This is a genomic window from Paraburkholderia sp. MM5482-R2 (genome assembly GCF_050436125.1).
Lineage (GTDB): Bacteria > Pseudomonadota > Gammaproteobacteria > Burkholderiales > Burkholderiaceae > Paraburkholderia > Paraburkholderia tuberum.
The window spans coordinates 1954050-2011720 of sequence record NZ_JBNDLP010000002.1 but is presented as its reverse complement, the minus strand read 5'-3'; the positions used below and the strand labels follow the sequence as shown (position 1 = coordinate 2011720).

The 57671-nt window shown below is 57.4% G+C and carries 52 protein-coding genes, 1 tRNA gene and 5 pseudogenes (1 of these 58 only partly in view); 27 read left to right on the top strand and 31 right to left on the bottom strand.

The window, feature by feature from the left end; translation table 11 throughout:
• Positions 1-74: 74 nt before the first annotated feature.
• The 5 genes from OKW37_RS12110 (at position 75) to OKW37_RS12090 (ending at position 6291) form a co-directional block, all read left to right on the top strand.
• Positions 75-1208, top strand: coding sequence for a porin (locus OKW37_RS12110; RefSeq protein ID WP_429509828.1), 1134 nt, complete (start codon positions 75-77; stop codon positions 1206-1208).
• Between the two features lie 68 nt (positions 1209-1276).
• Positions 1277-2641 carry an MmgE/PrpD family protein gene (locus tag OKW37_RS12105; RefSeq protein ID WP_429406286.1) on the top strand — a complete coding sequence of 455 codons (1365 nt, stop codon included), beginning with the start codon at positions 1277-1279 and terminating at the stop codon, positions 2639-2641.
• Between the two features lie 7 nt (positions 2642-2648).
• Complete coding sequence (locus tag OKW37_RS12100) at positions 2649-3743, top strand: enolase C-terminal domain-like protein (RefSeq protein WP_429406288.1); 1095 nt, start codon at positions 2649-2651, stop codon at positions 3741-3743.
• A 41-nt stretch (positions 3744-3784) separates the two neighbouring features.
• A complete protein-coding gene (locus OKW37_RS12095; protein WP_184062800.1) occupies positions 3785-5182 on the top strand; it encodes an MFS transporter in 1398 nt (465 codons plus the stop codon).
• A gap of 62 nt (positions 5183-5244) precedes the next feature.
• On the top strand, positions 5245-6291 hold the full coding sequence (locus tag OKW37_RS12090) for a TauD/TfdA family dioxygenase (protein ID WP_429406290.1): 1047 nt from the start codon (positions 5245-5247) through the stop codon (positions 6289-6291).
• Between the two features lie 504 nt (positions 6292-6795).
• Here the strand turns inward: OKW37_RS12090 and OKW37_RS12085 are convergent.
• From OKW37_RS12085 to OKW37_RS12020, 14 genes are all read right to left on the bottom strand, one after another.
• On the bottom strand, positions 6796-6984 hold the full coding sequence (locus tag OKW37_RS12085; RefSeq protein ID WP_429406292.1) for a hypothetical protein: 189 nt from the start codon (positions 6982-6984) through the stop codon (positions 6796-6798).
• Positions 6985-6995: 11 nt separating this feature from the next.
• Entirely contained in the window at positions 6996-7514 is a 519-nt protein-coding gene (locus tag OKW37_RS12080; RefSeq protein ID WP_260321309.1) for a hypothetical protein, read from the bottom strand.
• Positions 7515-7821: 307 nt separating this feature from the next.
• On the bottom strand, positions 7822-8334 hold the full coding sequence (locus tag OKW37_RS12075) for a hypothetical protein (RefSeq protein ID WP_429406294.1): 513 nt from the start codon (positions 8332-8334) through the stop codon (positions 7822-7824).
• A 71-nt stretch (positions 8335-8405) separates the two neighbouring features.
• The gene (locus tag OKW37_RS12070) at positions 8406-9578 is read right to left on the bottom strand and encodes a mandelate racemase/muconate lactonizing enzyme family protein (protein WP_429406296.1); all 1173 of its coding nucleotides are present in this window, start codon (positions 9576-9578) and stop codon (positions 8406-8408) included.
• A gap of 66 nt (positions 9579-9644) precedes the next feature.
• Positions 9645-10982, bottom strand: a complete 1338-nt coding sequence (locus OKW37_RS12065; protein WP_184062809.1) for an MFS transporter — start codon at positions 10980-10982, stop codon at positions 9645-9647.
• Between the two features lie 31 nt (positions 10983-11013).
• Positions 11014-12609 (bottom strand): FAD-dependent oxidoreductase, encoded by a 1596-nt coding sequence (locus OKW37_RS12060; protein ID WP_429406299.1) that lies wholly within the window; start codon positions 12607-12609, stop codon positions 11014-11016.
• A gap of 20 nt (positions 12610-12629) precedes the next feature.
• Positions 12630-13694, bottom strand: coding sequence for an aromatic ring-hydroxylating dioxygenase subunit alpha (locus OKW37_RS12055; RefSeq protein WP_260321311.1), 1065 nt, complete (start codon positions 13692-13694; stop codon positions 12630-12632).
• A gap of 237 nt (positions 13695-13931) precedes the next feature.
• Positions 13932-14777 (bottom strand): amidohydrolase family protein, encoded by an 846-nt coding sequence (locus OKW37_RS12050; protein WP_429406301.1) that lies wholly within the window; start codon positions 14775-14777, stop codon positions 13932-13934.
• A gap of 44 nt (positions 14778-14821) precedes the next feature.
• Positions 14822-15925, bottom strand: coding sequence for a zinc-dependent alcohol dehydrogenase (locus OKW37_RS12045; protein WP_184062813.1), 1104 nt, complete (start codon positions 15923-15925; stop codon positions 14822-14824).
• A 27-nt stretch (positions 15926-15952) separates the two neighbouring features.
• Positions 15953-16747, bottom strand: a complete 795-nt coding sequence (locus OKW37_RS12040) for an amidohydrolase family protein (RefSeq protein ID WP_429406304.1) — start codon at positions 16745-16747, stop codon at positions 15953-15955.
• A 7-nt stretch (positions 16748-16754) separates the two neighbouring features.
• A complete protein-coding gene (locus OKW37_RS12035) occupies positions 16755-18008 on the bottom strand; it encodes a Rieske 2Fe-2S domain-containing protein (RefSeq protein WP_429406306.1) in 1254 nt (417 codons plus the stop codon).
• A gap of 64 nt (positions 18009-18072) precedes the next feature.
• The gene (locus OKW37_RS12030) at positions 18073-18378 is read right to left on the bottom strand and encodes a hypothetical protein (protein ID WP_184062819.1); all 306 of its coding nucleotides are present in this window, start codon (positions 18376-18378) and stop codon (positions 18073-18075) included.
• Positions 18379-18387: 9 nt separating this feature from the next.
• Positions 18388-19572 (bottom strand): acyl-CoA dehydrogenase family protein, encoded by a 1185-nt coding sequence (locus OKW37_RS12025; protein ID WP_184062821.1) that lies wholly within the window; start codon positions 19570-19572, stop codon positions 18388-18390.
• A 72-nt stretch (positions 19573-19644) separates the two neighbouring features.
• On the bottom strand, positions 19645-20787 hold the full coding sequence (locus OKW37_RS12020) for a glycosyl hydrolase (protein ID WP_429406308.1): 1143 nt from the start codon (positions 20785-20787) through the stop codon (positions 19645-19647).
• A 199-nt stretch (positions 20788-20986) separates the two neighbouring features.
• Here OKW37_RS12020 and OKW37_RS12015 point away from each other — a divergent pair, with 199 nt between their 5' ends.
• The 10 genes from OKW37_RS12015 (at position 20987) to OKW37_RS11970 (ending at position 29958) form a co-directional block, all read left to right on the top strand.
• On the top strand, positions 20987-21943 hold the full coding sequence (locus OKW37_RS12015) for a PDR/VanB family oxidoreductase (RefSeq protein ID WP_429406310.1): 957 nt from the start codon (positions 20987-20989) through the stop codon (positions 21941-21943).
• Between the two features lie 56 nt (positions 21944-21999).
• Positions 22000-23013, top strand: a complete 1014-nt coding sequence (locus OKW37_RS12010; RefSeq protein ID WP_027197812.1) for an amidohydrolase family protein — start codon at positions 22000-22002, stop codon at positions 23011-23013.
• Between the two features lie 26 nt (positions 23014-23039).
• Entirely contained in the window at positions 23040-24041 is a 1002-nt protein-coding gene (locus OKW37_RS12005; RefSeq protein ID WP_184062833.1) for a protocatechuate 3,4-dioxygenase, read from the top strand.
• Positions 24042-24056: 15 nt separating this feature from the next.
• Positions 24057-24719: an RraA family protein gene (locus OKW37_RS12000; protein ID WP_184062835.1), complete on the top strand. Its 663-nt coding sequence runs from the start codon at positions 24057-24059 to the stop codon at positions 24717-24719.
• Between the two features lie 2 nt (positions 24720-24721).
• Positions 24722-25399, top strand: a complete 678-nt coding sequence (locus OKW37_RS11995; protein ID WP_184062837.1) for an RraA family protein — start codon at positions 24722-24724, stop codon at positions 25397-25399.
• Entirely contained in the window at positions 25396-26067 is a 672-nt protein-coding gene (locus OKW37_RS11990; protein ID WP_184062839.1) for a 4-carboxy-4-hydroxy-2-oxoadipate aldolase/oxaloacetate decarboxylase, read from the top strand. Before OKW37_RS11995 ends, OKW37_RS11990 begins: the two co-directional genes overlap by 4 nt.
• Before the next feature lie 93 nt (positions 26068-26160).
• Positions 26161-26706, top strand: a complete 546-nt coding sequence (locus OKW37_RS11985) for a flavin reductase family protein (protein WP_311734868.1) — start codon at positions 26161-26163, stop codon at positions 26704-26706.
• A gap of 133 nt (positions 26707-26839) precedes the next feature.
• A complete protein-coding gene (locus OKW37_RS11980) occupies positions 26840-27385 on the top strand; it encodes a tripartite tricarboxylate transporter substrate-binding protein (protein ID WP_429406314.1) in 546 nt (181 codons plus the stop codon).
• A 1059-nt stretch (positions 27386-28444) separates the two neighbouring features.
• The gene (locus tag OKW37_RS11975; RefSeq protein WP_429406316.1) at positions 28445-29143 is read left to right on the top strand and encodes a GntR family transcriptional regulator; all 699 of its coding nucleotides are present in this window, start codon (positions 28445-28447) and stop codon (positions 29141-29143) included.
• A gap of 143 nt (positions 29144-29286) precedes the next feature.
• Complete coding sequence (locus tag OKW37_RS11970) at positions 29287-29958, top strand: GntR family transcriptional regulator (RefSeq protein ID WP_429355389.1); 672 nt, start codon at positions 29287-29289, stop codon at positions 29956-29958.
• Between the two features lie 183 nt (positions 29959-30141).
• On the opposite strand, the gene OKW37_RS11965 is transcribed toward OKW37_RS11970, so the two are convergent.
• From OKW37_RS11965 to OKW37_RS11945, 5 genes are all read right to left on the bottom strand, one after another.
• Positions 30142-30357 carry a hypothetical protein gene (locus OKW37_RS11965; RefSeq protein WP_429406318.1) on the bottom strand — a complete coding sequence of 72 codons (216 nt, stop codon included), beginning with the start codon at positions 30355-30357 and terminating at the stop codon, positions 30142-30144.
• A 27-nt stretch (positions 30358-30384) separates the two neighbouring features.
• A complete protein-coding gene (locus OKW37_RS11960) occupies positions 30385-30666 on the bottom strand; it encodes a helix-turn-helix domain-containing protein (protein WP_429360661.1) in 282 nt (93 codons plus the stop codon).
• A gap of 218 nt (positions 30667-30884) precedes the next feature.
• Positions 30885-32450: a methyl-accepting chemotaxis protein gene (locus OKW37_RS11955; protein WP_429406319.1), complete on the bottom strand. Its 1566-nt coding sequence runs from the start codon at positions 32448-32450 to the stop codon at positions 30885-30887.
• A gap of 372 nt (positions 32451-32822) precedes the next feature.
• Positions 32823-33362, bottom strand: coding sequence for a MarR family winged helix-turn-helix transcriptional regulator (locus OKW37_RS11950; RefSeq protein ID WP_429359660.1), 540 nt, complete (start codon positions 33360-33362; stop codon positions 32823-32825).
• 454 nt (positions 33363-33816) lie between these two features.
• A complete protein-coding gene (locus tag OKW37_RS11945) occupies positions 33817-35004 on the bottom strand; it encodes a porin (protein WP_429355386.1) in 1188 nt (395 codons plus the stop codon).
• Positions 35005-36177: 1173 nt separating this feature from the next.
• Between OKW37_RS11945 and OKW37_RS11940 the strand changes: the two are divergent.
• Positions 36178-36398: pseudogene (locus OKW37_RS11940) on the top strand (DDE-type integrase/transposase/recombinase); the annotation flags it as partial.
• A 410-nt stretch (positions 36399-36808) separates the two neighbouring features.
• On the opposite strand, the gene OKW37_RS11935 reads toward OKW37_RS11940, so the two are convergent.
• The gene (locus tag OKW37_RS11935) at positions 36809-37339 is read right to left on the bottom strand and encodes an IclR family transcriptional regulator domain-containing protein (protein WP_429406322.1); all 531 of its coding nucleotides are present in this window, start codon (positions 37337-37339) and stop codon (positions 36809-36811) included.
• 185 nt (positions 37340-37524) lie between these two features.
• Here OKW37_RS11935 and OKW37_RS11930 point away from each other — a divergent pair, with 185 nt between their 5' ends.
• Entirely contained in the window at positions 37525-38655 is a 1131-nt protein-coding gene (locus tag OKW37_RS11930) for an IS110 family transposase (protein ID WP_090812607.1), read from the top strand.
• Between the two features lie 284 nt (positions 38656-38939).
• On the opposite strand, the gene OKW37_RS11925 is transcribed toward OKW37_RS11930, so the two are convergent.
• Positions 38940-39128: a hypothetical protein gene (locus tag OKW37_RS11925; RefSeq protein WP_429406324.1), complete on the bottom strand. Its 189-nt coding sequence runs from the start codon at positions 39126-39128 to the stop codon at positions 38940-38942.
• Between the two features lie 676 nt (positions 39129-39804).
• Positions 39805-39966: pseudogene (locus tag OKW37_RS11920) on the bottom strand (ABC transporter substrate-binding protein); the annotation flags it as partial.
• A gap of 43 nt (positions 39967-40009) precedes the next feature.
• On the opposite strand from OKW37_RS11920, the pseudogene OKW37_RS11915 reads away from it, so the two are divergent.
• Positions 40010-40740: pseudogene (locus OKW37_RS11915) on the top strand (IS6 family transposase).
• Between the two features lie 200 nt (positions 40741-40940).
• Here the strand turns inward: OKW37_RS11915 and OKW37_RS11910 are convergent.
• The 3 genes from OKW37_RS11910 to OKW37_RS11900 all read right to left on the bottom strand — a co-directional run bounded on the left by OKW37_RS11910 (position 40941) and on the right by OKW37_RS11900 (position 42003).
• Positions 40941-41189: a hypothetical protein gene (locus tag OKW37_RS11910; protein WP_184062860.1), complete on the bottom strand. Its 249-nt coding sequence runs from the start codon at positions 41187-41189 to the stop codon at positions 40941-40943.
• 341 nt (positions 41190-41530) lie between these two features.
• A complete protein-coding gene (locus OKW37_RS11905) occupies positions 41531-41668 on the bottom strand; it encodes a hypothetical protein (protein WP_429406326.1) in 138 nt (45 codons plus the stop codon).
• Positions 41669-41682: 14 nt separating this feature from the next.
• Complete coding sequence (locus tag OKW37_RS11900) at positions 41683-42003, bottom strand: hypothetical protein (RefSeq protein ID WP_260321314.1); 321 nt, start codon at positions 42001-42003, stop codon at positions 41683-41685.
• A 697-nt stretch (positions 42004-42700) separates the two neighbouring features.
• On the opposite strand from OKW37_RS11900, the pseudogene OKW37_RS11895 reads away from it, so the two are divergent.
• Positions 42701-43680 (top strand): annotated as a pseudogene (locus OKW37_RS11895) (IS110 family transposase); the annotation flags it as partial.
• Between the two features lie 227 nt (positions 43681-43907).
• Positions 43908-44168 carry a hypothetical protein gene (locus tag OKW37_RS11890; RefSeq protein WP_260321315.1) on the top strand — a complete coding sequence of 87 codons (261 nt, stop codon included), beginning with the start codon at positions 43908-43910 and terminating at the stop codon, positions 44166-44168.
• A 224-nt stretch (positions 44169-44392) separates the two neighbouring features.
• Here OKW37_RS11890 and OKW37_RS11885 read toward each other — a convergent pair.
• The 3 genes and pseudogenes from OKW37_RS11885 to OKW37_RS11875 form a co-directional block, all read right to left on the bottom strand.
• A pseudogene (locus OKW37_RS11885) lies at positions 44393-44620 on the bottom strand (transposase domain-containing protein); the annotation flags it as partial.
• Positions 44621-44889: 269 nt separating this feature from the next.
• Positions 44890-45555, bottom strand: coding sequence for a GntR family transcriptional regulator (locus OKW37_RS11880; RefSeq protein ID WP_429406329.1), 666 nt, complete (start codon positions 45553-45555; stop codon positions 44890-44892).
• A 312-nt stretch (positions 45556-45867) separates the two neighbouring features.
• Positions 45868-46902, bottom strand: a complete 1035-nt coding sequence (locus OKW37_RS11875; RefSeq protein ID WP_429406331.1) for a porin — start codon at positions 46900-46902, stop codon at positions 45868-45870.
• On the opposite strand from OKW37_RS11875, the gene OKW37_RS11870 reads away from it, so the two are divergent.
• The 6 genes from OKW37_RS11870 (at position 46901) to istB (ending at position 52835) form a co-directional block, all read left to right on the top strand.
• Positions 46901-47368, top strand: a complete 468-nt coding sequence (locus OKW37_RS11870) for a hypothetical protein (RefSeq protein ID WP_429355378.1) — start codon at positions 46901-46903, stop codon at positions 47366-47368. The two genes, OKW37_RS11875 and OKW37_RS11870, sit on opposite strands and share 2 nt — an antisense overlap.
• 173 nt (positions 47369-47541) lie before the next feature.
• A complete protein-coding gene (locus OKW37_RS11865) occupies positions 47542-47715 on the top strand; it encodes a hypothetical protein (RefSeq protein ID WP_184062866.1) in 174 nt (57 codons plus the stop codon).
• A gap of 1031 nt (positions 47716-48746) precedes the next feature.
• A tRNA-Leu gene (locus OKW37_RS11860) sits at positions 48747-48833 on the top strand.
• Positions 48834-48997: 164 nt separating this feature from the next.
• On the top strand, positions 48998-50284 hold the full coding sequence (locus OKW37_RS11855; RefSeq protein ID WP_429355376.1) for a tyrosine-type recombinase/integrase: 1287 nt from the start codon (positions 48998-49000) through the stop codon (positions 50282-50284).
• Positions 50285-50518: 234 nt separating this feature from the next.
• Positions 50519-52042 (top strand): IS21 family transposase, encoded by a 1524-nt coding sequence (gene istA / locus OKW37_RS11850; RefSeq protein WP_429401352.1) that lies wholly within the window; start codon positions 50519-50521, stop codon positions 52040-52042.
• Positions 52035-52835, top strand: coding sequence for an IS21-like element helper ATPase IstB (istB, locus tag OKW37_RS11845; protein WP_266262193.1), 801 nt, complete (start codon positions 52035-52037; stop codon positions 52833-52835). Before istA ends, istB begins: the two co-directional genes overlap by 8 nt.
• Before the next feature lie 578 nt (positions 52836-53413).
• Here the strand turns inward: istB and OKW37_RS11840 are convergent.
• From OKW37_RS11840 to OKW37_RS11830, 3 genes are all read right to left on the bottom strand, one after another.
• On the bottom strand, positions 53414-53623 hold the full coding sequence (locus tag OKW37_RS11840; protein WP_102630917.1) for a hypothetical protein: 210 nt from the start codon (positions 53621-53623) through the stop codon (positions 53414-53416).
• Between the two features lie 282 nt (positions 53624-53905).
• Positions 53906-54934 carry an EAL domain-containing protein gene (locus tag OKW37_RS11835; RefSeq protein WP_429406334.1) on the bottom strand — a complete coding sequence of 343 codons (1029 nt, stop codon included), beginning with the start codon at positions 54932-54934 and terminating at the stop codon, positions 53906-53908.
• Positions 54935-56013: 1079 nt separating this feature from the next.
• Positions 56014-57291, bottom strand: a complete 1278-nt coding sequence (locus tag OKW37_RS11830; RefSeq protein WP_429406336.1) for an NAD(P)/FAD-dependent oxidoreductase — start codon at positions 57289-57291, stop codon at positions 56014-56016.
• A gap of 144 nt (positions 57292-57435) precedes the next feature.
• Between OKW37_RS11830 and OKW37_RS11825 the strand changes: the two genes are divergently transcribed.
• Positions 57436-57671 carry the 5' end (the start) of a carbamoyltransferase N-terminal domain-containing protein gene (locus OKW37_RS11825; protein ID WP_429509923.1) on the top strand. Its footprint extends 1465 nt past the window's final position, so the window shows 236 of its 1701 coding nt (coding positions 1-236); the start codon lies at positions 57436-57438; its stop codon lies off the right edge, out of view.

Genomic DNA, 57671 nt, shown 5'->3' with positions numbered 1-57671 from the left:
CAGAAGCAGGCTACTTACGGATTCGATGTGTTTTCGATTTGGTAGCGAACATATTCGATTCCGCAAGCCGCGAAGTGTCGTTCGCCAGTCCTGCCCTTCGGACAAGCGTCAAAATTAAAACGATCAGGAGACTATCTCTCGTGAAAAGGACCAGGTACAGCGCGCTATGCGCAGTCGCTTTACTCGCGGGCACCAACTGGGTTTATGCCCAATCCAGCGCAACCTTGTACGGCATCGTCGATGACAGCCTGAGCTACAACTCCAACTCCAATGGGCACTCGCTCTGGTCACTAGCCAGCCAAAAGCGTTGGCCGAACATGTTGGGGATGACCGGAACAGAAGATCTGGGCGGCGGTCTGTCGGCAGTCTTCCGATATGAAACCGGTATCCAGTTGAATACTGGCGGTTCGTACACGCGTCAAACCTGGGTTGGCCTGTCGGACAAGAAGTACGGTGTGCTCACGTTGGGCAAGCAGTATGACGCCGCTTACGGTATCGTGCCGTTCACCACGGCGATCGACAACTCGACGACGGCGGCGCACGCCGGCAATTACGACCGCGGTACCGGTCTGACGCTGAACAATACGATCAAGTACCAAAGTGAGCCGATTGCCAACACGCGCGCGATGCTGTTCTACAGTTTCGGCTCGCCCGACTCCGGGACGACGAACACGGGCCGGGGTGTCGGCGGCAACCTCGTCTACTCCAACGGTCCGTATAACCTGTACCTCAGTTATCAGAGCATCAACGGCACGACGATTAACCCGGCGACTGACATCGGGGTTCATCGCATGTTCGGCCAGAATTTTTCGGCGCGAAGTTTCCTCCTCGATCACAGCAATGTATTGGGTGTCGGCGCGATGTATCGGACCCAAGACCTCAAGGTAACGGCGACGTTCACGCAGACGAAAATGGCGTTCCACGACATCACCGAAACGATGTCGAGTTACGAAGTCGGCGGTCGCTATAACGTCATGCCCGACGTCATCGTCCAAGCCGCCTATTCCTACTCGACCATGGACCAATACAAGTGGAACGTGTTTGCTGTGTCATCGGCGTATCTTCTGTCGAAACGCTCGCAACTCTTCACCACGCTTGTGTATCAACAAACGGGCGGCGATGGTCAGGTCGCTGTTCTAAATGGAGAATCGCCATCCACGACGAACAAGCAGCTCGTGTTGCGTGTCGGTATCCTGCATAAGTTCTGATTTGCTGAAGCCCGGGGCGGCCGTGGAGGCCCCGTCGCAATACGTTCTACATAGAGTGAGAAAGCGTCATGGCGCCAAACGAAAATTCAGAGGCTTTCAAGCCACCGATCGACAATCCCACACTCGAAATCGTGAAGATGGCGCGAGGCGTTGGGATCGAAAATCTGCCACAGCAAACACAACGTCGCGTCAGATCGATTCTGCTGGATACGATCGGCTGTGCGGTTGCCGGCTCAACAACAGAAGTTGGACGGATCGTCGCCGACTATTGTGCTGGAGAGCACGGACCTCTGGAAGCCACTATGTTGGGCCATAAGCCCGTCAGCCTACTGAGCGCCGTTTTCGCAAACACGATCTTCGGAAACGCCCTTGATTACGATGCATTCGGTCCTGAAGGACATATGGCAGTCGTCGTTGTACCTGCCGCCCTTGCAGTAGCGGAAGCCATCGACTCTTCCAGCGACGACTTGATCACCGCTATTGCGCTTGGAATGGAAATGGGGGGCCGTCTCGGTGCCGCCCTTCGCAGGCCGACTAAATCGAAGGCTCCGCTGACGGGACATACCTTTGCAACGATTGGTGCTATGGTCGCCGCCGGTCGCCTTTTGAACCTTTCTGAAAACGAATTTCTGAACGCGTTCGGTATCGCAGCCTACTCCGCACAGATACCGACCCTCCGGCGGTTCTTCAGCAAGTCCCAGGATGCGATGACCAAATATGATCATATCGGTTTGGCGGCGCGCAATGGAGTCGAGGCTGCACTGCTGGCCCGCCGCGGCTTTACCGGCGATCAATCTGTCCTTGAGGGCGACTATCCGTTTTGGCGATTATCCGGCGCCGAGGGCTGTGACTGGGACCATCTTCTCACGGGGCTCGGTGAAGTCTGGAAACTCGATACTGTCGAATTCAAGCCCTACCCTGTCGGCACCGGGTCTGTACCGATCATCGAGCTGTTGCTCGGTCTCATTTCCAATAATGATCTGACCATAGGCGATCTCGATCATGTCGAGGTCCTGACAAGAACACACTATCTTCATCACGAGAAAGATGTCAGCACCCCCATCGAAGCGTGGACCGACTTGCGATACGGCCTGGCACTCGCGATTCTTCGCGTTCGTCCCTATCGCGATTGGTATGAGGCTGAAAACATCTCAAACCCCGTCGTCCAGTCGATGATGAAAAGGATTAGCATCTTGCCGCTAAATACGGGCCCCGGACGATGGTCTACAGAGATTACTCTGCAGACCCAGGACGGGCGTTCATTTACCGGTAGCCAGCACGGAGCTTCTCCCGTAACAAGGGCGCAGATCGTCGAGAAGTTTCGAGACAATCTCGACGGATTCGGATTTGACACGGCCAAGGCTGTACGCCTCTGTCAAGACGCAGATCGATTCTCAGTACGTTCTCTCGCGTCCCTCTTCTCTGTCGTGTGAGCAACAAATGGTAGAAAATCTCGACGTTGCAAGTCTTCTCGGAACGAAGATCGCGATCTCCATTGGGGCCGCTGAAATTCCGATTACGCCTTTTCGCGCGCTATCCGGTTTCCGCAATCATGTAACCGTGTTCTATGCATTGATCCGCGATGGAAATGACCGGTGCGGATTCGGCCATGTGCAGCACATGACGCGCGAGGCTTCGTTGGATGCGGCGCATGCCGCTCAAGAGCTATTGAGAGCACAGAGCATTAAACTCTCCACCCTGATCGCTATCGAAAGAAGCGAAGAACGGCATTTCGGTCGGGATTCGGATAACGCGACTCGCGCGGCAGCATGCGCTATTAGTCTTGCAGCGTGGGACCTCTTAGGTAAGATCCTCGATGTTCCGGTTGCGCATCTTTGGGGCGGTTTCGCTCGTCCGGTGCCCTGTTATAGCAGTTACCACCTCGCATTTGCAGCCGACGACGATCTTGAAGCGGCGGCCACTCACTGCTTTGAAGAAAACTTCACTCGCGCGAAAATGATCGTCGGAGCCCAGCCCTTCGAGGTAGATATCAAGCGCGTCGAGCGCATGCTCATGATGTTCGGTGCGGACAACCTGGCGATCGACGCGCTTCGTCGCTGGACGCCGCAACAGGCGAACGATTTCGTCAAGCGACTTTCGGCCCCGCTGTTTTGGGTAGAAGATCCCGTTGCCTATCCAGAACTTAACCGTGTATCGGTCGCCTCGCCCGTTGCCGTTGGTGAGATTAGCACGAGCGTCTCCGAGCTGCTGCTCCTCGCCGAGTCAGGCGCTACCCATATGCTGCTCGATATGGGACTCTTGGGCGGTCCATTGCGTCAACTCGAAGCCGCCCGCATTCTAAACCGCATCGGAACTCGCGTCGGCTCCCATGCCTATCCGTACTACTCCGCGCATATCGCCTGCGGCGTGGACGATCATCTGCCCGTAGAAGTATTGGACTGGGGCGACTGCCTGTTCCACAAGGTGCCGCGTCCCGACGGAGTTGGCAGCCTGGCCGTTAGCGGACCTGGCTTCGGCCTGGACGTGGATCGTTCCTTCTTGGAAAACCGCTGCTACTGGTCCGTTGAGTTTTAATCCATTTAGCATTTTGGACTATTTGCTAACAGAGGATACCCGTGATTGAAAATATATTAGGGCGAGTAGACGTCGATAAGATGATCGAAGGCGCGAAGTTTCAAGGCCTTTTGATCGCGGTGTCGATCTGTCTGTTCTTTACGCTATTGATTGACGGCATGGACTTCACGACACTCGGCTACCTGATGCCGGTCGTGGCCAAGCATTTCGGCGCGAGTCGTAGTCTCGTGACGCTGGCGCTGTCTGTCAGTCCGATCGGTGGCGCTTGCGGTGGATTTATCGGTGGCTCGCTTGGTGACCGGTGGGGCCGTCGCCGTGCATTGATCGCAAGTGTGATTCTTTTTGGTAGTGCAACGGTTGCGATTTCGGCGGCACCCAGCATGCAGGCTATCATCGCATTTCGCCTGATTGCTTCCGTCGGACTTGGTGCCGCAACTCCGAATATCGCATCACTCCTGTCCGAACTGTTGCCACAGCGCATTCGCAGTCAGGTCATGGCCACGGCATTTATCGGATTCCCGCTCGGTGCATCGCTGAATGGTCTGCTGATTCCATTGGTCTTGCCGCATTTCGGTTGGCGCGGTGTCGTCATGTTTGGCGGTGTAGTGCCGCTACTTCTCGTTTTCGTACTTTTCGGACTCGTGCCGGAATCTCCCGGCTTTCTTACGCTGAGAAAATCAAGAAATAAGGAACTCGCGACCACGCTACAAAAGTTGCGCCCGGACCTTACGGTATCAAGCGAAAGCCAATTCTTCGTTGAACGTCCCAAGTTCGGTCGCGTTGGTGTTCGCATGCTATTTTCGCCGCAATATCTCCGGGATACGCTTTGTCTTTGGGTCAGCGGGGCGTCCAATCAGTTTGCGGCCGTCTCTTTCTCCAGTTGGGCTTCCTCGGCACTGACGGGCATGGGCTTCAGTTTCTATGTCGCAGTTCACGGCCTGATGGTTTCGAATTTTGCCGGCGCAATCGGCGCATTGATCGGCGGCTGGCTGCTTGGCCGGTTAGGTTCCAGAAAATCGCTGCAGTATACTGCTCTGCTCGGCGTATTCGTTGCCCTCGGATTGTTCGCGCTCACAATCAACCACGTGAACGGCCCCTCAACACCGCTTGAGGACCTGGCGTTGATTGTCGGCATGGGCTTGACCGGCATTTCGATCGCAGGCATTCAACTCGGCGAATATCCTCTTTCCACCAATATCTACCCCCTCGAATTTCGTGCGTCCGGAGTGGGGTGGGTGGTCGCCGTCTCGCGCGCGGGCGCCATTTGCTCCGTTTCGATTACTGGGTGGGTGATCAAGAGTTTTGGTGCGCCGTATCTTTTCTTGGGCGTTGCAATCTCCATTGCTGTCACGTTTATCGCGCTTGGTTTGCTCAAGACTCATATTCCGAAACGATCTGTAGAACAGCAGGTTACGGAATCCCAAGCATCGCCCGTCTAGAGTTCGCTGAATGACTCACGGGATGACTGATCGTCATCCCGCTTTTATATTTGGAGAATCATATGAATACTGTTATTGATGACCCCTGCGACTGGCGCGGCGCCGCTATGGGGTCCGCAACAGACTGGATTCACTCGTTGACGCCGGATGAAATTGACGAGATCGAACGGGCAGCAGCGCATGCCTATTCCCTCGGAAAGACAATCGATACGTTGACCATGGAAGATTTTCCGCTTCCGGACGTCGGCGTCCGCTTGTCTCACCTAAAGGAGTCACTGGAGAATCAATACGGGCTGTATGTCCTTCGCGGATTTCCAACAGAAGGCAAATCAGTCGACGATCTCCGTTATATCTTTTGGGGAATCGGATTGCATCTCGGGACCGCCGTTTGCCAAAGCTATAAAGGAGATTTTCTCGGCGATGTCCGTGATTTTGGTACAAGCGATGGTCGACTTTACAATACCAACGCCGCCGGTGGATTCCATGTCGATACCTGCGACGTAGTCGGTCTGTTTGTCGTGCGTCCGGCGAAGTCTGGCGGACTGTCACGAATTGCCAGTACCGTCGCAATACATAACGAAATCGCGCGGACCCGACCAGATCTGTTGGAGGTGCTCTACCAGCCGTTCTGCTGGAAAACTACAATCCCAGCTCCGTTTAGTGCAGGTCATCCGCCCTACTTCCAGCAGCCGTTGTTTTCGCGAGTAGCCAACAAGCTCTCGTGCTTGTGGCTTCCCGTGAAGATCAATCTCGCCCAAGGGATGGAAGGCGTTCCCCATCTGACGGATAAGCAACGCGAGGCCATCGACCTGGTCACCCAACTTGCCGAAAGCGAAGAGTTTGCAGTGTCCATGATGTTCGAGGCCGGTGACATGCAGTTCGTCAATAACCATGTCTGTGTCCATGGACGTACGGCGTTTGAGGATTACACCGACGAAGCGAGGAAGCGCCATCTGTTCCGCCTCTGGCTCTCGGTGCCGAATTCTCGTGAACTTGATGTGAGCCTGAAGCCGACATATGGGGAGGTCGGCGCTGGCCAAGTCCGTGGTGGCATTGGCCGTGAATGTGGGCTGCGCAAGTATCGTACATACGAGGCGCTGGTAGATTAATTTCGTAGGAAATGCGAGGTGGTACCGCTCGCCGCGCTCCTCGCGTTTCTATTCCTCTATAGTTCTACACGAATTTGACGCACGTATCTTCCCAAGGTCCATATGGCGATGGACACTTTGGCGCTGTTGCCCCCGTGCATGTGACGGCAGCCAACGAGCCGCAGACGTGCCAGTTGGCCAACTGGCGCGTCGAGTTCAGAAAGCCGCCGGTCAGACTGTCCGGTGGCGCTCGCCGGTGACAGTTCACCGGCGAAGAGCCTGCCAGGCCGAGTCGGGCAAGGCATCCAGCGTTAGTCGTCAGGCTACCGGTCGCGAAAAAACCTTCGCTCTGTTGCGGAGCCGCTAAATGGTCGAATGCATCTTCTGCTGGCTCAGCAACTTCGTATTCTGCGAGCTTCAGCGCATCCACTTTCGAACTCTCAACAGCACCTTTTAGCGATACATTTCAAATAGAAAAGCCCGGAGAGTCGTCTCCGGGCTCTTTTATAGATCCACAACCGAGGCTCAGGCTTCACCTTTGATCTTGTCGCGGATGAGCACGCCGATAAAAAACAGCCAGGAGATGCCGAGACCGAAGTAATCGAAGTTACGCAGCGGACGGTAGTCCGCCCAACCCCAACCCGTTGATCCGTCGATGGCCAGCAGCGTCAGCGCGATACAGATGGCGATTGCGATCCAGGTATTTTTTTTCATGCGAGTGCTCCTTAAGCCGATACTTTTTCTTCGACAGACACACCGACCAAAGTTGGGTCGGTTTGCAATAGACCACCTTTACCCTTCAGGTTGAAACCATTCCAACCGTCCCACAGCCACATAGGGTTCAGGGTCGGGCGGAAGCATGCAGCCATATAACCGCTATACGCAAGCAGCAGCAAACCGTTCATCAGCAGTTCTTGCGGGCCCGAAAACAATTGACGCGGCGTTGCGGAAATGAACGTATTCAGCCAGAAAATCGTAACCGTCGTCGGCATTTCGAGAATCAGCGTCAGTAAGACAAAACGGTTCGTCAGAAGCAGGAAGCCGTAAATCGCCTCCATATACTTGACCCAATGATACATACCGATTGCATCGGCACCGGCCAAATACTGACCAGCAAGACCAGGAACCATCGGTACGTACCCGTCGATCACGAATCGAATGCCTGAGAAGAAAAGGTGTGCGCCGAAATACAGCCGAAGCCACGTAATGACGTACTTCCACGGGGAAGAATTAGCGCTTTGCATAAGGAAATATTTCCAAAAAGTTAGTGCAGTACAGCGACGAAATATGCCTGCGGCAGGCATACCCCAAAGGCGGTGGTCCAGACCACTGCCTGAGAGCCCGTTAAATGATGCCTTTGCGTCGATCCCGAATTAAAACGGTGATGACGCAGATCCATGGAATTGCCAGGCCAAACATATCGCGTGCGCGCAATTCTCGATATTCTGTATAGCCCAGTCCTGTGGATCCGAAGAATACCCAGCACGTCATGATGACGCAGCATGCAAGGCCAATATAAAGATTCCGGTTACTTTTCATCTTCGATCTCCCTTATGCGAAATCGCTTGATTTCTTAATAGTGGACGTCGATTCGGCGCCTTTACTCAGCCTCAAATGCTCTTTCCAGACGTCGACCTTGAAGCCCTCCCATAGCGCGAGCGGCTTGTTTGGCTTAAACACACTTGCCATATAGCCGCCATACGCCACCAGAAGGAGGCAATTCATTAGTAGTTGATTCGGACCCGAGAACAATTGACGTGGAGTCGCAACGATAAAGGTATTAATCCAGAAAATCGAGATAGATGTCGGGAACTCGAGAATTGCGCCGAGCAACACGTATCGGTTCGTCAGCAACAGGATGCCGGCCAGCATTTCCACTGCTTTGACGGCATAAAACATGTGAATGGCATCGAGCGCCTGCACGTATTGGCCTCCGATGCCTGGAATAAACGGAACCCAGCCTGTCGAAAGATAGCGGAAACCCGACCACAAAAGATCGGCGCCGAAATAAACCCGGAGCCAAAGTACAGCATATTTCCACGGTGGCGAATTAAGTCGGTGCATCGAATATCTCCTATATTGGATTATGGTTATGCAACGCGCCGGAATCGAGCCCGCCGCCTTGTGTTCCGCTATTACGCTTCGACAACCCGATGCTGCTGTCCCGGCGTATGAATCTTGGCCAGTAATTCTTGATTCAATGCAAATCCGAATCCGACGCCTTCACTCGGATACGCAAAGCCGCCGCTAAAGCGCTGGCCGCCGATAGCCAAGTCCTGATCGACGGGGATCTCACCACTGTTCCATGCTGCGTGGATCGCGAGAGGGCCCATGCTTTCGCTCATGAACTGGCATGCCCACTCGTTTGCGACCATGAGATGCGTGCTCGGCCCGGATTCGACACCCGATCCGATCAGCGTGCTGCAAAAGACAGGAATGTCGTACATGCGACATGCGGCCAGGAATCGCTGTGCCTTGACCAGCCCGCCGACCTTCTGAATCTTGAGAACGACGCCATCGGCCGAACGGCGTTCGGCGATTTCGCGGAGATCGCCCAACTCTTGCGCTCCCTCGTCTGCGTATATCGGTGTGGTGATACGCTCGCGCAGTTTCGACAGGCTGTCGCGGTATTGATGCGCCAGTGGCTGCTCCATGAATGAGAGGTTGTATTGATCGAGGCGCTTCATCGTCGCCAACGCCTGCTCGTAGTTCCATGAGCCATTCGCGTCCAGGATGATCTTGGCATCCGGACCGAGCGCGGCTCGCACTTCGCGGACCGTAGCCACGTCGTTATTGAACGTATGACGGCCGACTTTGAGCTTGAACGCCGAGAAGCCATTTTCGCGGACCTGGATCGCGAGCTCGGCCACCTTTTCGGGCTCACCCGCCGACAATACCCAACCGAGCGGAATCTTCTCGCGAGTGCGGCCACCCAACAGGCTGTAGACTGGCACGCCCAAAGATTTGCCCTTCAGATCATGCAGAGCACAGTCGACCAACGCCTTCGCCTGATTGTTGTCGCGTGCGAGTTGATCCATCATGCCGACGATCTTTTCGATATTGCTCGCATCTTCACCAAGCAAAATTCGTGGCGCGAAAATATCGGAAATCATCGCCGTCATCGACGCTTGGCTTTCACCGCGATACCACGATGAAGTGTCCCCCGACTCCGCATAGCCGACGAGACCGTTGTCGGCTGTAATAGCCAAGAAAAGCGTATTCAGGCATGTGATTGTGACATTCGGAAGCTTAATCGGCTTCTTCAGCGGCATCGAAATCGGAATGCACTCAACGCGGGTTATCTTCACTTGATTTAAACCTATAGATATTCGTGGGAAGGGACGTCAGAAATGACGCCCCGACGCGACGACGAGTTATTGCACAACTGGCCGACGCAATGCACCGCTGACACGGATCAGCAGAATCACTGCCAATGCCACGGAGACCACGTAGCAGATGACGAACGAGGCGCCAAGTGCATTCGCACCGTCGAAGAATTTAGCAACGAGCGCCACCACGGTAGGGCCGAGTGCCAACCCGACGAGATTCGTGATCAAGTAATAGAGGGCGGTGATCTTGCCCATCATGTTACCCGGCGTGAACTCGGCATTCGTTGCACCGCCTGCCACCGCGAACATCGCAAACATGAACATTTGGACGAAGTAGAGGACGATACCCGCGCTCATCGTATGGACGAGCGGGAAGCATGCCGTAACGACTGCGGCGATTGCCGTTGTGACTGCCGCTACCCGAACAGGCGCATCGACCATGCCGCGCTTGCGCAACCGGTCCGCGATTCCGCCGCAAATCAGGAGACCGAGTGGGGAAGCGAGCAGTGCAACACCGCCTATCGCCTTACCGATTTCCGGACGGGCAACATGTAGCGTGCGAGCGATGATTTCCGGAAGCCATGCCATCTGGGAACCAATGGCAATACCGTATAGGCAAATCGCAGCCCAGAGTTGAACATACACGCCACGATTCTTCCAGACGAAGCACATGGTCTGCTTGTACGTCACATCGGAAATATCGGTCTGGAAACGACGGGGCGGCTCACGCAGCAGCCAAAGCAGAATCGCGAACGGAACCCCAATGATGCCCGGCACCAGCAGTACAAAGTGCCAGGGCTTCATGCCGCCGACGACAGGTAGTGTATCGAATGCGCCTGCAGAAGCTGCCTTCAACAGGACGGCACCGAGAGCCATGGACAAACCAGTACCCAACATCGGACCGATATTGTAGATACCGAAAGCAATACTGCGACGATGCGGCGGAAATGCGTCACGAATCATCGACTGCGATCCGGGTGCCAGCGCCGATTCACCAACACCGAGACCAACACGTGTGAAGAACAACTGGAGATAGGTCGTACTCAGACCACAAAGCATCTGAACCACCGACCATGCCATGATCGCGCCGCCGAGGAGCGTCTTCCGTTGGTATTTGTCGACCAGAATGCCCATCGGAATACTGAGCATGCTATACAGCAACATAAAGGAAAGGCCAAGCAACAAACTGACCTGAAGATCGGAAATTCCGAGGTCTTCCTTAATCGGTCCGACAACGAGAGCAAGCGCGCCCCGATCGATAAACGAGATGACGTAGGTGGACGTCAAAACGATAAGCATCCACCATGCACCTTTGGTCGTCTTTGAATCTTCCACGTTGTCGGCGGGGGCCAACTTCGTTTGTACATCTGCGATCTCACTCACTACGGTGTCTCCTTGCTAATTATCCGTACAACTATTTAGCGCCCTTCTCCCGCCCACTATCGGCGAGTGCGGTCTTTGCCGCCGTCACGCCAGATACGATGAACTCGGCGATATCGCCCATCGAGTTGTAATACGGTCCCCATAGCGATCCGCATTCTCCGATTGCATAAAGACCGGCAATCGGCTTGTTCTGATGATCGAGAACACGCTGACCTGCGTCGTGTTTCGGACCGCCGTGCGTGTTCAAATAGGTCGGGAGCATTGGCCCGATCGCGTAGTACGGGCCTTCATCGTTGAGCGGCACGAGGAACGTTTCGCGCCCGCAATCGCGATCAAGGTTGTTGCGGCACTGATCGTTGTAACGCTCAACCGTCTCGCGAAGTGCGGCCGGATCGAGGCGGCCGGCCTTGCACACACCCTGGATCTCCGGCCACTGGCACTTCAACGCCAGTTCTTCAAGCGTATCGGCCTTGATGACGAGGCCTTCTTCGATTTCCTTGAGGTTGTCTTGCGACCACGGCGGCACACGCGAATTCAGCGTCGTCATTGCCGCACCGCCCGCACGCACCTTTTCATCGAAAATGTGGAATGCCGGCACGTTCGTGAATTCCGGGGTGCCCGGCGTCGTTGCCAACCAGGTATCGCGATTGGCCAATCCATGTTGGACAACCGACGTGTCCACCGTTTCGTTATGGAAGCGCTTCGCCTGGCGGTTGACCCACAACAGACTGCCGCCGTCCTTGAAGGCGCCGCTTTTATAGCCGAAGCCCGCGACCTTGTTCAGGTCGTAAGTCACATAGACGTAGCCTTCCTTCGTCTTGATGCCCATGTTCAGGGGGCCCGCTACGGCGTTCATGTGCCAGAGTTGCGCGCCAACCTCCTGCGCCATTCGAATGCCGTCGCCGGTCAGATTCGGGCTACCAAGGAAGTAGATCGGGCAAGCAGTCAGGAATTGTTTGCACATGGCGTCGTTCGCCTCGAAGCCGCCACTGGCCAACACGACTGCCTTGCGAGCACGCACCGCGATCGTCTTGCCGTCATGTTCGGCTTCAACACCGAGAATCCGTTTCGTGGCCGGGTGCTGAACCAACCTGGTGACGCGAGTGTTGCACTGGACGCGGCCACCCGCCTTCTCCGCTTGTGCGGAGATCGCATTCCAGAGGCCAGCTCCGCCCGGTGCGGCGACGACGCTCATACCTTTGATGCTTTCCCCGCCGGGAGCCCCCGGGAATTCGGGAAAAAATCCCGGTGCCGAGAACGGCTGCGGGTTGTCCTTGAGCGGCAATTCGAGTTTGTGCTGCCAGGCGGGTATGTTCTTGAGGCTCGACACGAAATGGCGAAGAACGCTTTCATCAGTTTGGCCTCCACACAGCCAATTCAGATATTTGAACGACTCTTCTTCGTCGACAGAGGTCATGATCAGACCGCCCGCGACGCAGACCGAGTTGCCGCCGCCCTGCGCACCCTTTTCGAGAATGAGCACGTCGGCGCCCTGCTCAGCAGCTTCAAGCGCAAACACCGCGCCGGCGCCGCCGTAGCCGACAACAACCATATCGGCCTGGTCATCCCATCGGGGCTCGGTCCAATTCAATTCCATTTTCGTTATTCCTCGTGTCTCAGAAAACATACCAGCGCGGTTCGATCTACCTAGGCTGCGGGGGCAGCAGCGGCTCGCTCAGCCTCTTCCGCCGAGCGAAGACCGTTGTAGATTTCGTTGTAACGCAGCACCGGTTGATCCATCACCAACATGATCATCTTGCGCCCCGGCGTTTTCGAGATCGTTGCCTGCTGCGTCTCGATGATTGCCTTGTCTTCAGCGAATGCGGCTTCGGCGATCGCGAAAGCGTGATCTGCCAGATCGGCATGCTCGTGATCAGGACCGAAGTTGTAGAAGAACATCGATTCCGTATCGTTGATCGGCGTGATCATCTGGCATGTGCAACGGCGGAAGATCGGCTCTTCTGTGGGCCTGCCATCGACGAGACGATCCTGAACGCCCGGGGCGTACGAATGGATCTTGAGGATGAAGACGCCCGGCACGAGGAACGTGCTGACGACGTTGTCGTCGGAAGGGATTTCACCGAAGTACGGATTCGACTGACGTCCCAGGTGCCAGCGGTCAGCAACGACGCCACGCTCGACCGTATCGATGCCGCGCTTTGCTTCACCATCTTTCTGAATCTTGAGCGACACTTTGTTGTTGGCACCGAACGTCGCTTCGTGAACATACGGTGCGTGCGAAAGGTCGAGCAAGTTGTCAGCGACAATTTCCGCGTTCCCCTTCCATACCTTCTTCGAGCATTTCATCGCGAAGACAGCGCTGTCCGGACCTTCGATCGGCGGAATCAGCGCGGGATCAGCCTTTGCAGCGTCACCCATCCAAACCCATGCAGCACCATGTTTTTCTTCGATCGGGTAGCTACGAACGCAGACCTTCGACGAGATACGATCGGTGCCCGGGATTTCGGTGCAGCGTCCGTCGGCGGAGAATTTCAGACCATGGTACATACAGCGCAGTTCATCACCCTCCTTACGGCCGACCGACAGCGGAACCAGGCGGTGCGGACACAGATCTTCGAGTGCTACGAGCGTGCCGTCTTCCTTGCGGTAGAGCGCCAGTGCCTCGTTCATCACCGTGAACGGGACGATATCAGTAGCCGAAAACTCGCTCGACCATCCAACCATATACCAGCAGTTCCGGAGGAATTTCATTGTCAGTCTCCTGAGAAAGGAATCGAGAACGGATAAATCGGAACAAGGTGCGACACAATAGACCTGCCAGTTTGCGCATGCGACCTCTGTGACTCAACCGGACTGGCATCCTAAATTGTATTCAATTCAGTATTCATGGCATCTTATCGCGTTGCTTCGCGCGACATGACTCGGGATAACCCTGAAATGCACGTAAACGGCGTTCCAGTCAGAACGCCGTTTATGTTTGCAACTTCATTAGCTGAAGTAGACGCGCTCAGCCGTCGTATGCAGCACCTTGCGCTGATCTTCGGCCGACAGGGTGGAGACGGAGTCCTTCGCAAGCTGGACCATGTCCTTGTAGTCGCCCTTCGATTGAGCGATGTCGGAACCCCACATCACACGATCGGCACCGAACGAGCGCACCACACGCTCGACAACCGGCGCGGACGGCAGCTCGAGCGCTTTCAACTTGCCGAGGTTGATCATGGAATACAGCAAGAAGACGTTCGGACTGTCGACGAATTTCAGCAGTGCTTCATCCACGCCGTAATGCGGTCCCGGGCCCTCGCCGACAATATTTGAAAAGTGGTCAAGAATAACCGGCGTATCAGGGAACTCCGTCACCACGTCTTGAAGCGCTTCGAGTGCTGCCAAACGATTCCAGCGGTAGAAGTGCAGACGCACGCTGCCGCCGAGATCCGTCACTGCTGCCCATGCACGACGCGCTTGCGTCGAAGCGAACCAACTGCTGTCTGCACCTTTCTTCGGTTCCGTCAGACGGATGCCGACCGAGCCGCGCTCGCCGACCCAGTATTTCACCGTTTCTTCGACGTTCGGTGCCAGTGCGTCGAGCATGCACAGCGAACGCAGACGGTCCGGATATTTCTGTGCGGAATCCACGACGTAGTCGTTGTGGAAGCCGTAGAGGTGCGCGCGTTGGACCGCGAGCGCCTTATCGATACCGAATGTGCCGAGCAAGTCGATCAAGCGCTCAGCCGTTACCGGATTGTCGAATGCGTTTTCTTCCAGAACGCCGCTCAGCGGCGACGGCGGATATTTCTCGCGGTCGGTCGAAATAAGGTGTGCGTGGCTGTCAATCATGACGTTACCTCTATTAAATTCAATTTAACCAATGATCTGCGGCATTATTTCCACGGGTCCACGCACACGTGGATCGCACCTTGAATGCCCCGACCTGCGGTGGCCAGAATTGCGTCGTGCACCTGCGACAGGCCGAACGTGTGCGAGCACACTTCATCGATCGGATAGCGGCCTGAGCCTACATAGCGCAGTGCCAATTCGACCGCTGCATAGCTACGGCCACGCGGTGCACGAACCGTCAGATAGCGCTTCTTGATCTCGCCGATCGGTACGTGCTGCTCCAGGCCGTTCAGGCTCAGATAGGCGCCTTTTGCCGCCAGTGCGATCGACTGCTTGACGATCTCGCCCTTGGGGTCGCCGGTCGTATCAACCACGACGTCCACGCCCCGACCCTTGGTGATACGCATCACTTCGGCTTCGAGCTCTTGCGTTTCGACGTTGACTGCATAGTCGGCGCCCAGGCGCAGCGACAGATCGAGACGACTTTGATCGCGCGTCATGCCGGCCAGAATCACCGTATATGAGCCTGCGGCCTTTGCCGCCAGCACGCAGCCCAAGCCCTGCTGGCCCGGTCCCCAGACGAGTACGACCTTACCGGGACCTGCGCCGCCGTCGAGACACGCCCACTGCACGCCGTTACCGAACGGCACTGCCAGTGTTGCGTGCGTTGCCGGCATGTTTTGCGGAATTTTATGCAACACCGTGTTGAGCGGCAGATGCATATACTGTGCGTAGCCACCCCACAAATGCGGTGCCTTGTTGGCGGTGGACATGCCGAACCGATCGGTATTCAGGCGATCCTTCACATTGAAGAAATCGACGTCCATACACAGACGGAAATCTCCCTTCATGCACCATTCGCAGTGCCAGCACGGGAGATATTCGTGCAGAGCAACGCGATCGCCGGGCTTCACGCCCCAACGCTTGGCCGCGACTTCACCGACTTCTTCGATGGTCCCGACGTTTTCGTGGCCCATGATGACCGGAACGTGGCCGGCCTTGCGGTAGAGCTCGGGATCGCTGCCACCTACGCCACTGGCTTCGATGTGCAGAATTCCGGTTTCAGGCTTGACAGTCGGATAATCGAATTCACGAATTTCCGTGGTTTCGACATCCGTCTTAACTGCTGCCAGTACCTTCTTCGTCATGTGTTTGTCTCCTGCTCGTTTTCGATCTCAGAGTTTCCCAAATACGCGAAGTGCGTTACCACCGAAGATCGCGTTGAGATCCTCATCAGGTAATCCATTGAGTGCAATACGGGTGAGATCCAATGCATTCCCGTAGCCTTCGCGAGAACTCACGACTGGGAAATCGGAACCCCACATCAGGCGATTCGCGCCGAATGCGGCTACCGCCTCGTGGACAAGCGGCGACGCCGCGTCCCCGAAGGGACGGCCCAGATGCCAGGTTTTCGGGTCGCGAGGCATCAATTCGCCGAGCCCCGGAACCTTGAGCATGACATTCGGAAAGGCGGCGAGCTTGAACACCTGGCGACGAATAGCTAACTGCTCATCTGTCGTGACGGGCGTGCTGGTGCCACCCAGATGTTCGAGGACGATGGTCGTCCCTGCCAACCTCGCAACCAGTTCGATAAACCCCTGCGCGTTGAATGCTTCCGCCGACCCCACGCAACTGACGGGCAATCCAGTTTCCTGGACTGCACGCCATGCTTCCGGAAGACGACCATCCGGAAGACACGAGGAGGGGCGAAGCCGAATACCCGACACGCCATCGGTTGCGAGGTTTTTGATCGTCATTGCAACGTCCGGGGCTTCGACATCAACCCAAGCCACGCTCGACAGACGGCCCGGATATCGCTTGACGCAGTCTTGCTGATATCGGTTATCCGTCTGTCCGATCATCTGAGTGAGAATGGCCATATCAACGCCATACTCATTCATTTGGTCGATCAACGTCTCGACAGGCTCATACCAATGAGGCGAAACATGCGCGTGACTATCGACGATCATGTGGACCTCAGGCCTTCAGAGCGACTTCCGGATTGAGGGGTACTTCTTCTTTCCACGTACGGTCGTTCGGGAAAATCACCGTCGAAGCGTGAATCTCATTCCACGGAATCGTGGTCGTCAACACGCTCGGCAATTCGCCGCTTTCCGAGTAAGCACGAGCCGCACGGATCATCTGACGACGCCATGCAACGACCGCGACATCCGATGTGCCGAGGTGTTCCTTCGTGCGGTCGAGGATACGGCCCTGAGTTTCACTGACTGCGTGGTCCTGCGTCAGGATGCCCTTGATGCCCGACATCGACGTCGTCTTCATGGCCTCGCGATCCTGCTTGTACCAGTTGTCGATGTTGAGCTCCTTGCGGAAGTTTTCATCGAGCCAGTGACCGCCTTCCTGAATACGATATTCGATATCGACAGGCTGCGTTTCGTCGAAGAACCACTGGATATGCCACGTCGATTCGTCATCGCGCGGAACAAATGCATTTGCCATGCGACGGTTCTTGCGCACGCCGAATCCATCGGGCGGAATCAGCGTGAAAAACGGCAGGATCACTTGCGTGACGCGGGCGTGCAACTTGCCTTCTTCACGGAAATTGCGCACGCCTGCATAGCGCAGGCCGTAGTGCGTGTACTCGACTTCGATCTTCGGACGCAGATCGCGTTCGTGTTCGTACTTGGCCGGCGCTGCCCACGGTTGTTCACGGTGCAGGACGCCTGCGTGTGCGGAGTCGATCGTGCCCTCGACGGCTTGGGCGTAGTTGCAGTCTTCGAGTACCTTGAACGCAACAACCTTTTCCGCCGGGTACGATAGGAAATCGAAGTCGGGGAATTGGGGAACCTTCGCGGGATCGCCCATGTACGTCCAGATCACGCCAGCGACTTCTCGAGTCGGATACGCCACTGCCTTGATACGCGAGCACAGCTTCGAATCTTCCGGCTCCGTCGGAGTGTCCATGCACTGACCATCGACGGCGAACTTCCAACCGTGATACAGACAACGCAGGCCGCCGTCCGAGTTGTCGCCCAGCGCGAGCGACGCACGACGGTGCGGGCACTGTTCTTCGAGCAGGCCAACCTTGCCGTCGCTATCGCGGAACGCCACTAGGCCTTCGCCCAACAGACGCACACGCACGGGCTTGCCGCCCGGCTCGCTGATTTCCGACGCCAGCATCATCGGAATCCAGAATTGACGGATCATGTCGCCGTTCGGCGTGCCCTTACCAACCTGGGTCAGAACGTCGTTATCTTCGCGGGAAAGCATGGTTTGCTCCTAGATTTTGTTTATCTGTGAATATGCGCGGGAGATAAATGCGCTCCCACTAGCGTTAAACGAGTTCGACGGCCTTCAGCAATCGATCACGCGCGTCTACGGTGTTGCTGTCGTTGCCAATGAAATCGTGCGCTTCGACAATCAGGTTGCGCAGAGCAGCAAGGTTCTGCACTTCCCGCACATTCGAGCCTTGCCGTGCAGCAGCGACGATATCGTTATCGAGCAGCCGCCAGACTTCATCGAGCTCGGATTCGCGGTAAATCATGTGCTCGAACGTACTCGACTTCTCCACGCGCCCGATCAGTTCACGCAGCGTTTGCGGTGAGTAATCTTCGATCGAGTGAATATCATCCACGTTCATGGCTCATCCTTATTTCTTGGGACCTGGACCGAACTGCGAAGGTGGGAGGCCGAGCGCATGGCGACCAAATGCCGTCAGCGCCGAATCCCACGTGAAAGCAAAGTGCTGGGCGGCGGAATTGACGTCGCGCCAGATACGTTGGAGCTCCGAAGCGTTGTAAATGCTGGTGCCGCCGGCAGCTTCGAAGACACTGTTGGCGGCGCGACGAGCGGTTTGAGCGGAATACGCCCAGTCGCGCGGTATACGTGACCATTCGAGCGCCGTCAGTGACTCTGCACTTTCTGCCGTATCGACGCGGCGCGTGTCTTCGAGAATCAATGCGTAGGCCGCGTCGAGATCTGCCGTCGCGTGTGCCAGGCGTTCGATCGTAGCCGACTGTTCCGCCATTTGAGCGGCCGGCATTGCCTGAAGACGCGGCGCCAAACCCTCAGCGAACGAACGGAGTGCTGCGCGTGCCATGCCCAGCGGCGCGCCGATGAGCGAGAACGGCGTGACGTTCTGGAAAGGCATCCGGTAGATCGGGGCACGCATTGCGTCAGCGCCTTCGACGTTGCCCGTCATCATGTCTTTGACCGACACCGAACGATGTTTCGGGATGAACGCTTCCGCGACCTTGATCGTGCGGCTACCGGTGCCACGCAGGCCAGCCGTGTGCCAGTCATCGACAATTTCGATATCCGAACGCGGGATCACGAAAAAGCGCGGTTCAGGCGGCCCATCGGAACGCTGCACGGCGTTTCCGATGATGACCCATTGCACGTGGTCGATACCCGAACAGAAGCGACCGTCGCCGTTCACGAGTTTGTAGCCGCCGTCGACTTCGGTAATCGTGCCGCCCAAGCGGAACACGGTTGCCGTCAATACGTGGCCTTTGCCAAGCACGTCTTGCTGTGCTTGCAACGGGAACAGATTCAACATCCAGCTATGACCCGCCAGAACGCCGAAAACCCAACCCGTCGAGCCACAGGCCGATGCGATTTCTGCCGTAACTTCGACGAGCGTAGTGAAACCTAGTTCGGAACCGCCAAACGTCTTCGGTGTGATGATGTTGAAAAGACCCGTTTCGCGCAGTGCATCGATCGTTTCTTTGGGCACCACGCGGTCGCTTTCGGTCTGTTTGACGCGTGAACGAATCGCGTCATGCAAACCACGGGCAATATCGAGGGCTTCCTCGCGGCTGTTAATACGGCTCAAGACATTCTCCTGGGAGGACTTGGTGCGCCGGAACGTGGCCGGCGTGCAGAATGGTTTTTGCTTAGATATCGCTCAGTGTTCGTTGCGACCATAACGATCTTCGACGGTCATACGTTCCTTGGCGTCGAGGAACCAGCGATAGTGACCGCCCTTCGAGATCGGCGGAACGTCTTCGGAGACGACGTACCAGCTTTCGCCGTCGTTTTCCGTCGCATAGATTTCGCCCGTTGCCGTACCGGCGATGAGCATGATCTTGTCATCCCACCGGTACATACCCATACCCTCGATGTTGCCGATAATTTCCTCGGGCAGACCGTTACGCATATGTTTCCAGGTAACACCACCATCAGTGCTCTTGAGAACAGTTGCGTTCGCCGACTTACGGGCGCCCCAATCGCGCGGTGCGTTACCCGGTCCACCGAGATACAAAACGTTCTCGTTGCGCGGGTCGATAAACATGGCGTCGGGATAACCGATAAGGTCTTGACGCGTCATCAGGTGAACCCAGGTCTCGCCAGCGTCTGCGCTGTAGTGCAGGCCTTCGCCGCCGCACATGAAGATCTGTTTCGGATTCGACGGGCGGATCACCACGCGGTGGTTGTCGTGGTAGAACTTGTCGTTTTCCGATTCGTACGACCGCGGCTCGTTCCACGTCTTGCCGTCGTCGGTAGTCTTGAGAAGCGCGCCCTGTTCAATACAGACATAAAGCGTTTCGGGTTCGGCCGGGTGAAACGAAATATTCTTGACGTGTGCGATATGCGGGGGCGGCGGGAACGTCCACCTGTCCTGGTCCGGCACCGTCATCATTTCGGGAATTTCGACCCACGAAGCACCCAGATCGTCGCTGCGATAAAGCGCGGACGGCTCAGTGCCCAGGAACAGGACGGTCTTCCCGTCGCGCTCCTGCTGCGCCATCGTATAAATATGCGTGCTCTTCAGGCCATTGTTGGCTGGTTCCCACGTCAGGCCCAAGTCCTTCGAGACCACGAGACTGCCTTGGCCGTGTGCGCCCGCGAACAACAGGCCCGCACCCGGAACATAGAGCAACGCGCTCACGTGGCGATCTTCCAGCGTCGTGCGCGTGAGATCCCACGGGGCACTGGCGTCTTCACGCTCGAATACGAGCATGCCGCGAATCGTAGCAACCAGTAGCGTCGTTGCCGCGCCATCACCGTGCGTAACGGTTCCACCGTTGGTGGTCAGAACTGCAATCATTTCTCCTCCCTAGGGAATACCCCATGTGATGTCGCCTGTCTTTGACTTTTTCCCGCTCAGACGAAATAATATGCAAAAAAGAATTACGCGTCAAACGGTTGGCAAGAAACTTTCAATGATTGGTGACTGAGGAAGCGTGATGTGTGATGCCTGCCCCCCATTCGCAGGGTTCCGCGCGTTCTATGATTTTGGAGGTGAGATGACTGAACTTAATGAAGTGATGACTCTGCGCTTGACGGCGAGTCAATATTTAGCGCGCAACACGCTGGCTCTGACCTTTGAAGACCCCGAGGGCGAGCGTCTGCCCGCCGCTGACGCGGGTTCGCACGTCGCACTGATCCTGCCGAACGGATTGACGCGTCAGTACTCCCTCCTTGAGTCCAGCAATAGCCTGACGCAGCGTTCGTACGTGATTGGCGTCAAACTCGACCCGCAGTCGCGTGGTGGCTCCCGCTACATCCACGAAACGATGCGTGTCGGCGACCTCGTGCAGGTCGAAACCCCGCGCAACAACTTCCCCCTCGACGAAGACGCTGAGCACACGATTCTGGTTGCCGGTGGTATCGGGATCACGCCTATTCTGTGTATGGCGCGTCGCCTGAAGGAAATCGGAAAGTCGCCGCGTATCTATTATTCGTGCCGAGACCGGGTTGACGTCGCCTACGCTGAAGAATTGAAGACGTTCGAAGGTTCGCTCGTTCACGTCGACGCAGAAGTCGGCACGTTTCTGAATATCGAAGACGTGGTGAAGCGGGAGCCGGCGTCGGCCCATTTCTATTGCTGCGGCCCCGGCCCGATGCTCGAAGCATTCGAAAAGGCTTGCTCGACTTTGCCCCCTGAACAAGTCCACGTCGAGTACTTCAGTGCCAAACACGAAGCCGCACTCGATGGCAACTACGTCGTTGAACTGCGTAAGAGCGGCAAGACGCTCACCGTCCCTCAAGGCAAGACGATTCTCAACGTCGTGCGCGAAGCCAGTGTACCGATCTCATACTCGTGCGAAGAAGGCGTATGCGGTGCATGTGAAGTCCGCGTGCTGGAAGGTGAGCCGGATCACCGCGACGCCATTCTGTCGGAGCCCGAAAAGGCTTCGAACAAGACGATGATTATCTGCTGTTCTGGCTGCAAGGGCGATCGTCTCGTCCTCGATCTGTAACAAACACCCGTGTGCCTACGGGCACCCACCATCACGTTAATCAAGGAGACAAGTAAGTGATTATTGATTGCCACGGTCACGTCAGCGCACCCGCAGAATTGTGGGTCTACAAGGCACACATTCTGTCGCATCGGGGCGAACACGGTCGCAAGATGCCGGAGGTGACCGACGAGGAAATCCTGCACTACGCCAACAAGAAGGAAATGGCGCCGGTTGGCCACCTCGACATGCTCGACCGCGTCGGCACGAACGTCCAGCTGATGTCGCCGCGTCCGTTCCAGATGATGCACAGCCAGAAGCCGGGCAAGCTCGTGCACTGGTTCACGGAAGAAACCAACAACATCATCTCGCGCACTGTCAAGCTGCTGCCGAAGCGTTTCATCGGAGTCGGCGGCCTGCCGCAAGTGTCGGGCGACCCGATCGAGGTCGTGCTGCCGGAACTGGAGCGCTGCGTCAAGGAACTGGGCTTCAAGGGCGTACTGCTGAATCCCGACCCATTCGAAAACAGCGGCGTCGAAGCCCCCGGTCTCGGTGATCGTTACTGGTACCCGCTGTACGAGAAACTGTGCGAACTCGACGTACCGGCGCACATCCACGCTACTGGCTCGCAGTCGGCTCGTTCGCCGTACACCGTTCACTTCATTAACGAAGAAACGATCGCGGTGTTCAACCTCGTCAATTCGAACGTCTTCAAGGACTTTCCGAATCTGAAGATCATGGTGTCGCACGGCGGCGGTTCGATCCCCTACCAGATCGGCCGTTTCCAGTCGGGCGCCTCGCGTGCCGGCCGCAACTTCCTCGAGGGCATGCGAAATCTGTACTACGACACCGTGCTCTACTCCGAAGAATCGCTGCGTCTACTGATCAAGACGGTTGGCGCTGACCGCTGCATGTTCGGCGCTGAGTGCCCGGGCGTGGGTTCGGCTATCAACCCGGACACCGGCCGCACTTTCGACGACATCAAGCCGTATATCGAAAGCTTCGACTGGCTGTCGAAAGCAGAGAAGGATGCAATTTTCTTCGGGAACGCTCGCGACTTCTTTAAGCTCAACCTCGCGGATTACGAATAATCCCGACGCCCACAGGACTCGAAATCATGGCAAAAATCGTATTGGGAATGGGAACTTCGCATGGCCCCATGCTCATCACGCCACCGGAGACCTGGGGCGCTCGCGTACCTGATGATCGACTGAGCAAGCATGATTTCGAAGGCCGCGAATGGGCCTTCGATGAACTCGTTGAATATCGCCGTAGCGAGAACCTCGCGGATCAGATCACGCCGGAGAAGTGGAAGGAGCGCCATGCCCAGTGCCGGGCGGCTATCGAGGAAATGGCGCGGGTGCTGGCTGAGGCCAAAGCTGACGTCGTTGTCATTGTCGGCAACGATCAGATGGAAATTTTCACCACTGATTGCATTCCCGCATTCGGCGTCATGCACGGCCCGACGATCGTGAACAACATGATCAGTCACGATAAATTGATGCAAATGCCTCCGGGCGTGCGCCATTCGATGCCGGGTTACAAGCCGGAAACTGCCACGCATGAAGGCGTTCCAGAGCTTGCAAAGCACATTATCAAGAACGCGATCGCCGACAACTTTGACGTGGCCGCTCTTGGCCGCTTGTCAGAAACGGAAACGCCGCATGCATACGGCTTCGTGTTCCGCCAGCTGATGAAAGACCAGGTCGTTCCGACCGTGCCGGTGTTTGTCAATACGTTCTATCCGCCGAATCAACCGACAGTCGCACGCTGCCACGCTTTCGGTGCATCGATTGCTCGCGCCATCGAATCGTGGGATTCGGACGCACGTGTAGCTGTCATCGCTTCCGGTGGTCTGACGCACTTCGTCATTGACGAGCGCGTCGACAATCTGATTCTCGACGCGATGAAGAACCACGACCTCACGCCGGTATTCGCGTTGGGCGAAGAAATCTTCCAGGCGGGTACATCGGAAATCAAGAACTGGATTCCCGTCGCCGGCATGATGGATGAACTCGCCTTCGACATGACGGTGGTCGACTATGTGCCCTGCTATCGCAGCGAAGCCGGTACCGGCAACGCCATGGGCTTTGTGTACTGGAAGCCGCAGTCCGAATAAGGAAACATCAAATATATGGCAACCAAAGACGAATTGATCCACCGCCTTCGTCGGCTGGACTGCTGCGCAGTCTCGGACGCACTCGATAAACTCGGCTTGTCCGGCGTCGTGAGCGGCGTCGCCCAAGCCTCAGGCACGAAGCGCATCGCAGGTCGCGTTATCACGATGAAACTCGGTGTTGGTGATCCGCCTCCCGGCCCGCCGCGTCATCTGGGCACCACCGCGATCGAACTCGGCAACTCCGACGATGTGATCGTTGTCGAGCAGCGCACCGGTATTGAAGCCGGTTCGTGGGGCGGCATCCTGTCGCTGGGTGCCAAGGTTCGCGGTATCGCGGGCGTGATCGCTGACGGTCCGGTTCGCGATATCGACGAATCCCGCGAGATGGGCCTGCCGGTGTTCACAAACAAGTTCACGGCGCTCACCGCTCGTGGCCGTATCGTCGAAAAGGGCGTGAACGTCCCCATTGAAGTCTTCGGGGCCGCAGTGGAAGCCGGCGACTACGTGATCGCCGACAGCAGCGCCGTGATTTTCATCAGCAAGGCAAACATCGCCAGGGTGGTCGAGACTGCTGAATCGATCGTCGCACGCGAAGCCTTGATGGCGAAGGCACTACTGGCGGACACGCCGATCCATGAAGTCATGGGTGGCAACTACGAATTTATGCTTAAGGATTAACCATGTCCGAAATCGAACAAGACAAGAATGTTGCCCGCGCAGCGAAACTCGAAACGGCGACCCTGAGCGACGCACTGGACCGATTGGGCCTGAACGGTCAGTGCTACAAGATCAAGCCGCGTGATTCGTCGTTCCGAATGGCCGGTCGGGCATTCACGATTCTCTACGGCCCCGCCGCTTCGCCCGCAGGCACCGTGGGTGACTTCATCGACGACGTTCCGCCGGGTTCGGTCATCGTCCTCGACAACGGTGGTCGCGAAGACGCAACGGTATGGGGCGACATCCTGACCGAGATCGCTCATCGCCGTGGTATCGCTGGTACCGTAATCGACGGCATAAATCGTGACGTACACCTGTGCCTGTCGCTCGGTTACCCGGTTTTCTCCAAGGATAACTGGATGCGCACGGGCAAGGATCGCGTGCAGGTCGAAGCCACCAACGTTCCGGTGAATATCGGTAACGTGCGCGTTGCTCCGGGCGATCTGCTGCGCGGTGACGCGGACGGCGTGATCTCGATTCCGAAGGAACACGAAGAACGCGTGCTTGCTGCTGCTGAAGAAATCGATGCCGCGGAAAATGCAATCCGACGGTCTGTGGCAACGGGTATGCGGCTAGACGAGGCTCGCAAACAGTTCAAGTACCATCAACTGCAAACGCGTCGGACTGGAGAAGAGGCATGACGGGCCCGGTTTTCAATCGTCATGAGACCACGCGTCTCGCTATCGAGCGACCGGACGTCAATTTGCTTGACGCCGCCGCGAAATTGCCGGCAGCAACGCTTCACGAGGCTGCCGGAAAGATCGGCGTCCTGCCTTATGAAATTAAGCCTGTCGCGCCCGGCTTCAAGATTTGCGGCCCAGCTGTGACCGTCCATTCGCCCGGTGGCGATAACCTTTGGCTTCACCGTGCGATTTACGGAGCACAACCAGGTGATGTCCTGGTCGTCTCCGTAAGCGAAGCATATGAACACGGGTACTGGGGCGAGATCATGTCAACGGCCGCAAAGGTTCGGGGGCTTGCCGGTCTCGTCATTAACGGCTGTGTTCGTGATCAGCGACTGCTGTCCGAGATCGGGTTTCCCGTTTTCGCTCGCGGTCTTTGTATCCGTGGCACAGGAAAAGATTTCGGCGCCAGAGGTTGGATCAACGCCCCGATTCGATTCGACGATGTCACTATAAATGCAGGTGACCTGATCGTTGGTGATGAAGACGGCGTCGTGTGCATCCCGCGTGAGCGAATCGCCGAGGTGATCATTGCATCCGAAGCACGCGAAGCAGCAGAAGCACAGCAGATGAAGCGAATGGAAGCGGGCGAGAGCACGCTCAGTATCTTCGGTTGGGATCAATAAACCGGCTGAGACTCGCGTCTATAGCATGGGTGGCGCCCCGAAAAAACGCCACCCCTCCATTTTCTCCGTCTGGTTTTTTGATTGGAGGGTGAGGTGAGCATAGAAGAATCCGAATTCAAACGCGCCATGCGCTGTTTGACCGGGCACGTATGTTTGATCACTACCGGTTCGGACACGGACGGACCGCTTGCCGGCATGACCGCAACCGCTGTGACGTCTGTTAGTGCAGCGCCTCCTATTCTGCTGGTCTGTATCAATCGTGCAAACTCGTCTCTGGCGCACGTGCAGGCCACTGGCAACTTCGTCGTCAACGTTCTGGCGCGCAGTGAGCGGGAATTGGCGCAGCGGTTCTCGCGACCCATTTCGCCGCAAGAAAAGTTTCAGGCAGGGACGTGGAATCGTATTAAGACGGGGGCTCCGGCTTTGGCCAATACTATGGTCAATTTCGATTGCAGCGTCGAACGTATCATTGAGATTGGTACCCACGCCGTGATTTTTGGGCATGTCGAAGGCACTGCCATTAATGGCGACGCAACGACGCCGCTGCTGTATTCCCAAGGCTCTTACGGCGAATTTCAGGCGAATAGAGCCGTCGATTTCCATGATTTACTGTGGATCTCCAACTGGGGGTCCGACTAATCCAAAAATTTCAGATGGAGGTACGGCCCGCATTATTCCGCACGCAAGATATGATGCGATTTTGTTAATCACAAAATGCATTATTGTTAGCCGCCTTTCAGGCATCCTTTAGAATACTTGGAGACAATTGATCTTGAAACTGACCCGGAAACTCTTCCTCTCGACAGTCCTCGCAGCGGGCGCACTGATCTCGGGCGTCGCCCTCGCGAGTACACCTGCCAAACCGGCACCTGCACCTATTGCTGCACCTGCGGCTAAGCCGGCAGCGGCAGCCCCGGTTGGTGCGCCCACGGGTGTTGTTCTGGTCGCTGAAATCGGCAAAGGCGTGTCCGGAACCGACATCAAGGACTACGCGGATCTGATTAGTCGCCTGAAAGATAATCCGGATTGCTACACCTTCGGTACGACGGCTGACGGTACGCGCGACCTGACCGCGATGACCACATTGCAAAAGCGTAACGGTGTTCGCATGGTCAAGTTATCGTACAAGGATACCGCAGAGGAAATCGACGGTTTGATGAAAGCGAAGGTGCAGGTGATCCCGGTTCCGTACGATGTCGCAGCCCCGTACATCAAGAAAGGTCAGATGCGTCCCCTGGTGGTCTTTGGTTCGGCGCGTATCCCCGAGATCAAGGATGTTCCCACTGCGAGCGAAGTGATGCCCGGCTTCGTGTACTGATCTGAAACCACGGTGCAACATAGAAAACCCCTATCGTTGCACTGAACCCCAAGAATTGGAGATAAATCCGACCCTTGGGGTTTTTCATGGCGAAGCTGGATAAGACGCTTAAACCCAAGGTCGTAATGAGCTGGCTTTTGCGTGACCAGGTTGCAATGAAAGCGTGATCTTGGCGGCGTTTGGCATTCGGATCACGCATGCGCCACCGGTGCCGTGGAAGAATGTTTCGCACTTCGCCAGCAGGAGATTTCGACACACTTGAACATGTCGCGCAGTACCAGCCTACCGATACATTTGTAGCCTACGCAGCACCGGATCGGTGGCGCAGGACGAACGGGGAAGTTTCTGTTTGGGGCCTCGACTGCTACATCTGGCACTGGCCGAAATGTCTCTGAACAGACGTACTTTCATCTATGCGGACATAAAGTCCTTCACGCTTCTCCACATTGACAGTGCAGCGTGGCGAATTTGCGGGCGGTGGTAACCAAGTTTTTTGCGCAAGCCAATTCCGGGGTATAAATGACTGCGCGTCTGGCTCAGCCGGCGGACGCAGTTGAGCCAGCAAAGCTGCGTTCGCGTGGACCTCGCCGCCGCATTTTCGTTTGTAGCCGTCGTGACCCGCACGTGGCGCTCTCGCGTAGGTCGACCGTCCACAAAGACCGCGCTCGATTTACCACTGCGCTCCTGCGCGACCCGGACGATCGAACACAGGTCATTGTCTATCGCATCGAGACAGCCTCCTCAACCCAGCGCTGCGTCTGCTGTTCGACGACTCCCACGCTCGAAAGTCATTGGGCAAGCAACAAGCGTCACGATGCACCAGCCCACAACCCAGCAAGGAGTGTTGAACATCTCGCGCGGGGCATAGCGACGCTGTGGCGCGTTCTCGTTCATCAACGTCAGCTATACGGCGCGCAGAAGTACCATTCCTCACCCGATTATCTCCGTTGGCCAGGCTCTGCGCTTTTCCTGGCCGGGAGTTTATAAGACCTTCTAACGGTCGATCACCGAATCGCCTGACAACGTTGTCAGGCGAAGATTCTCAGATATAATACTAAAATGAATGCGATTCCGACACCAGGCCGAACTCCTATTGCTACCGTCCCGGAAGTGGATGGCATTGACTTTCCAGCTCAGGTGGCGTCAGAGACGCGAAAACTGATCAATAGGGGAACGCTCGCGCCCGGCTTTCAACTACGACAGTCGGACCTCGCGGAACGTTTCGGCATCAGCCGTGTGCCGGTGCGTGAGGCATTGAAACTACTGGCGGCGGAAGGCATCATCGAACACGATCCGAATCGTGGATTTTTCGTCGCTCAGTTGTCGAGCGGTGAGGCCCGACAGTTGTATTGGATGCGCCAACTCCTCGAAGCAGAGTTGCTCATGACGGTTGAATGGCCCACATCCGCGCAGATCAGGGAATTCAAGGGCTTACTGTCCCGACTTGAAGAATTGATTCAAGCCGGTAATCGTGAGGGGTGGATCGAATTACACCGCACACTTCACGATAAGATTTTCAACCTCTCGCCTAATAAAGTGATTAAACGGGAAGTCCTACGATTGTTGCGACTCACCGATCGTTATCGGGCGCTGGCTGCCGATATTTCAACGCATCCGCAAAATCGTAACGCTAATATCGAAGCAAAACTCGTGAACGCTTTGGAAAGCAAAGACCGGGAATTGCTGCTCTCAACTTATGAGAAAGGGCGAACGGTGGTTCTTGACGGGTTGATGATAGTGCTTGCGGCCTGGGAATAAACGAAAAAAACGGCACCGTGAGTGATCTGCTGTCGGAATCCTGAACAGAAAAGGGCTTTTCTTCATTTTGCCAACGAGAGATACTCGGAAGTTCGAATCTTGATATATAAGACCAAAATGTATTTCGTTTTGGTGGGGAGTAGATGGTCACCGCACTTCGCGAAACGGACACCGTTGATTTTCCGGCTCACGTGGCCGCAGAGACGCGCAAGCTGATTAATCGAGGGGTGTTAGCACCGGGCCTCCAACTGCGGCAGTCGGAACTTGCTGATCGATTCGGGATCAGCCGCGTTCCGATCCGGGAAGCACTGAAGCTCTTGGCGGCAGAAGGCATCATTGAGCACGATCCGAATCGTGGATTCTTTGTCGCACAGTTGTCAAGTGATGAGGCCCGACAACTATATCGGATGCGTCAACTGCTTGAGGCAGAACTGCTGAGCACGATCGAGTGGCCTACGCCCGAGCAGCTGACGCTGCTCAAGCGAATGCTTACAGATCTCACGGAGTTGCTGGCGGCGGGTAATCGCGATGGCTGGATCGAAAAGCACCGTGCTTTCCACGACACGATTTTCGAACTGTCTCCACACAAGGTGATCAAGCTAGAAATCCTGCGTTTGATGCGTTTGTCGGATCGCTATCGTGCGCTGGCCGCGGATGTCTCGGCAAGTCCGGAACATCGCCGGGCAGATATCGAAGCGCGATTGGTGCAGGCACTGGAAAGTCGGGACAGAGTTCATCTGCTTGCAGCCTATGATCAAGGGCGTTCAGTGGTTTTGGAAGGACTGGTGAGGGTGCTGGCCGCTAGAGGGGCCTAAAAACGAAAGGAGGGCCGCAATCTGTGCCCCCTTACGCTCATTTGATTGGAACGTCGTGTACAGGAGGTGTTCGGCCCCACGGTACCTTGCCGCTGGACACGATGTTGGCATTCGTGGTGGCTTCATGGCGTTGTCAGCATTATCCGTGCGGTGATACGCGCTCACCGCCCAGTCCCGCGATTTTCAGTAGTGCGGCAAGCGGATACCGAGTCCGCAGCCCTTCACGATTTGCGTGTTTTTCTTTTGTGCTGTTTGGTTTTTTCCCCTGGACAGCGCATCGAGCTTTTTCAGATACGCCGCCTCCATCCGCAGATACACGAGTTCCCTGAGTTGTTCTTCGCGTGATCGCGTATCGGCAGCTTTCTCTTCAACAGGCAGGTCACGCCGGGTCTTGGCCATTTTTTGGACGCCATCGTCGGCGGGGCATCAGAGCATCTGCAGCGCCCTCATCATATAGGCGCACCCATTGCGAGACCCTGGCAGGATCGTGGATGTCCTACAGAGCCGTGACTTCGCGCAGGGAAAGCCCCTCACGCGACGTGAGCCTGAGCACCTTCGGCCCGCGAAGTGAACGTCGTATCGACTGCGCTTAGGGCATAGCGTTGCGTCGCCGTGCAAACGATAGGCATCAACCCAGCGACGCAACATCGAGTAGCCGATCTCGTGGCGGGCTGCCAATACTGGCCGCCCAACTCCCCTCGCGCAAATGCGTGTTGCTTAACTTCAGTTTGAACCGCTTATCGTACTTCGCCATGAAAAACACCCCAAAGGTTGGATCCGTGTCGAACTTTTGGGATGCAGTTAATTAACATCGGGGGCTTTTTCTCGGTTCTGTTGCAATAAGTTGTCCGCAGTACCGCAGTCTTCGTCGATATCAAGGAAACCATCCCTCATCGATGGCTTTTTTTGTGCCTGGAGACTCTGATTTAGATGGCGCGTGCGATCTTGAAGTTAGTAACCAGTGTCTGTAGGCGCTCTGCTTCTGCATGAACGCCACGGGCTGCAGCAGCGGCCTCTTCGACCAAGGCTGCGTTGTGCTGGGTCACTGTATCGATTTCGCCGATCGCCTTATTTATCTCCATGATGCCGCGGTGGCCGTCATCGGATGCGTGGGTGATCTCCTCCATCAGAGTCGAGACCCGGGTGAACTCACTCACCACGTCGTTGATTTTGGACCCGGCATCGTTCACCAGTTGAGATCCTTGGACAACGCGGGTGACCGAATTGCTGACCAATTCCTTGATCTCTTTGGCCGCCGTTGCCGAGCGTTGAGCCAGCGTGCGGACTTCCTGGGCCACGACGGCGAAGCCACGGCCTTCGTTGCCAGCACGTGCGGCTTCGACCGCCGCGTTAAGGGCTAGGATATTGGTCTGAAAAGCGATGCCATCGATAGTCGCAATGATGTCGGCGACTTTCCTCGATTGATCGGCAATGCCGCTCATGGTGGTCACAACGTGTTTCATGACCTCTCCACCGCTGTTTGCCAGATCGGACGTAGTCTGTGCGAGTTTGAGGCCTTGTTTGGCATTCGCCGCGTTGTTCTGCACCGTCGCCGTCAACTGCTGGATCGAAGCTACCGTCTGCTCGAGAGACGCCGCCTGTTCCTCGGTGCGCTGGCTCAGATTCTCGTTCCCCGCGGCGATTTCGGATGCGCCGGTCAATACCGCCTCACTGCCGGACCGGACCTGCTTTACGATATCCACGAGACTCTCATTCATGCTGCGAAGCGCGCGCATCAATTGGCCAAGTTCAGTATCGGAATGTACCCTGACTTCTGACGTCAAATCCCCTGACGCAACTGCCTCAGCAATCTTTACGGCGTCATTCAACGGGAAGACGATCGACGTCGCAACCGTGTTGCAGACATATACCGTAGCAACGATAGCGATACATATTACGGTGAACGTCAGCATCAAGGCCACATCATAGTCATGAATGGCCTTTTCCGCAGCCTGATCTGCCTGCTTCTGAATGAAGTCCATATGGGCGGTGAGCGTCTCCTCCGTGGATTTGAAAACAGCAAAAATCTTGGTGTTGGCGAGCACACGCTCGGTAGCAAGATCCGGATTATCAGACATTGCAAGCGTGTAGAGTTCTTTGTTGATCATCGCGTACGCAGCGATTGCTTTCTTATCGTTCTCGAAATACTGACGATCCTCGCCCGGGCGCGCGTGTTTCTCATAGCGATCGACACTCTTTCTCAGCTGATTCAAGGCTTCGGCTCGAATCGCAGCATTGGTATCTTTGGCATTCTTGGTATCAGACAAGACAAGACCCAGCGTGGAACGACGATCTGTACTGAGCGCCAGACGAAGATCCGCAATCGTTTTGACTGACTCCATCCAATTCTGTTTGATGTCCATTAGATGTGATTGAATCTGATGCGCCTGGAAGAGCGCAAATCCCGCGGCACTGCATAGCAGCACGATAACGATTGCGAAACTTACAAACAGCCGGTTGCGTATTTTGAGATTGCAAAGAAGCAGGAGCATGTTTTATTGCCTACATTAATTGTATACTTTGTATTTCGGCATGAGCCCTATGAGTATGGATAGGTGACAACGTTAATTGTGTAATCTGGCCTGATGCGTTATAGCCGCGCCCCGCAAGATCGATAACCGCCCTGTACGCGTGCGCACTGGAAACTCTGAACTCGAGCAGGACCAGCGTGCCGCGCATGCGGCATCCGGACAGTCGCGTCGACTGGGCGAAAGCCGTGCATGGCGCGCAATGCTGGCGTTTGTTCAGACCGTTGCTCGCGGCCGCGGCGGCGAGAAGACGTCGTGGGTAAAGGGCAACGCAAAGACGCGCTGGATTAGATCATCCGCTGGCCACGTTTTAGGGCGGAGAAGGGAGGTTGCCGTTCACGCCGGTGCGCCAACGACGCTGGAGGGTCTTGGACTGCCCGTCACGGCAAATCTCGAGACATCGATTGAGCCGTGGGCTGGGGAATTAGCAAGCAGGCGCTTAAGCAACGCAATAAAAATATCGGCTTCATCCTCGGTTAAGAGGCCAATCAATTTATTGTCAGCTGCGCCGAGAATGGCTGTAATGTTCGCAGCCATCGCAACTCCGCTTCCCGTAAGCTGAACACACCAGCAGCGACAGTCGTTTGGATGCCGAGACCTCATTACAACTCCAGCATCCATGAGACGCGGAATGATTCTGGATAGCGCCCCCATATCGAAATGCAGCCGGTGCGCGAGTTGAACCTGCGTCATGAATTGGTGCCCAGCCAGGCATGCGACGACCTTCGCCTGTGCAAACGAAATCCCAAGCGATGACTTCAAATGTTGATCAGCAGACTCGGAGATCGCTTTGTCAATCTCAACAATACGGGTGAGCCAACTTAAAGCCGGGACTTCCGCCTCATAACCTAGGTGTAGCCCCTCCTCGCTCTTCATTTCTTGCTGCTTTTCCTGCAAAGGTGGTCGGAACCAGTGGTTGGGCGTGCTCTATACGTCCTAAAACCACCTCGTACTATGGTTGATCATTCGCTCCTGCGCTGCTACTGCTTGCCCGGCGCACCGAATTGCTCTCATCCGCGGGTCGAACGTTTCCGAAGACGTTGGACTTTATTATAGCATTCAAATGTGAATATTATCATTACTTCGAACGAGGGGAAATTGGGGCACTTTCTGAGCTTGACGGGGCGGACTTTCCTACCCAAATCGCAGCGGAAAGGCAAAACTGATCAATCGAGGCACGCTGGCACTGAGTTCGAATTGCGCCGCGCTAACCTTGGCGACCGCTTGGAACGGACGGATGGCAGTATTTGCGGCCCCCGGTGCATAACCCAAGAAGGCCACGACAGCGATGACGAAAACATGATCATCGCTGCCGTTCCTCAATGAAGCATCAGAATCGATGCATCATGCCAAGCTGGAAAACAGTCTGGATATTGCCGCTTGCCACGATGTTCCCGATTTCTGCAGCGTATGCGCCGTTGGTGCGTTGATATACGCCGGCGGCATAGACCGCGGTGCGTCTCGACAACGTGTACGTCAACTGCAACGCGGCCTGGTTGATCACCACGTTCTTCAGCAACGCGTTACCATTTTCGTAGGTATAAGCGCCGCCGAGGTTCCAGGCCGGTGAGAAGTCATATCCGACGCCACCGGCCAGGGCGTAAATCTTGGCCCCCGTATGGGTGTTGCGCGCGTCGCTATACATCCCTGAGACAGTGAAATGGCCGAACTTCGTCCTTGCTCCGGCGAGCAGGTTGGCGATGCCACTATGTCCATTGTTGACCGGCGCATAGTTTTGCTCAGTGTAAACAACAGCAGCACGCGTTTCACCATTCCGGAAGCTGATCGCCGCGCTTTTTCCGGCCCCGTTGTTGAAGTCGCCCGCTGTGCCGCCGAAGCTATACATGACGCCAGCCGACAGCCCGGCATATTCCTCCGACACAACCTTGATGGCATTCGCCATCCGCTTGCCGCCGACACGATCCCAGTTGATGGCCGCTAATCCAGAAATTTGGCCGTTCGTCGTGATAGGCGCGAACGGGCCGCCCGAGACGGCGCCAGCAATCTGCGCCGGCCCTGAAACGCCGAGCAGGTCGGCACCGAAGCTACCGGTCCGGAAGTTGAGCATACCGCCAGCGATGCCCGTTGCCGGATCGATACCACCGATCAGGTAGTAGTCGAAGGCGAAGTCGTTCTGGCGCCCGAGGCGGAAGCTGCCAATCCCTGCTTGACTGAGTCCGACCCACGACGAGTTCTCGAACATCGCGCCGCGCGACTGCGGATCAAGTCCCCCTGTGCTCAGGCTGATCATCGAGTCGAGGCTGAAGTTTGCGCGCAGGCCCCCTCCCATGTCCTCGCTCCCGCGGAAGAAAAACTTGGTGGGAAAGATGGCGGAATCCTGCATTTGATACAAACGGGCCCCACCTGAATCACGATAGGTGGCGACACCTTCGTCAAGAAATCCTCCAAGCATGACGCTACTTTGCGCACGGGCGGCCGTAACGCTCATGCAAACTGATGCACATGCAAGCGGCACCGCGGCCCACCGGTGTTTCCTCCACGTCCCCTGGTGATTCATACATTCTCCTGATTGTTATATGTGATCTCTGAAACCGACTGCTATTGAATTACAAACGCGAGTAGGTCAATTTGTTACGCCGGTCCGTTGCCCTCCTGGAGATGTGCAGCATCCAATGCGACGTCGGGACCCGGCGGGACGCCCGAAGCAATTCTTGAATGGCGAGCGCCTGGGGCGGTGCCAGTTGCCCGTAGGCACCGACCAAATAGAGAAAGGGGCCGGCGTCGGCCCAGTTGTCGACCACCCCTAGTAGCCATGAGCTTGACCACACCGTCTTCCGACTTCCCACGGCCATCAATCACCTTCTAATCCGTCACTCCGTGAGAGTCCGCGGATCAGCCTTCAGCATCATGTTCGGCTTCGGATTCGCATGATCTCGATAACGCTTTTCTAATGCATCCTGATACCACCTAATGCGCACCAATAATGCCGATCGCAACCGCCGCCCCGACGGAAACGTAAGCAGCAACCGACGTCTTGATTGCCAATCCGGCGGTCGATACCGCGCTAATCGCACCGACATGGGAGAGAGTCACCATTTATCCCACACCGGATCCCCGGAACGTGTTGGATAGATATGGGTCGACAGAGGATATTCGCCAAGCTGTATGCCTGCGATCGAAATGCCCTTCAGTATCATCCTCGCGATCAAAGCCACGTTTTCGGCCGTCGTAATTGCCCCGCCACCATGACCCGGTGACAAAAGAAGAAGAAGCGCGCTCGCAGCCGTGACCCCGCGGACCGCGAAGAGCCGCGTGTCACGAAGACACGTGGCGGAAAGCAGGGCGCGCATGCCAACGTCTTCCACTGGAAGCGCGCACCTAAAAGCAGGCACAATAGAATTCGTTGTACTCAGTCAAAATAGTATTTATAGCGGCCTACAATGTCAATGAGCCATATTCTGGTGAAAACCCTTGGCTTCCCCAACTGGCGCAATTTGCCATTCAATGGTGGCGGTTCGCGACTATTGAGTTGCGCGTTATAACCTTGCGCACGTATCACGACCTTGTGCTGTGATGCCGCGCGATGTCGCAGCAGCTAAGGCCTTTTTCACCAAGGCAGTCAAGCATCAGGGCGACCACGGGAGACGGCCACGCCATATGGGTATGCAGCGTCGCACCGGGCTGGGCGTGAGATGAAGTCCTATGGACTGCTTCCAAGGATACGAAGGTGCGCTCCTCGAAGTACCTCAATAACCTGATCGAACAAGACCATCGTCACATCAAGTCCAGGGCGAATGTGATGCGCGGGCTCAAGAGGTTCATAAATGCCCAGACTACGATTTCAGGCATCGAGTTGATGCATCGCATTCGCAAGGGGCAGTTTGACCTGTCCGCTCTTGCGCTTGAGGACATCACTGCCCCTCCGTCTGGAATGCCGTCATTTTCAATTGATAAGGCATCCATATCTCAAGGCATAACGGACCCACTATCCACTACCTATTTGCACCAGATCCTCGTCGATCACCAGAGCACATTCGATGCGTTTGTCTGGCAGTTTGACTGCCTCAAGCCGCAACGGATCATTCCGATACGAGGCGGGTGGTCACTCTCGGTACACATTCCGCAAGCTCCCCAGTAAAGCCAGCGACCTGCGTAGTGGTCGGCTTTCGCGCGAAGGCGCTTGCCGATTAAAGTCCCGGCTTCTGATGTGTCACGCGACTCCGGTCACGGCGTGCCGGAGATAGCGGTTCGACCAAAGGGCGCAAGCCCCGTCAGCTGGACGGCGTAAGCCCCGATTTTCTCATCCCTTGCCGAGCGGCGGCCGACTTGGGAACCCCGCCAGGTTGCTCAACTGGACTAGCTCATTGGCCGCCTCGCCCAGCAGTACCGAATACTCGTGTATTTTTCCCACGGTCAGCCGTCCTCTCGGACCGGCCGGGCTGATGACGCCAACGCAGCGCGAGCCGCACGGGCGTGGTAATCGCCGACATGCGCGGCGCGAACACCTCGTCGATCATCGCATAGCCACGGACCCGTGCAGCGTGCAGAAAACCGAGCAGCGCCCTGAGCGTCGTCGGCGCATTGGGTCCGAATTCATTCGGCTGTCCGAAGCCCTGTTTCAAGACCAGCGCGGCCGCCTGTTCATCGGTCATCGTCATGAGCCATGCGTGTCCGGTCGACGTGCATAAAAGTCGTGCTGCCTGGCCCACGTCGGGATCGTAGCAAAAGGCCGTCCGCTGCCCGTCCGCCTTCCCCACCCAGATGATCGCTATCATCGCGTCCGCGCATTTGACGATGTTGGCGATGACGTCGATCGTCCAGATAGACTCGCCGCCGAAGCTCGCGATTGTCTCGTCCTGCATGGCCATCGCGAGCGCGAGCAGCGGAAGCATAGGCCAGAGGTGCCGATGCATGCCATGCTTGCGCGTGTCAGTCGGCCGGGCCGAGGTAGGCAGTATGACTTCCTGCGGGACAGAGGCTGGCCTGCCGCAACGGAATCAAACGCGGGTTAGCATTGCTGTCAGAGCCGCACGGTGCGGACGTGCCGCACCCGGCGATTTCCGACGCGGAGGCCAGCATGGAGCACGATAGCACTCTTTACGTGGGTCTTGATGTTCATAAGGATTCGATCACGGTCGCCTATGCCATTGGTTCGGGCGAGGTTGAACTGCTCGGCAAGATCGGTACTACGCAGGCCGACGTGGAACGGTTGTGCAAGAGACTGCAATCTAAAGCGCGATGCGTCAGCATCGTCTACGAAGCCGGTCCGTGCGGATATGGGCTTTACCGGCAGCTTGTCCAGAAAGAATTCCAGTGCATGGTCTGCGCGCCCTCGCTGATTCCCCGCAAGCCAGGTGAGCACATCAAGACTGACAGACGTGATGCCGTCAAGCTCGTCCGATCGCTGCGTGCCGGCGACCTGTCGGCCGTATACGTCCCCAGCATCGACGATGAAGCATTCCGGGATCTGGCCCGCGCATGGGTGATTGCCAAGGACGACCTCAAGCGTGCACGGCAACGGGTAAAAGCCTTTCTGCTGTCGCACGGCGTGCGCTACACCGGCTCTGCCGACTGGGGGCCGGCGCACCGACGCTGGCTGAGCGCATACAGCTTCGACAGTGCGTGGCAGCAGTTTGCGTTTGAAGAGCTACGTCGCGCGATCGAAGACCGGCTCGCCCAATGTGACCGGCTGGAGTCCGCGCTGCGTGAGGCAGTCGTCAACTGGCGCTTCTATCCCGCCGTCCTGGGCCTGCAGGCAATGCGCGGTGTCCAGTTCACCACGGCAGTGGGCATGCTCGCCGAGCTGGGCGATCTCTCACGCTTCGTGCACCCACGCCAGTTGATGGCGTGGCTCGGGGTGACGCCGTCCGAGCACTCATCGGGCGGCAAGCGTCGTCAGGGCAGCATCACTAAAAGCGGCAACAGTTATGCAAGAAAGCTGCTAGTTGAAGCTGCATGGAGCTATCGCCACCCTGCGCGTGTGAGCCCCGATATTCAGCGTCGTCACGAAGGTCTGCCTAAACCGATTGTAGATCGAGCCTGGGACGCACAGGTGCGCTTGTGCCGACGCTATCGCAAACTCGTCGCGCGCGGCAAGCAGAAGAATATCGCCGTAGTCGCAGTTGCCCGTGAACTCAGCGGATTCATCTGGGACATCTGCCGGCTCTCCTTGTCGCTGGCCATACCGCGCGAGACACAGATGCCATGATGTACAGCAATGCCCTGCGTCTGCATCCACCGTAACGACACGTGCAGGAGTTTCCTGAAGGCGGCGTAGCCCGGCACACGAGTAACCCGCGACCAGGGTAGGCAACGGATCTCATCCGAATTGCGGTGGTAGGTAGCGGAAGGCTCATTGGGCGGACATCTGTAATGCGGTAGCCAATCCGCGGATATCAGCTTGATCCACCGTCGAGATTTACTGCTACGTCGCCCTCAGGAAATTCAAACATCGAAAACACAGAACCGATCATATTGACACGAGAAGTCATATCAACCCTGGAACCCCGAGCGCAGTTCTGCTCTCTTTGCGAGCTTCACCGCCCGCTTGACCAGCGACGCGTATACGGCGTCGCTCTTGGATACAGGCAGAGGCAATTGCGCTTGCGCTTCGACTATGGAGTACTGCCGCCGCTCGCCGAAAAAGTCGGCGATACCATCGAAGCGTGCATCCGACAGCACCGGATCGTGCTGCGCGCCGTTTCATGTACCGGAGAAGCATTCATTCGCAAACGCGGGAGATGCGCGACGCGCATCCACGGTGTACGCCGAACAGCTTATTGACCGCAGCGCGCTCGGCCAGTTGACGCCGCTCGAGCAATGACCCTAAGCGATCTTCCTTACACGATCAAAGTCGGAGAACCGCGCCCGGGCATGGTTACGAATCGTCGGTAACTGCATGCCATCACGCATCGGCCTCCTACCTCAAGCCCGTTCCGAACCGATTGAGCAGTACCAACGCACAGCACACCCGCTCAAATTAAACTTAGTTACCGCGTAAATAATCTGGAAAGTCTGCGGAGCTTCAATCACTACGTGGTCTACCAATGCCATAGCTGCGCATTCTGTTGCGTTCGGAACGTAATCCTTATTTAGAACCTTTTGACAAGCAACACGTAGCTTCGCGCATGTAGGCGATGCGGTCGGAAGTGTTCGATTCATCTTCGACACTGATTGCCCGTGGTAAGAGGCGGCACCCCAAAAAGGAAAGTAACCATCTCGAATGGCAACGTGACGGCGACGGCCGACGGCCGACGGCAGCTCACCTTCAGCCGTGACCGTCTACGGTCACCCGAGCCGCAGTGGCGTCACGCAACGGTCATCCAGCGGACCGCGCTTCTACACCCTTCCCTGCTATTTACTCGAGCGGCGCGACAGAGGCACCTGCAATACGGTGGCGTTCAAGCGCTTGCGCGACGAAACCGTTTCGTTTCATGTCCTCAACGAACTCACGCAACATCTTCGCAGCCATTTCGCGCCGACTCCTGGCGACACCCATCGCCTGCCGGATGACCATGAAGGGCACTGTCAGGTTGGTGGGGAGGCGGCGGTAGAATGAAGTGATGAAAGAAACGAAATCGCCTTATCACGGCCACCGCTTCCCTGCGGTCATCATCAGTTGCGCGGTTCGCTGGTATTGCCGGTTCAGCCTGAGCTTGCGCGACATCGAGGAGTTGATGCTCGAGCGTGGTGTCGTGGTCACGTATGAAACGATCCGTTGCTGGTGCGACAAGTTCGGCGCTCGATTCGCCCAGTGCGCGAAAGCGGCGCGGCGCAAGCCGGGCAGCACCTGGCATCTGGACGAGCTGTTCGTGACGCTGCGCGGCGAGCCGTATCTGTTGTGGCGTGCAGTGGACGAGCATGGCGCCGATCTCGATGTGCTGGTGCAAAAGCGGCGCAACAAGGCCGCGGCAAAGCGCTTCTTCAAGCGCCTGCTGCGTTCAAACCCGGCGCGGCGCCGGATCGTTACCGACCAGCTTCGCAGCTATCCGGCGGCGAAGGCTGAGATTCCCGAGCTCGCTCATGTGAAGCACGTTTTCGTCAAAGCAGCTGCATGCGTGAACAACCGCGCCGAGAACAGCCACCAGCCGACCCGCAGGCGCGAACGCCAGATGTGCGGCTTTCGCGATCCCGTCGCACGCAGACATTTCTCTCATGCTTCGGCCCGATCGGGCAGCACTTCGCGTCGCCCGGACATCGGATGACCGCGGCCTGTCATCGTGCCGTACTCAGAGAACCCTTCGCCGCATGGCATGCTTGGACTGTCTCTGCCGCAGTCGAGAAAATTATTTGATAAGGATAACTACTCTTGAGCGACACAGGTCAGTCTGTGCCCGCCAAGCTGACAAGAGCCCTACTTCGCGGCCGCTGTATTACGGTCCTCGACGACCGGCCCTGCCTCGATTATGCGTACAGCAGGAATTTTGATAATTTCCTGCTTGTACGCGGGGTTGTATGCCTCGAACACGAAATTACTGACAGGCCCGATTTAGGCTACCCAAACAGACGCTCCAAAGCCATCTCTGGCAACGCCGCAGCAGGAGGAAAGACCTTCCAGCATCCGTCGTCGTGCCGAAAGAAAAACAGTGCGAGTCTTTCGCTGCCGTGTACGGTCTCGACGCACACGAAACGCCCTTTGCCCGAGCGCGGACGGCCCAGTGCCGTCACCCTTGCGCTCTCTGGAGGTTGCAACCCGAGCCACTTTTCAACTACGAAACGTAAAGATTGCTCTCCGGTCTTCATCACTTTATCCTCTCTGTCCCGCGAAAAGGCGCCTGTCGATGCACTGTGCCGATGTTGGGTGCCCGTGCGATGCGTATGCCAGTGCTCCAGCGCAAACCATCGACAAGCGTGCTATTTCCACATTCTCTGAACCAAGAATTGACGGACGGAAAGGCGGATGATCGCCCGTCGAGGTGATCGTGTCGAGCGACCAACCAAAAGACCCGGATCCACGTCGTCGGCAAACCGTATCGTGTCGGTGCCGCATCATCTTGAGCCGCCTGCTACTGCATCAGCCCCGGGTCATACCTCTATGCGCTTACCGATCGCTGGTCACGTATGAGGTTTGCAACAAAGACCAGCTAAGCCACACCCAACCCGAAGTAGTCGAAATTGCGCAGCGGACGGTAATCGGCATACCCCAAATCCGTCGAGCCAATATACGCCGCCACGGTGAGCAAAAAACAGATTCCTGCTGCTATCCAGGTATCCTTCTTCATATCAGCCTCAACGGTTATGCGTCGCCTTGATGTGGTGATGACAGCGCACGTTTCGCTGTTGAACTGTTGGGTTCGCTCCGGAAAGACCTTTTCCAGCCGTCCCAAAGCCACATCGGTTCGAGTTTGAGTCGAAACACCGCCGCCATGTATCCGCTGTAGGCCAGCAGGAGCACGCCGTTCATAAACAATTCCTGCGGCCCGGTAAAGAGCTGGCGCGGCGTGGCGACAATGTACGTGTTGAGCCAGAAGATCGTTACGGTGGTTGGCATCTCGCGGATTAGCGCGAGCAGTACGCCCCGGTTCGTCAAGAGCATCAGCCCGTAAAAGAACTCCATTTACTTGACCGCTGAATACATATGAATTGTTGTGGCCGCCGCAACGTAAGCTCCGCCGATACCGGGGATTTCCGGCACCTAACCGCTCAGGATGTATCGATCCCCGAGTAGAAAAGATGAACTCCGGAAGCAGAGCCGCAACCACATGACGACGTACTTCCAGGGTGATGCGTTGGCGCAATTCATTCAAGTCTCCTAATCTAAATGCTCGCGATCGATTTGCGCGGCCATCCGGCCACAGCATTTGCATTTACCGTGACAGCCAGCGCTACTCCAGCGCTTGGTGTGACGCAAACTGCGCTATCGGCTGACTGTAAAACCTGCCAAATATTATTTAATTCAGTATTCACCATATTATGCGACATGACCACGAGACACAAGGGTTGCGATTGGCGGGTATACCCGAGATGGTTCGAGAACGTGCTTCAACTCATACGGCGTCTGAACGACCGAGGCCGCATGTTCAACGTCACATTCTGGGTGAGGGTTTCCCCGCCCCGCTTTTCACGTCCGAGCGCGCTTAGAGACCGCGCTTCGAGGGAAGCAATCAGATTTGCTTTTCCCGCCACCAGTCGCAGTCATGATCCGGGGGTGTTGTCACCGGGTCTGGTGGGTGGCTGGTGATCGCTAATAGGGGCTCGGTCAGGATATCTTGAGGCCGTCCGTAACGTGGATACCGAGACCTGCAACGCCTTCGATGCAAGAAAACTAACAACATGACTCCAGTCGACGTATTCGTCGGCGTCGATGTCGGCAATGGCCGCCATCACGCCGTCGCTCTCGATCGGACCGGAAAGCACCTGTACAACAAAGTGCTGCCCAACGATGAGGCCAAACTGCGTGCCCTGATCACCGAGCTCAAGACGCATGACCAACTTCTGTTCGTCGTCGACCAGCCCCGCCACGATTGGCGCGTTGCCCGTGGCAGTCGCCCGTGATGAAGGCGTCCTGGTCGCCTATCTGCCGGGTCTGGCCATGCGCCGCATCGCCGATCTGCATGCAGGCGAAGCCAAGACCGACGCCCGCGATGCCGCCATCATTGCAGAAGCCGCGCGCTCGATGCCGCATACGCTGCGCTCGCGTCGAGTGGCTGATGAGCAACTTGCCGAACTCACCATGCTATGCGGCGTCGATGGCGATCTCGCCGCGCAGATCACATAGACCAGCAATCGCATTCGCGGCCTGCTTACCCAGATCCATCCCGCACTGGAACGGGTTCTGGGGCCGCGCCTCGACCATCCGGCCGTGCTCGATCTGCTTGCGCGGTACCCGTCGCCCGCCGAGCTTGCCGCGACCAGCGAGAAAACACTCGCCAACCGCCTCACCAAACTTGCACCTCGCATGGGCAAAAGCCTTGCTGCCGAAATCGTTCAGGCGCTCACCGAACAGGCTGTGGTCGTACCTGGTACGCAGGCAGCAACCATCGTCATGCCGCGTCTGGCCCAGCAGCTCGCGTCTTTGCGCAAACAACGCGACGAGGTTGCCAGCGAAGTTGAACGCCTGGTGCACGCGCACCCTGTTTGGCCGGTCCTGACCAGCATGCCGGGAGTGGGCGTCAGGACCGCCGCCAGACTCCTCGCGGAAGTCGCCCACAAAGCCTTCGCTTCAGCTGCGCATCTCGCCGCCTACGCCGGCCTCGCCCCGGTCACCCGACGCTCAGGCTCGTCTACCATCGGCGGATTTCTGGACGAGAGCATCGCGGGTTATCGGGATGCGAATGGCTCTCGCCTGATCCAGATGCAGGACTCTGCGATCTTTCCGACGAAGTTCTTCTTTCGCGGCACGAGGACCTCGGCGGTGGGCTCAGCGCCAATTTCAGCCTGGACTCCCTGATCAGCCTGAGCACCGGCAACCTTGACCCGCAGTCGCGCGGGGCGCTATTCGAAAACTCCGCTTCGGTCGGGATGCGCCAGACAGGGCTGGGCTTTTTCCGGTTGGGGCGACAGAATGATTTTGCCTTCGACTACTTTCTGATCGGCGGCATTGATCCCGCAACGGGAGCAGCACGAGGCATGCTGAACTTTCGCACCGGAAGCTACGGCGCCGACCTGCTCTGTGTCGCGGGTCCCGCGCAGATCGGCGCGGTGGCCGCAGTCGGCCCGTACCCGCCCATCATCAACAACGGCGTGCCCACGGGCCTGGGGCGATCAACTGGGACCGTGTGAGCGGCAAGCGCATGTCCAATGCGGTCAAGCTGACTTCGCCCCGGCATGGAATCTTGGTGCAGCCCACATCGATTCGGAACGACAATGCCTTTTTGAAGAATGTCGCAATCAACCAAGCGGCGGTCCAGCTCACCCACGCGCTATCCAAAAACCACTGCAGTCCACCTGGCCGGTGTGTTTCAGCGTACGAACGTAATCGGCAATTCACCGACGTCCTTGCGATGTCAGGCGATCTGATGCAAGGGCGAGCGCAGCGGATTGCCGGCGAAGAGCGATTTCCACATCCGCGGCGTGAGTTCATGCACGCGCGATGCCGGATGCTGGCCCACGCGCTGCAGCACGTCGACCAGATAATCGTAGGGATCGATGTCGTGTAGCTTGCACGTCACGAGGAGGCTTTGCGCGATACCGATCTGCCTGGCACCGAGTTCGGTCCAGCAGAACATCCCGTTTCCGATTGCTCTTCTCTAGCTGATGCCGTCATCGCCTGCTCCTGATCGAATTGAACGAAGAGCATTGTGCGATCGCCTCTACGCGAGATCTATAACGCCCATGGCTTACCGCTTACCTACGAACGGCGCTTACCCTGCCGAAATTGGCACCGCGGCGGCGGGCAAGATCCAGTCGGTCCCCGCTGCCGGAATGCAGTTGCGGTTCTAGAAGCAGCGAAACGGGCGCGCCGCGGACCAGCCTGATCCCGGCGGCCCCTTAATGAACATTCCTAAACGCCGCGCGCAGCCAAAACCGCCATCAAGCCTTGGAGCACGATGGCGCGGCCCTTGTCGTAGGTGCTCAGGAGCAGTTTGCGATCTTTCGCCGACAATGCCTTGAGAAGCTGTTCCTCGATTCGCGCGTCGAGGTGCGTACCTTGGCGCGTGATGTCCGCCGCCAACGAGCGATACCGATCGGTCAGGCGCATCAGCCGCAAAGCTTCACGCTTTAGGATCTTGTTTTCTGACAGATCGAAGATCGCGTCGTGAAACGCCCGGTGGCGCTCAATCCAGGCGTCGCGCGAGCCGCTTGCCAGTAACTGGTTGAGCTCGGCCACCATCGCCTTGAGGCTCTTCAACTGGGGCGGGTTGGGCCAGACAATGGTGGCGAGCAACTCGGATTCAAGCAGATGGCGCATCCGATAGAGTTGACGTGCCTCGTCACTGGACAAGGGTGCCACGAAAAACCCACGATTCGGGTCGTGTTCGATGATGCCCTCAGCTGCCAGAAGCTTGAGCGCTTCGCGCACTGGCACGCGACTGATGCCAAAACGTTCGGCCAGATCGGACTGGCGAAGTTGCAAGCCCGGCGCGAGTGTTCCGCGATTAATCAGTTTGCGCATCTCCGACGCGATCTGGGACGGGAAGTCGATCCCATCAAGTTCTGTAATTGTCACGATGACCGCCCAAGAGTTGTATTCAATCCGAAATTATATCCTGATTGTCGACGGCGCAAGGCGTTCGAGCCCTTCCTGATTGGGCCGCCCGGGGGCGCTACATTTATTTATTACCGGCCGAGGACCGTGGTGCCACGAGGCGGGAGTACATCAAGCCTCGCTCGTCAACGAAGCTTGATCGCCCACTGCGCATGACCGCAAGCGATGCACCAATGCAGTTGCGCATCGCATCGATGTCGAGGTCGCCCGGGCTCTCGAGGGCACGGCTATAGCCGAATGCCCGATGACGATTTCCGCATTTCCCAACAAGGTTCAGAACCGCATCTGCATGCCGATGCCGATAGCGGACACATGTTCATCGTACGCGGTGGGCGCGGGCAAGCCGCCGGGTGGGAAGATTGTCTGCTTCGCGACTCCGCGATTCCAGAGCTTCTTATAGAAGCCATAGAGCGAAGTGGTCTTCGATAGATAATAGGTATAGCTGACTGCGAATGAGCGCACGCTCCAGTTTTGCGAGAGGACCTGGTTCTCGTCGCTCAGCCCGCCGTACGCAAAGCCGAACATACCCACGGCCCCTGTCGGCACCGTGAAGCCCGCTTGCCATGCCTTGTCGGTAAATCCAGGATTGTTTAGCCGCAACTGATACGTGCCGTAGAGGGAAAGCCAGTCGAACCGGTATTTGACGCCAAACGCATGTTCCAGTGTATTGGCGTCGCCACCTGGCGCCACGGTGAGACTGCGGCCCAGTCCGTAGCTGGCGACCAGACCGCCATTCGTATACCACAGCGTGCCGATCTGATACTTCGTATTCGTGGCGGCGCCCTGGTTTGAGCCAAACGAGTAGCCCAGGGTCGCGCTGAGGCCATGCCAAGTGGGCGAGCTGTATTGCAGCGCATTGTCCTGGCGGGCGGGATCCTGCAGCGGGTTGAAGATCCACGGTCGCGGTTCCTCGCCGGTCATTGACCCCAGGACCGATCCTGCAGACATCAAGATCGGGTCGAACGTCGTGCCCCATACGTAGCCTGCCGTCTGCAAGCGCCCCCCGATGAGCGTTCCCCACTGGCTGTCGATGCCGACATACGCCTGGCGGCCAAACTCCCGACCGCCCTGCCCGAGCGTTCCATTGTTAATGTTGAAGCCGCTTTCAAGAACTGCAATTGCAGTCACGCCGCCGCCAAGATCCTCCTTGGCGCGAATGCCCCATCGTGATCCGCCCAGTCCGCCCGAATTGAGGCTGCTCACGCTTGTGGCGGAGTTCTTGAAGTAACCGTAAAACACGTCAGCAACGCCGTAAAGCGTGACGCTCGACTGAGCGTGCGCTACGCATGGCAGCAAGACACCCAGCATGCATCCAGCAATTCTTTTGTGCACTTCCGTCTCCTGTCTTTTGATCTCTGGGTTGCAGGTACCTTTCATTCCTTGCGAAATCCTTCTGGTGTCGATTTCAGTCTGTCGCCGCAACTCCGTGCCGATACTTGCTTTCAATCGCCATCGCACGGCGGCATTGACGGCGATCAGCTATGCACTCGTCTATGCGGGTTTCGGCGTCGAGGCCGTGCGTGGCGCGCCGCCGCGAGCAATGGCGCTGCGATGGTGCGTCCACCTCGTTCTTCGACACGACGCTTGGCGTGACAAGCCGCTTCTTGGCTTGCTGACCGGACATGCGGGAATTGGGCCAGGATTCTTGGCGGGTGCGGCGTCGGTCACTTGCTCAACGGCGGGCGCCTTGGCGTTGAATTCCATGCGACGAGAAATGCCGCCCGCATCCTCTGCGCAACCGTTGGCCGGGATCGCGCAGTACGACGAAGACTAAAGACAAGCCACTCCGTGAGGTTGAGGGACGACAACCCCACCACCACTAGGCTTAACACCTCGTGGACCACGCCATCAAGACGCATGCCCGCGTCAATGTCATGCTCAACTATACGAAACTCACGCCTCGCTCGCTCGACGCTTGACCGCTTGCACGTAGGGGAGTGCGATCGCATGGTCGACGTCAACATTAAGGGCGAGTTGTACGGCATCGTCGCTGCGTTGGAGTTGACGATGGTGGCTAATAAAGCACACGTCATCAACGTCTTGTCGGCGACCGGACATAAGTTCGGTCCATGCATTGGACCGACATACAAGAAGGTCCGCCAGAATCCGGCTATGACTTGATGTCGTTGTGTGGATCGCGCAAAAACAAAATGCGGTTAGGCCCAGACTCTGCGGGGTTTGCCGCCGTTTCTGGCGGAGAGGGAGTGATCGAACAGCGCTGCGCTCTGCGGAGTGATAAACCTATAGGAGCCTAATCGATGTTTCGATCTGAGCAGCGATCCACCACCTTGCAGTGTCCTTTTCGACGCATAAGCTGCAATCGCATCCGCTCATAGAGATTCCCCCAGGCTGTTATCGATAGGCCGTACTAGTATCCAACGCGCATTCCTGGTTTTCCTAAGCGAATGAACTGCTGCTCCGCCGCCCTACAGTTGGACCGCTGGCAGCCCCCAAGCCGTCAGAAATGGGGCTGCGTTACCAGTAAACAGGTTGTCGCGAGCACAGTTCGCGCATTGATATACGAGTCTCAATCTCGTGAGCAGCGAACGCGGCCGGCCCCTCGACGCGACCCAAAATTCCGCTTTGTTCCCGCGAGAGCCGTCCGTCCTGTGGGGGCAAACGTGGGGGCAAAATCGCCCCAAACGAAAAAGGCTCTCACAGCCGAAGCCATGAGAGCCTTATATCTATTGGTCGGGGCGAGAGGATTTGAACCTCCGACCACCTGCACCCCATGAAAGGAACAAATCTCCCCGAGCTGAAGAGTCTGTTCGCCGTCGCGGCGTGCGGAGCCATCCGGCACGGAATAGCGTCCTGTGGGATCCAACATTTTTGCGTATACAGGTGCGTATATACGCCATAAATCAACAATTTTTTTAATTTAAAATCAAGCACTTGAACTTCACATTCGAGTCCTCTCCTGGCACCAGATTCAAAAGTAGAGCCGCCTTTTGGCGGCTCTCTTTTTTTGTAAGGCCTGGTAGTCGAAATCGTTGTTTGTGTTTCGATTGCCGGATCAGCAGGACGGTGGTTCAGTAGCGATTGCATTACTTCGCTGCGCGTTCAACCGAGCGGACGAGAAAAGCAAGTTTGTTTGAAGCAGGAATTGACAAACTTAATCATCTTGCTAAAATAGCGGTCTAGCTTGAAGACGTGCCCAGGTGGCGGAATTGGTAGACGCACTAGGTTCAGGTCCTAGCGGTGGCAACACCGTGGAGGTTCGAGTCCTCTCCTGGGCACCACAAGGCTGTTTAGCGTAGTACAAAGAAGTCCAGAAGACCCCGTAAATCATTGAATTTGCGGGGTTTTTTGTTTATTGCCGTCCAAGCCGGGATACGGCAAGCCACGTGCAGATGAGTACGTTTTTGAGTACATTGAAAGTTCGAGATCGCTCAATGTACTCACCATGCCGCTCACAGTCCGCGAAGTCGAAGCAGCCCGTCCCCAGCCAAAGCCTTACGGTGTGGCCGATGGCGACGGTCTCGTCCTTTGGGTCACGCCCGAGGGCAACAAATTCTGGCACTTCCGTTACCGCCTGCACGGCAAGCAACCGCGCATCTCGTTGGGACGCTACCCCGACGTCACGCTTCAGAAAGCGAGGCAACAAGCAGCGGCCTACCGGACACTCGTCGCCGACGGTGCCGATCCTCGCGCAAAACGACGGATAGACCGGCAGCGGGCGGATACCAGCGACGACGGCACGTTCAGGGCAGCCGCTGAACTCTGGTACAAGAGCAAACAGGATGCGGGTCGGTCGGCGTCGACGCTCGACAAGATTCGGACGTACCTCGACAAGGACATCCTGCCGGAGCTCGGTTCGATCAAGCTGGCAAACATCACGCGTGCTGACTGCGCCCGCGTCCAGGAACGCTTCGAAAAGCGCGACGCACTCAACGTCTCGAAAAAGGCCCGCGGGTGGTTACGCGAAATCTTCAGTCAGGCCATCGCACGCGGCAAGTGCGAATTCAACCCGGCGTCGGAACTCAAGGTCATTGCGAAGGCCGCCCCAAAGGCTAAGCCTTATCCTCACCTGCTCGAACCGGAGCTGCCCGACTTCCTGCGGGCGCTTGAAAAATCAAAGAGCCGCCTCATCGCATACGTCGCGGTCTGGATGACAATCTGGACGGCAAGCCGGCCGGGTATGGTCCGCTATGCCGAATGGACCGAGATCGATCTCGACGGCGCCCTGTGGACGATCTCCGCTGAAAAAATGAAAATGCGGCGCAGCCACGTCACTCCGCTTCCATCGCAACTAGTCAAGGCACTGCGCGAGCTCATGGAGCTGACGGGCCGTCACCAGTACGTCTTCCCCGGCATCGGCACGAAGCACGAAGTCATCAGCGAGAACACCATCAACCTCGTGTTTTCGAAGATTGGCTACAAGGGCCGTATGGTCGGTCACGGCACACGCCATACCGCGAGCACCCTTCTTCGCGAGCACGGCTGGATAAAGGATCACGTCGAAACGCAACTAGCTCATCTAGAGGAAGGCATTGCCGGCGACTACAACCACGCCAAGTATCTGGTGCAACGTCGCGCGATGATCCAGTGGTACGCTGACTACCTTGATGTGCTGAAGACCGGCATGCAACCTGCCCAGCAGCAGTCATTTGCCCAACGGGTCAACCAGAAACCCGTGCAATCGCCATCTACATCTTCGCAATCGCTCGACAACGACGAAATCGCAGCCTGATGAAGCCGCGGTTCGTTGCTTCAACGTTATCCACTCGATCCGATGACAACGACGGGAGCTTTTACAGAATGCAAGAGCTGCCGGTTGTCGGCGATCCGTGCGCCCAGTAATGTGGGACATGTTTACGCCGACCGAAAATTCAGCCACATGTAGGGATCGCGCCGACTGAAAATTGAGCCGGGCAATCAACCTATCCTGCTAGTTTTTCTGGCAGGGTGTTTGGGGATGATCCCGATGACGATGATTGGCAAGGTGCGGCGGATGTTCCACCGCCAGAACAAGTCGGTACGCGAGATAGCACGTCTCACAAGCCTGTCGCGCAACACGATTAGTAAATATCTGAACATGGATGTTCAGGAGGAGCCGAAGTATCAGCGGCGCTCCCAGCCGACCCGGTTGACGCCGTTTCATGAGGTGCTGGTGCAGGCGCTCAGTGTCGACGCGCGGCGACTGAAGAAGGAGCGGCGCACCGCCTGGATGCTGTTCCAGGAGATCAAGGCGGGCGGCTACGACGGCTGTTACTCGCGGGTGACCGATTTCATCCGGGCCTGGCGGCAAGGCGAAGGCAAGGCGGTTTCGAAATCGGCGTTTGTGCCGTTGCGATTCGAGCTGGGCGAGGCATTCCAGTTTGACTGGTCCGAGGAAGGACTGGTTGTCGGCGGCATTTACCGCAAGCTGCAGGTGTCGCACATGAAGCTATGTGCGTCGCGGGCGTTCTGGCTGGTTGCCTATCCGAGCCAGGGGCACGAGATGCTGTTCGATGCCCATACGCGCTCGTTCGCGGCCTTCGGCGGGGTGGCCCGCCGGGGCATCTACGACAATATGAAAACGGCCGTAGACAAGGTTCACAAAGGCAAGGGTCGCACGGTCAATCCGCGTTTCGCAGTGATGTGTTCGCACTACCTGTTCGATCCGGACTTCTGCAACGTCGCCAGTGGCTGGGAGAAAGGCGTCGTCGAGAAGAACGTGCAGGACAGCCGTCTGCGCATCTGGATTGAGGCGCGTGCGCAACGCTTCGGCAGTTTCGCTGATCTGAATGCATGGCTGGCGACCCGGTGCCGGTCGTTGTGGGATCAGGTGAAGCATCCAGACTATCGTGACCTGAGCGTCGCCGACGTGTTCGAGCAGGAGCGCGCCCATCTGATGCCGATGCCGACACCGTTTGACGGTTATGTTGAGCGTGCGGCACGAGTCTCGTCGACCTGCCTGGTGGTGATTGGCCGCAATCGCTACTCGGTGCCATGCGAATTCGCAGGCCAGATGCTCAGCACGCGGCTCTATCCTGGCCGTGTTGTGGTGGTGAGCGACGACGCGGTGGTAGCCGAACACGATCGACTGGCCGACGAAGGACTGGTGCGATACGAGTGGCAGCACTATATCCCGCTGATCCAGCGCAAGCCTGGCGCCCTGCGCAACGGTGCGCCGTTCCAGGATATGCCCGAGCCGCTGCAACGCCTGCGTCGGGCGTTACTACGCGAGCCAGGTGGTGACCGGGTAATGGCGAAGGTTCTGGCGTTGGTCCCGGAAAGCGGTCTGGATGCCATAGTGGTTGCAGTCGAACTCGCATTGGAGCAGGCGCCGCCCTCCGGGCGCGTGAGCGTCGAGCATGTGGTGAACGTGCTGTCGCGCATGCGCAGCGTGCAGATGCCGCCGAAGATCGATACTGCGCTACAACTGACGACACCACCGCTGGCCGACACATCGCGCTACGACGGGCTGCGCCCGGCGCTGCAACAGCCGGAGGCCGGTCATGCGTGATCTGATCGTCGAACTCAAACACTTGCGGCTGCACGGCATGGCTGCCGGCTGGGCCGAACTGCTTGAACAGGTGAATGTCGAGGCGGCGTCTTCGCAATGGCTGCTCGAACGGCTGCTGCAGGCCGAGGTCGCGGATCGGGCCGTGCGTTCGGTCAGCCACCAGATGAACGCGGCGAAGTTCCCGGTGCATCGCGACATCGCCGGCTTCGACTTCGATGGCTCGCCGGTCGACCGCCAGCTCGTCACGCAACTGGCCGGCATGACGTTCACGGAGGGCGCGCACAACCTGGTTCTGGTCGGCGGCCCGGGCTCGGGCAAGACGCATCTGGCGACCGCCATCGGCGTGTCCGGCATCATGCACCACGGCAAGCGGGTGCGCTTCTACTCGACCGTGGATCTGGCCAACGCACTGGAGCAGGAGAAGGCGCAGGGACGCGCCGGGAGGATCGCGGCGAGCCTGCTGCGCCTCGACCTGGTCATTCTGGACGAACTCGGATATCTGCCCTTCAGCCAGGCCGGCGGGGCGTTGCTATTCCACCTGCTGAGTCGCCTGTACGAGCATACAAGCGTTGCGGTGACAACGAATCTGGACTTCGCCGAATGGTCCAGTGTGTTCGGCGACGCGAAGATGACCACAGCATTGCTGGACCGGCTGACGCACCACTGCCACATCGTGGAAACCGGCAACGAAAGCTACCGTTTCCGCCATAGCAGCGCCAGTGCAAAGAAGCGTATCCGCTCGCGTGAAGCAGCGCGCAGAGCCGACGGTGCGAGCGCGAACGAATCGGCCTGATCGTCGCTTGCCGCGCAGTGGAAGCCGCAACGGGCTACGCCCTTCGCAGCTTCCACTGCGCAATGAGGCCTCACACGAAGGAGGACAAGCACTCCCGAAACACATACACTTATCCACAACCGGTCCTTCTTCAGACCGGTCTCCACCCCGGCTCAAAACTCGATCGGCGCGGCGGCTCAAAATTCATTCGGCGCGGACAGTGGGACAGTGCGTAGCGGGCAGGCGTCAACGCATAGCACACTTCAACCTTGACACGCCGGGCGACTTCGATCACGTTCAACGTCGTGCCCTCCTCCCGAACCACGCATAGGTATCAACAAAAAAACATTCTGTCTGGAATGCGGCGGCGGCGCCGCCCCACAGCCGCCCGAGGGCTTCGCGTCGATGGTTTCCTTCGTTCAGGTGCCAAAGCGCCGCCTTCGGTACACCAACAGACGCGCACCTTCGCTGAAAGTTGTTGCCCGATTCCAGTGGTTAATACACGCGTGTAACGGGCTGGGCATTCATTGCCTCCGCGGATCGTTGTCTGCCTTCCGCAGGACCATCCTTGCCCAGCGGGGACGCGATGACGACACCGTTCAGTGATTCCTTCCGAAGCATGCCACTGCGGCTTCAGCCGGCGCCAGGCCGGCGTGGAAGTAGCCCTGGAGACGTTTGATGATCGTCGCGTCAGGGTGATACGGCGGGCGCACGAAATTCGCTGCAACGGCTTCGTCGTACCAGGCGCACGTCCATACTTCCAGCTCGCGGGCGTACTCGGGCGTTAGCGGCTTCGATTTCTCAAACATTTCTGTACTCCACTCAATCCCGGACTTGCCCGGCTTTGATGGCCGGGTCGATCCTCTATCGCGCTGCACTTGCGGGAAACACTCCATCACGGAGGTTCGGACTCAGGCGGGAAGACGCATCAAGCGCGGTCATTGTCGCGGAAGAAGAAAATTGCAGGCGGGCCTGCAGGTCCGCGTGTCAGGGATGGGCTGTGTGACGACCGGCACGCCACTTCCAGGTTTGTACTGATAGATGTCGCTCATGACTTCTCCTTTCTCCCGCAGGACCTTCCATCTCGCGCATCAGTCCCGTTCGGGCTCAGACGCGGATCGTGTCAAACCGGCGGCGAAGATGGGCTCGAAGAGATATCCCTGAACCCAATGCGCGCCACAGGCCTGGGAGACGTGCAGGCCTTCCTCGTCCTCGACACGTTCGACCACCACCTGCGAAGCGCATGTTCGCGCCAGACGGATCAGCGCACCCAGATGTACTCGTGCGCACCCGTTCGAGCGGGCCTGATGCAGATATCCACCATCGACTTTTGCAATGTCCACACCCAGTTCCATAAGACTCCGCACGGAACTGTAGCCTGCACCGATGTCATCGAGAGCGACGCGACATCCGAGCTGTTGCAGCGCCCGGACGAAGTCCACGACTGCGTCGATGTCGGTCAGCGGCGCGCTTTCCGTCAACTCGATGACGAGCCGTGCCGCGACCTGAGGCTCCCCGGCAAGGGTTTCGATGACCGTCGACCGCCAGCCGCCGAGCGCTGCACTCTGAATCGACACGTTACAGCCTAGCGACATGCCCGGATGCGCACGCAGCGTATCGATCACGGTCGTCACGACCCATCTGTCGAGGCGGCTCACCAGTCCGAGCCGTTCGAGAGCGGGAATCCATTTGCCTACACTGACCGGTACGCCATCTGCGGTCCTGCACAACAACGCCTCCCAATAGCTGACGCTCTCCGTACCGGTCGCGCTGCAGACCTTCTCATAGCGGAAGCACAACTCGTCGCGTTCCAACGCGCCTAGCAGTTCCCCGGCAATTTCCATGTCCCGCGCGTATCGGGTCCGCCACTTTCTGGTGCCCATGCGCATCTCTGCGGATGCTTCTTTTTCGGGGTCGAACGGTGTGCCGTCGCAGGTCGGGATCGATGCACCGATGGCTGCGCGGATCAGGCCCATCGACGTGAACACTGGCGCGTCGCCCAGCGCCGCGACGACCGCATCGACGATGCTATGGTCGCTGCAAACTGCGTGAGCGTTCGCCAGGTCTTCAGGCACAGCACGGTCAATCAGAACGACAATCTGCTCTCCGCTGCGCGTCATGATGCCCGACTCCCGCGTACAGAAATCGCGAGCGCGCCTGCATACAACATGCCTGACGGTCAGCGCGGTTGCGGTGCCGTAAGCGCTTTCAATGTGCGCGAGGTTACGGATTGACGCCACGATGCACAGTGGGTTCCCGCGTGCGGTGCTCTCGGACACCAGACTTTCGTTCGCTGCCTCGCATGTGCCCTGCACATTTTCCTCCTCCGCTATCGAAAGCGATCTGACCTCCGTTGGCCGGCGGACGAGCCGAAGGCGATTGCTCATCGCGGCACCGTAGGCCGCGATGCGTGACGGAAGGCAAGCTCGTGCACGCAGGCTGTTCTACCGCTCAGTGCTCCTCGAATCACTTCGAGACGTGCACGGACAGAAGGTTCTTTAGCACTGCGCCGCAGCACAAAGGTGCACATCCGGGTTATCAAGCGCGCTGCCGCTTGATCGGCGGCAAAGATAGTTGAATTAGTGACCACAAGACATCATCGGGTATCGGTTTAACCATTGCATCCTTCCAAGGAGGCAACGATAAGGGAAGCGGAGCATAGTCCGGGCAACAGCTCCGTCGGCCTATTGATTTACGCTTTCGTGTTCAACACAATGCCCCGCAACCTGCATGGCGGGTCTTTCTGGCTGTGGCGGGAAGATGCACCATGACCCGTCACGGTGGCGAAAAAAAAACATTGCCCTTGAGCCCGCCCCATTGTCTGCGACGACACAAACGTAGCGCCCGTGTCCGGATCGTCCGACGTGACTGACTCTAAACCCTCGTTTGGGATCGGGTGCCAGCCAATCCTGAACCATATTTCTCAACGACCTTCCTACGCTTCCCATGACTTTCTCCATCCTGTTTCAACCTCAGTGCGGCGATCGTACGGATCTCGCAGATGTGACGCTCTCTTTCCAGCTGTGCCTTGCCAGCTGTCAATCATGGATTGCGGCGCTCCCGCATTCGGCATGTTGAATCCCGCCGGCGCCCCGCAAATCGATTCAACGCTTTGATGCGATCACCGCGTATCCGCTGCGCGAGTTCCGCCGTTTCGTCACTCGCCGTGACATTGTCGGCAAACATGCTCTTCTGCCGTTTATGCCGCTCGCAAAACTGCCTCGCTGTTAGTACTTCTGCTGAACCTTTGGGAGCTGAGTTCGCTTTCATAGCTCGATGAGCCATTCGTCACCAGATCCGCAAGGATGCCCGCCGAGACGGCAGCCAGCGTGAGGCCCAGATGCCCGTGCCCGGTGGACACAAAGATGGAACGATGGCCTGGAACGCGCTCGATGACCGGCAAGGAGTCCGGTGTACTGGGGCGCTCACCGCTGCGTACCTCGAATCCTGGTCGAGCTCTGAGACCCGGCAGGGATTTGCGCACGTGATCCAGCGCGGATAACAGCAGGTCGGGCCGCGCTCGGAAACCTGGCAGCCCGAAGTGACTGAGGCCGGAAATCCTGGCTCCGCGTTCACTCGGCGTCAGAATCACGCCAAGGCCTGATAGCGAAACAGGCCTACTGATAAATCCGGGCTCGACGTCCAACTCGATGTGGTACCCGGTTTCGGCAACTAGCAGAATGCGATGATCGCAATCTGCCAGAAGCCGGTTCGAGTGTGCGCCGGTCGCGAGAACAACGGTTCCGGGTGAGTAGTCTCCCCGGGCACACTTCACGGCGACCTTTCCGCATCCTGCGCTATTAAGGCCCTGTACCCTGTCGAAGCACAGGAGCCCGCCGCGTTGGACAAATACGTCCGCAAGACTGGCAACAAACGCAGCGGTATCTGTCACGTGAGCCGCCCCTGCCAGGAAGGTAGCTCCGGCCGCACTTGGCCCAAGCGCGAGACGGCAAATCGCAGGCTCTAACGCGGCCAGTTCTCCGCCAGACACTATCCTGACAGCCGCGCCGAGCGACGTGCGAATCGAGTTCAGACATGTTGCCCGATCGACTTCGCAAGAGGAGAGATGAACCGCCAGGTGACCGCATCTGCTGAGGGGCGGCAGGTCCGAGCCAAGCAGCAGTTCGAGAGAACGAAGTGAGTCCCGACAGAGTTCATGAAGTAGGTCCGTGCCATGCCAGACGATGTCCGACCGCGTTGCTCTCGCGTATTGAACACACCACGAAAGCAGGCCTGGAGCTGATCGCCAATCAAGGGCGGCAGACGAACTAGCCTTGAAGAAAGCGGCGGGAAGCTCGGGAATGCGATAGTACGTGCTGGACGGGAATGCGCCTGGGTAGATCACGCCCGCACTGACAAAGCTGCAGCCCTGCGCGACAGACTGCTGGTCCAGCAGCATGACCTTCAACCCACGCTGTTGAAGTTCCAATGCCGCGGTGATCCCTATGACTCCCGCTCCAACGACGATTGCATCCAACTTGAGACTCCATGCCGTCACAAAAAACCGCGGTAACGAAATGTCCGGCTTCCTCGAGACAATTCCGCTTAGCCGATGTCGAGGGCCGGTGATGGTTAAACAAATCGGCGGTCGGCGGGCCGAAAGCCAGAACCCGCATCTAGCATCGCGCTTGCGTGCCACGGAGTAGTCGAGTCGCAGTTTCGGGTCCTCAGTGGGTCGATTCCCGTCAGCCTGAAAGGGGCTCCTTATGCCGAACGCCGAGCCGATGATCTTCTCGCTTCGCTCGACGGCTCCGGACTGCTTGTCGGCGGCCAGTCCTTTCCTTATAAAAGCTATCCTCACGTGTCAGGCCATGTGGCCTCCGCGTACTGCACCAGTCCCTTTGCCCAAAGCGGGCA

What these genes read in the sequence shown, in the direction of transcription:
- OKW37_RS12105 (WP_429406286.1), top strand. Translation starts at nt 1,277, where the DNA reads ATGGCGCCAAACGAAAATTCAGAGGCTTTCAAGCCACCGATCGACAAT.
- OKW37_RS12100 (WP_429406288.1), top strand. Translation starts at nt 2,649, where the DNA reads ATGGTAGAAAATCTCGACGTTGCAAGTCTTCTCGGAACGAAGATCGCG.
- OKW37_RS12090 (WP_429406290.1), top strand. Translation starts at nt 5,245, where the DNA reads ATGAATACTGTTATTGATGACCCCTGCGACTGGCGCGGCGCCGCTATG.
- OKW37_RS12085 (WP_429406292.1), bottom strand. Translation starts at nt 6,984, where the DNA reads ATGAAAAAAAATACCTGGATCGCAATCGCCATCTGTATCGCGCTGACG.
- OKW37_RS12080 (WP_260321309.1), bottom strand. Translation starts at nt 7,514, where the DNA reads ATGCAAAGCGCTAATTCTTCCCCGTGGAAGTACGTCATTACGTGGCTT.
- OKW37_RS12075 (WP_429406294.1), bottom strand. Translation starts at nt 8,334, where the DNA reads ATGCACCGACTTAATTCGCCACCGTGGAAATATGCTGTACTTTGGCTC.
- OKW37_RS12060 (WP_429406299.1), bottom strand. Translation starts at nt 12,609, where the DNA reads ATGTTTTCTGAGACACGAGGAATAACGAAAATGGAATTGAATTGGACC.
- OKW37_RS12055 (WP_260321311.1), bottom strand. Translation starts at nt 13,694, where the DNA reads ATGAAATTCCTCCGGAACTGCTGGTATATGGTTGGATGGTCGAGCGAG.
- OKW37_RS12050 (WP_429406301.1), bottom strand. Translation starts at nt 14,777, where the DNA reads ATGATTGACAGCCACGCACACCTTATTTCGACCGACCGCGAGAAATAT.
- OKW37_RS12045 (WP_184062813.1), bottom strand. Translation starts at nt 15,925, where the DNA reads ATGACGAAGAAGGTACTGGCAGCAGTTAAGACGGATGTCGAAACCACG.
- OKW37_RS12040 (WP_429406304.1), bottom strand. Translation starts at nt 16,747, where the DNA reads ATGATCGTCGATAGTCACGCGCATGTTTCGCCTCATTGGTATGAGCCT.
- OKW37_RS12035 (WP_429406306.1), bottom strand. Translation starts at nt 18,008, where the DNA reads ATGCTTTCCCGCGAAGATAACGACGTTCTGACCCAGGTTGGTAAGGGC.
- OKW37_RS12030 (WP_184062819.1), bottom strand. Translation starts at nt 18,378, where the DNA reads ATGAACGTGGATGATATTCACTCGATCGAAGATTACTCACCGCAAACG.
- OKW37_RS12020 (WP_429406308.1), bottom strand. Translation starts at nt 20,787, where the DNA reads ATGATTGCAGTTCTGACCACCAACGGTGGAACCGTTACGCACGGTGAT.
- OKW37_RS12015 (WP_429406310.1), top strand. Translation starts at nt 20,987, where the DNA reads ATGACTGAACTTAATGAAGTGATGACTCTGCGCTTGACGGCGAGTCAA.
- OKW37_RS12005 (WP_184062833.1), top strand. Translation starts at nt 23,040, where the DNA reads ATGGCAAAAATCGTATTGGGAATGGGAACTTCGCATGGCCCCATGCTC.
- OKW37_RS12000 (WP_184062835.1), top strand. Translation starts at nt 24,057, where the DNA reads ATGGCAACCAAAGACGAATTGATCCACCGCCTTCGTCGGCTGGACTGC.
- OKW37_RS11995 (WP_184062837.1), top strand. Translation starts at nt 24,722, where the DNA reads ATGTCCGAAATCGAACAAGACAAGAATGTTGCCCGCGCAGCGAAACTC.
- OKW37_RS11990 (WP_184062839.1), top strand. Translation starts at nt 25,396, where the DNA reads ATGACGGGCCCGGTTTTCAATCGTCATGAGACCACGCGTCTCGCTATC.
- OKW37_RS11975 (WP_429406316.1), top strand. Translation starts at nt 28,445, where the DNA reads ATGAATGCGATTCCGACACCAGGCCGAACTCCTATTGCTACCGTCCCG.
- OKW37_RS11970 (WP_429355389.1), top strand. Translation starts at nt 29,287, where the DNA reads ATGGTCACCGCACTTCGCGAAACGGACACCGTTGATTTTCCGGCTCAC.
- OKW37_RS11965 (WP_429406318.1), bottom strand. Translation starts at nt 30,357, where the DNA reads ATGGCCAAGACCCGGCGTGACCTGCCTGTTGAAGAGAAAGCTGCCGAT.
- OKW37_RS11955 (WP_429406319.1), bottom strand. Translation starts at nt 32,450, where the DNA reads ATGCTCCTGCTTCTTTGCAATCTCAAAATACGCAACCGGCTGTTTGTA.
- OKW37_RS11950 (WP_429359660.1), bottom strand. Translation starts at nt 33,362, where the DNA reads ATGAAGAGCGAGGAGGGGCTACACCTAGGTTATGAGGCGGAAGTCCCG.
- OKW37_RS11945 (WP_429355386.1), bottom strand. Translation starts at nt 35,004, where the DNA reads ATGAATCACCAGGGGACGTGGAGGAAACACCGGTGGGCCGCGGTGCCG.
- OKW37_RS11935 (WP_429406322.1), bottom strand. Translation starts at nt 37,339, where the DNA reads ATGCTTCCGCTGCTCGCGCTCGCGATGGCCATGCAGGACGAGACAATC.
- OKW37_RS11930 (WP_090812607.1), top strand. Translation starts at nt 37,525, where the DNA reads ATGGAGCACGATAGCACTCTTTACGTGGGTCTTGATGTTCATAAGGAT.
- OKW37_RS11910 (WP_184062860.1), bottom strand. Translation starts at nt 41,189, where the DNA reads ATGAAGACCGGAGAGCAATCTTTACGTTTCGTAGTTGAAAAGTGGCTC.
- OKW37_RS11905 (WP_429406326.1), bottom strand. Translation starts at nt 41,668, where the DNA reads ATGAAGAAGGATACCTGGATAGCAGCAGGAATCTGTTTTTTGCTCACC.
- OKW37_RS11900 (WP_260321314.1), bottom strand. Translation starts at nt 42,003, where the DNA reads ATGGAGTTCTTTTACGGGCTGATGCTCTTGACGAACCGGGGCGTACTG.
- OKW37_RS11890 (WP_260321315.1), top strand. Translation starts at nt 43,908, where the DNA reads ATGCGCCAGACAGGGCTGGGCTTTTTCCGGTTGGGGCGACAGAATGAT.
- OKW37_RS11870 (WP_429355378.1), top strand. Translation starts at nt 46,901, where the DNA reads ATGCATCCAGCAATTCTTTTGTGCACTTCCGTCTCCTGTCTTTTGATC.
- OKW37_RS11875 (WP_429406331.1), bottom strand. Translation starts at nt 46,902, where the DNA reads ATGCTGGGTGTCTTGCTGCCATGCGTAGCGCACGCTCAGTCGAGCGTC.
- OKW37_RS11865 (WP_184062866.1), top strand. Translation starts at nt 47,542, where the DNA reads ATGGTCGACGTCAACATTAAGGGCGAGTTGTACGGCATCGTCGCTGCG.
- OKW37_RS11855 (WP_429355376.1), top strand. Translation starts at nt 48,998, where the DNA reads ATGCCGCTCACAGTCCGCGAAGTCGAAGCAGCCCGTCCCCAGCCAAAG.
- istA (WP_429401352.1), top strand. Translation starts at nt 50,519, where the DNA reads ATGACGATGATTGGCAAGGTGCGGCGGATGTTCCACCGCCAGAACAAG.
- istB (WP_266262193.1), top strand. Translation starts at nt 52,035, where the DNA reads ATGCGTGATCTGATCGTCGAACTCAAACACTTGCGGCTGCACGGCATG.
- OKW37_RS11840 (WP_102630917.1), bottom strand. Translation starts at nt 53,623, where the DNA reads ATGTTTGAGAAATCGAAGCCGCTAACGCCCGAGTACGCCCGCGAGCTG.
- OKW37_RS11835 (WP_429406334.1), bottom strand. Translation starts at nt 54,934, where the DNA reads ATGACGCGCAGCGGAGAGCAGATTGTCGTTCTGATTGACCGTGCTGTG.